42 protein-coding genes are annotated in these 48,682 nt (G+C 60.6%); 22 read left to right on the forward strand and 20 right to left on the reverse strand.

Annotation, left to right across the window (positions count from 1 at the left end; translation table 11 throughout):
- Positions 1-355 precede the first annotated feature (355 nt).
- Positions 356-1,471: an aspartate-semialdehyde dehydrogenase gene (gene asd, locus AB5Y98_RS07440; RefSeq protein ID WP_017787176.1), complete on the reverse strand. Its 1,116-nt coding sequence runs from the start codon at positions 1,469-1,471 to the stop codon at positions 356-358.
- Between the two features lie 340 nt (positions 1,472-1,811).
- Here asd and sugE point away from each other — a divergent pair, with 340 nt between their 5' ends.
- The 4 genes from sugE to pflB all read left to right on the forward strand — a co-directional run bounded on the left by sugE (position 1,812) and on the right by pflB (position 7,568).
- Complete coding sequence (gene sugE / locus AB5Y98_RS07445; protein ID WP_017765470.1) at positions 1,812-2,126, forward strand: quaternary ammonium compound efflux SMR transporter SugE; 315 nt, start codon at positions 1,812-1,814, stop codon at positions 2,124-2,126.
- Between the two features lie 127 nt (positions 2,127-2,253).
- The gene (gene ycaO, locus AB5Y98_RS07450; protein WP_368231636.1) at positions 2,254-4,014 is read left to right on the forward strand and encodes a 30S ribosomal protein S12 methylthiotransferase accessory factor YcaO; all 1,761 of its coding nucleotides are present in this window, start codon (positions 2,254-2,256) and stop codon (positions 4,012-4,014) included.
- A gap of 381 nt (positions 4,015-4,395) precedes the next feature.
- Positions 4,396-5,244: a formate transporter FocA gene (focA, locus tag AB5Y98_RS07455; protein WP_005300246.1), complete on the forward strand. Its 849-nt coding sequence runs from the start codon at positions 4,396-4,398 to the stop codon at positions 5,242-5,244.
- 41 nt (positions 5,245-5,285) lie between these two features.
- On the forward strand, positions 5,286-7,568 hold the full coding sequence (gene pflB / locus AB5Y98_RS07460) for a formate C-acetyltransferase (protein ID WP_005300244.1): 2,283 nt from the start codon (positions 5,286-5,288) through the stop codon (positions 7,566-7,568).
- A gap of 123 nt (positions 7,569-7,691) precedes the next feature.
- Here pflB and phnX read toward each other — a convergent pair whose 3' ends face one another.
- The 3 genes from phnX to phnW are packed head-to-tail and all read right to left on the reverse strand — an operon-like array spanning position 7,692 to position 11,087.
- Complete coding sequence (phnX, locus tag AB5Y98_RS07465) at positions 7,692-8,531, reverse strand: phosphonoacetaldehyde hydrolase (protein WP_042006280.1); 840 nt, start codon at positions 8,529-8,531, stop codon at positions 7,692-7,694.
- Positions 8,524-9,948, reverse strand: a complete 1,425-nt coding sequence (locus AB5Y98_RS07470; protein WP_368231637.1) for an aspartate aminotransferase family protein — start codon at positions 9,946-9,948, stop codon at positions 8,524-8,526. Before AB5Y98_RS07470 ends, phnX begins: the two co-directional genes overlap by 8 nt.
- Positions 9,945-11,087: a 2-aminoethylphosphonate--pyruvate transaminase gene (gene phnW / locus AB5Y98_RS07475; protein WP_139397856.1), complete on the reverse strand. Its 1,143-nt coding sequence runs from the start codon at positions 11,085-11,087 to the stop codon at positions 9,945-9,947. The genes AB5Y98_RS07470 and phnW overlap by 4 nt, the downstream gene beginning before the upstream one ends.
- A 241-nt stretch (positions 11,088-11,328) precedes the next feature.
- On the opposite strand from phnW, the gene phnR reads away from it, so the two are divergent.
- From phnR to AB5Y98_RS07500, 5 genes are all read left to right on the forward strand, one after another.
- Complete coding sequence (gene phnR, locus AB5Y98_RS07480; RefSeq protein WP_042028876.1) at positions 11,329-12,036, forward strand: phosphonate utilization transcriptional regulator PhnR; 708 nt, start codon at positions 11,329-11,331, stop codon at positions 12,034-12,036.
- Between the two features lie 119 nt (positions 12,037-12,155).
- Positions 12,156-13,175 carry a putative 2-aminoethylphosphonate ABC transporter substrate-binding protein gene (locus AB5Y98_RS07485; RefSeq protein WP_139397855.1) on the forward strand — a complete coding sequence of 340 codons (1,020 nt, stop codon included), beginning with the start codon at positions 12,156-12,158 and terminating at the stop codon, positions 13,173-13,175.
- Between the two features lie 267 nt (positions 13,176-13,442).
- On the forward strand, positions 13,443-14,537 hold the full coding sequence (locus tag AB5Y98_RS07490; RefSeq protein WP_139397854.1) for a putative 2-aminoethylphosphonate ABC transporter ATP-binding protein: 1,095 nt from the start codon (positions 13,443-13,445) through the stop codon (positions 14,535-14,537).
- Positions 14,534-16,270, forward strand: a complete 1,737-nt coding sequence (locus AB5Y98_RS07495; protein ID WP_368231638.1) for a putative 2-aminoethylphosphonate ABC transporter permease subunit — start codon at positions 14,534-14,536, stop codon at positions 16,268-16,270. Before AB5Y98_RS07490 ends, AB5Y98_RS07495 begins: the two co-directional genes overlap by 4 nt.
- 18 nt (positions 16,271-16,288) lie before the next feature.
- Positions 16,289-17,695 carry an FAD-dependent oxidoreductase gene (locus AB5Y98_RS07500; protein WP_368231639.1) on the forward strand — a complete coding sequence of 469 codons (1,407 nt, stop codon included), beginning with the start codon at positions 16,289-16,291 and terminating at the stop codon, positions 17,693-17,695.
- 118 nt (positions 17,696-17,813) lie between these two features.
- Here AB5Y98_RS07500 and AB5Y98_RS07505 read toward each other — a convergent pair whose 3' ends face one another.
- Positions 17,814-18,281 carry a YcgN family cysteine cluster protein gene (locus tag AB5Y98_RS07505; RefSeq protein WP_139397851.1) on the reverse strand — a complete coding sequence of 156 codons (468 nt, stop codon included), beginning with the start codon at positions 18,279-18,281 and terminating at the stop codon, positions 17,814-17,816.
- Positions 18,282-18,625: 344 nt separating this feature from the next.
- On the opposite strand from AB5Y98_RS07505, the gene AB5Y98_RS07510 reads away from it, so the two are divergent.
- Positions 18,626-20,101 (forward strand): hypothetical protein, encoded by a 1,476-nt coding sequence (locus AB5Y98_RS07510; protein WP_139742082.1) that lies wholly within the window; start codon positions 18,626-18,628, stop codon positions 20,099-20,101.
- A 119-nt stretch (positions 20,102-20,220) separates the two neighbouring features.
- Here the strand turns inward: AB5Y98_RS07510 and sucD are convergent, their stop codons facing one another.
- The 8 genes from sucD to sdhC all read right to left on the reverse strand — a co-directional run bounded on the left by sucD (position 20,221) and on the right by sdhC (position 29,915).
- Positions 20,221-21,093: a succinate--CoA ligase subunit alpha gene (sucD, locus tag AB5Y98_RS07515; protein WP_005300222.1), complete on the reverse strand. Its 873-nt coding sequence runs from the start codon at positions 21,091-21,093 to the stop codon at positions 20,221-20,223.
- Positions 21,093-22,259 (reverse strand): ADP-forming succinate--CoA ligase subunit beta, encoded by a 1,167-nt coding sequence (sucC, locus tag AB5Y98_RS07520; protein WP_005300220.1) that lies wholly within the window; start codon positions 22,257-22,259, stop codon positions 21,093-21,095. The genes sucD and sucC overlap by 1 nt, the downstream gene beginning before the upstream one ends.
- A gap of 222 nt (positions 22,260-22,481) precedes the next feature.
- Positions 22,482-23,669 (reverse strand): 2-oxoglutarate dehydrogenase complex dihydrolipoyllysine-residue succinyltransferase, encoded by a 1,188-nt coding sequence (gene odhB / locus AB5Y98_RS07525; protein ID WP_139398322.1) that lies wholly within the window; start codon positions 23,667-23,669, stop codon positions 22,482-22,484.
- Between the two features lie 90 nt (positions 23,670-23,759).
- Positions 23,760-26,570, reverse strand: a complete 2,811-nt coding sequence (gene sucA / locus AB5Y98_RS07530) for a 2-oxoglutarate dehydrogenase E1 component (RefSeq protein WP_139398323.1) — start codon at positions 26,568-26,570, stop codon at positions 23,760-23,762.
- A 115-nt stretch (positions 26,571-26,685) separates the two neighbouring features.
- Positions 26,686-27,402 (reverse strand): succinate dehydrogenase iron-sulfur subunit, encoded by a 717-nt coding sequence (locus AB5Y98_RS07535; protein WP_010634177.1) that lies wholly within the window; start codon positions 27,400-27,402, stop codon positions 26,686-26,688.
- Positions 27,403-27,419: 17 nt separating this feature from the next.
- Positions 27,420-29,186, reverse strand: a complete 1,767-nt coding sequence (gene sdhA / locus AB5Y98_RS07540; RefSeq protein ID WP_017779962.1) for a succinate dehydrogenase flavoprotein subunit — start codon at positions 29,184-29,186, stop codon at positions 27,420-27,422.
- A gap of 1 nt (position 29,187) precedes the next feature.
- Positions 29,188-29,532, reverse strand: coding sequence for a succinate dehydrogenase, hydrophobic membrane anchor protein (sdhD, locus tag AB5Y98_RS07545; RefSeq protein ID WP_017782712.1), 345 nt, complete (start codon positions 29,530-29,532; stop codon positions 29,188-29,190).
- The gene (gene sdhC, locus AB5Y98_RS07550; protein WP_368231641.1) at positions 29,526-29,915 is read right to left on the reverse strand and encodes a succinate dehydrogenase cytochrome b556 subunit; all 390 of its coding nucleotides are present in this window, start codon (positions 29,913-29,915) and stop codon (positions 29,526-29,528) included. Before sdhC ends, sdhD begins: the two co-directional genes overlap by 7 nt.
- Positions 29,916-30,339: 424 nt before the next feature.
- Here sdhC and AB5Y98_RS07555 point away from each other — a divergent pair, with 424 nt between their 5' ends.
- The 3 genes from AB5Y98_RS07555 (at position 30,340) to AB5Y98_RS07565 (ending at position 32,653) form a co-directional block, all read left to right on the forward strand.
- The gene (locus AB5Y98_RS07555) at positions 30,340-31,626 is read left to right on the forward strand and encodes a citrate synthase (RefSeq protein WP_139398324.1); all 1,287 of its coding nucleotides are present in this window, start codon (positions 30,340-30,342) and stop codon (positions 31,624-31,626) included.
- Between the two features lie 93 nt (positions 31,627-31,719).
- A complete protein-coding gene (locus tag AB5Y98_RS07560) occupies positions 31,720-32,046 on the forward strand; it encodes a DUF4377 domain-containing protein (protein ID WP_005300200.1) in 327 nt (108 codons plus the stop codon).
- Positions 32,047-32,158: 112 nt separating this feature from the next.
- Positions 32,159-32,653 (forward strand): GNAT family N-acetyltransferase, encoded by a 495-nt coding sequence (locus AB5Y98_RS07565; RefSeq protein ID WP_139430740.1) that lies wholly within the window; start codon positions 32,159-32,161, stop codon positions 32,651-32,653.
- A 59-nt stretch (positions 32,654-32,712) separates the two neighbouring features.
- Here the strand turns inward: AB5Y98_RS07565 and fabB are convergent, their stop codons facing one another.
- A complete protein-coding gene (gene fabB / locus AB5Y98_RS07570) occupies positions 32,713-33,924 on the reverse strand; it encodes a beta-ketoacyl-ACP synthase I (protein ID WP_010634180.1) in 1,212 nt (403 codons plus the stop codon).
- A gap of 90 nt (positions 33,925-34,014) precedes the next feature.
- On the opposite strand from fabB, the gene mnmC reads away from it, so the two are divergent.
- A complete protein-coding gene (gene mnmC, locus AB5Y98_RS07575) occupies positions 34,015-36,027 on the forward strand; it encodes a bifunctional tRNA (5-methylaminomethyl-2-thiouridine)(34)-methyltransferase MnmD/FAD-dependent 5-carboxymethylaminomethyl-2-thiouridine(34) oxidoreductase MnmC (RefSeq protein ID WP_368231642.1) in 2,013 nt (670 codons plus the stop codon).
- A gap of 89 nt (positions 36,028-36,116) precedes the next feature.
- Here the strand turns inward: mnmC and AB5Y98_RS07580 are convergent, their stop codons facing one another.
- Entirely contained in the window at positions 36,117-36,716 is a 600-nt protein-coding gene (locus AB5Y98_RS07580; RefSeq protein WP_368231643.1) for a DUF922 domain-containing Zn-dependent protease, read from the reverse strand.
- 335 nt (positions 36,717-37,051) lie between these two features.
- Between AB5Y98_RS07580 and dcuC the strand changes: the two genes are divergently transcribed.
- The 5 genes from dcuC to AB5Y98_RS07605 all read left to right on the forward strand — a co-directional run bounded on the left by dcuC (position 37,052) and on the right by AB5Y98_RS07605 (position 43,492).
- Positions 37,052-38,404 carry an anaerobic C4-dicarboxylate transporter DcuC gene (gene dcuC / locus AB5Y98_RS07585; RefSeq protein WP_368231644.1) on the forward strand — a complete coding sequence of 451 codons (1,353 nt, stop codon included), beginning with the start codon at positions 37,052-37,054 and terminating at the stop codon, positions 38,402-38,404.
- Positions 38,405-38,533: 129 nt separating this feature from the next.
- Positions 38,534-40,192 carry a bifunctional UDP-sugar hydrolase/5'-nucleotidase gene (locus tag AB5Y98_RS07590; RefSeq protein ID WP_368231645.1) on the forward strand — a complete coding sequence of 553 codons (1,659 nt, stop codon included), beginning with the start codon at positions 38,534-38,536 and terminating at the stop codon, positions 40,190-40,192.
- Positions 40,193-40,389: 197 nt separating this feature from the next.
- Positions 40,390-42,033 carry a hypothetical protein gene (locus tag AB5Y98_RS07595; protein WP_368231646.1) on the forward strand — a complete coding sequence of 548 codons (1,644 nt, stop codon included), beginning with the start codon at positions 40,390-40,392 and terminating at the stop codon, positions 42,031-42,033.
- A 140-nt stretch (positions 42,034-42,173) separates the two neighbouring features.
- Positions 42,174-42,677: a M48 family metallopeptidase gene (locus tag AB5Y98_RS07600; RefSeq protein WP_005300181.1), complete on the forward strand. Its 504-nt coding sequence runs from the start codon at positions 42,174-42,176 to the stop codon at positions 42,675-42,677.
- 26 nt (positions 42,678-42,703) lie between these two features.
- On the forward strand, positions 42,704-43,492 hold the full coding sequence (locus AB5Y98_RS07605) for a DUF2927 domain-containing protein (RefSeq protein ID WP_368231647.1): 789 nt from the start codon (positions 42,704-42,706) through the stop codon (positions 43,490-43,492).
- 147 nt (positions 43,493-43,639) lie between these two features.
- On the opposite strand, the gene AB5Y98_RS07610 is transcribed toward AB5Y98_RS07605, so the two are convergent.
- Complete coding sequence (locus AB5Y98_RS07610) at positions 43,640-43,888, reverse strand: DinI family protein (protein ID WP_005300177.1); 249 nt, start codon at positions 43,886-43,888, stop codon at positions 43,640-43,642.
- A gap of 278 nt (positions 43,889-44,166) precedes the next feature.
- On the opposite strand from AB5Y98_RS07610, the gene AB5Y98_RS07615 reads away from it, so the two are divergent.
- Positions 44,167-44,436, forward strand: a complete 270-nt coding sequence (locus AB5Y98_RS07615; RefSeq protein ID WP_010634187.1) for a type B 50S ribosomal protein L31 — start codon at positions 44,167-44,169, stop codon at positions 44,434-44,436.
- Complete coding sequence (ykgO, locus tag AB5Y98_RS07620) at positions 44,433-44,558, forward strand: type B 50S ribosomal protein L36 (protein ID WP_005300174.1); 126 nt, start codon at positions 44,433-44,435, stop codon at positions 44,556-44,558. Before AB5Y98_RS07615 ends, ykgO begins: the two co-directional genes overlap by 4 nt.
- A 50-nt stretch (positions 44,559-44,608) precedes the next feature.
- Here the strand turns inward: ykgO and AB5Y98_RS07625 are convergent, their stop codons facing one another.
- Positions 44,609-45,475, reverse strand: a complete 867-nt coding sequence (locus tag AB5Y98_RS07625; protein ID WP_368231648.1) for a pirin family protein — start codon at positions 45,473-45,475, stop codon at positions 44,609-44,611.
- Between the two features lie 123 nt (positions 45,476-45,598).
- On the opposite strand from AB5Y98_RS07625, the gene AB5Y98_RS07630 reads away from it, so the two are divergent.
- Positions 45,599-46,504 carry a LysR family transcriptional regulator gene (locus AB5Y98_RS07630; protein WP_368231649.1) on the forward strand — a complete coding sequence of 302 codons (906 nt, stop codon included), beginning with the start codon at positions 45,599-45,601 and terminating at the stop codon, positions 46,502-46,504.
- Between the two features lie 755 nt (positions 46,505-47,259).
- Here AB5Y98_RS07630 and AB5Y98_RS07635 read toward each other — a convergent pair.
- From AB5Y98_RS07635 to AB5Y98_RS07645, 3 genes are all read right to left on the reverse strand, one after another.
- Entirely contained in the window at positions 47,260-47,715 is a 456-nt protein-coding gene (locus AB5Y98_RS07635) for a hypothetical protein (protein ID WP_024941606.1), read from the reverse strand.
- Positions 47,716-47,721: 6 nt separating this feature from the next.
- The gene (locus tag AB5Y98_RS07640; RefSeq protein WP_240184360.1) at positions 47,722-47,934 is read right to left on the reverse strand and encodes a DUF4258 domain-containing protein; all 213 of its coding nucleotides are present in this window, start codon (positions 47,932-47,934) and stop codon (positions 47,722-47,724) included.
- 268 nt (positions 47,935-48,202) lie between these two features.
- Positions 48,203-48,682, reverse strand: a 480-nt coding sequence (locus AB5Y98_RS07645) for an IS3 family transposase (protein ID WP_368231650.1), incomplete at its 5' end; no start/stop codon positions are given.

The following is a 48,682-nucleotide window of genomic DNA, read 5'->3' on the forward strand; positions in this document are numbered from 1 at the left end:
GGCCAGGCGGTCAGTGTAATCAATCAGGCTCGCAGTGGATATCTTGAATGGATATTCATTTGTAACAAGGCATATATCCCGCCCATCCCGCGAGCCCACCGCCCCCTATTTTGTGGTACAGATGGAATAGAGCGAGTCGGCTACCAGTGCGGCGGCGGGAATATATTTCCGGCACTGATTGAACAGTCAGGAAATAATCGATGGCGCAGCAGTTAATATCTATTTAGTTAATAACAGTACCACTGCATTACAAAACCAAGACCCCATGCCTTGCAGCGTCAATGGCATCGAGCCTGCCCTGTTCCTGCCAAAAAAACAGGGGGCCTGAGCCCCCTGTCGTCGTTCCCGATTGCCATCACCCGCGGTCCAGCAGGATGTTGAGCATGCGGCGCAGCGGCTCGGCGGCGCCCCACAGCAGCTGATCGCCCACGGTAAAGGCGGCCAGGTACTCCGGACCCATGTTGAGCTTGCGCAGACGACCGACCGGGATGCTGAGGGTGCCGGTGACGGCGGCCGGGGTCAGCTCGCGGGCGGTGATGTCGCGATCGTTGGGGATCACTTTCACCCAGTCGTTGTGGGCGGCCAGCAGGGCTTCGATCTCGGCCAGCGGCACATCCTTTTTCAGCTTGATGGTGAAGGCCTGGCTGTGGCAGCGCAGGGCGCCGATGCGCACGCACAGACCATCCACCGGAATGGCGGCGTTCTCGATGCCCAGGATCTTGTTGGTCTCGGCCTGGCCCTTCCACTCTTCGCGGCTCTGGCCGTTGTCGAGCTTGGTGTCGATCCAGGGGATGAGGCCACCGGCCAGCGGTACGCCGAAGTTGTCCACCGGCAGGGTGCCGGAGCGGGTCTTCTCGGTGATCTTGCGCTCGATGTCGAGGATGGCGGAGGCGGGATCCGCCAGTTCCACCGCCACTTCATCACGCAGCAGCCCCATCTGGGTGACCAGCTCACGCATGTGGCGCGCACCGCCGCCGGAGGCAGCCTGATAGGTGGCCACGCTGACCCACTCAACCAGATCGGCCTTGAACAGGCCACCCAGGGCCAGCAGCATCAGGCTGACGGTGCAGTTGCCACCGACGAAGGTCTTGATGCCGTCGTTCAGGGCATGCTCGATGACGTCGCCGTTGACCGGATCCAGGATGATGACCGCGTCCTTCTCCATGCGCAGGGAGGAGGCGGCATCAATCCAGTAACCCTGCCAGCCGGCGGCTTTCAGGCGCGGATAGACATCCTTGGTGTAGTCGCCGCCCTGGGCGGTGATGATGACGTCCTGTGCGGCCAGCGCCGCGATGTCGAAGGCATCCTGCAGGGTGCCGGCATCGACGCCGAAATTGGGGGCGGCCTCACCGGCCTGGGAGGTGGTGAAGAAGGTGGGCTGAATGCGGGCAAAATCCTTCTCTTCCTGCATCCGGCTCATCAACACCGAACCCACCATGCCACGCCAACCGACCAAACCTACTTTTTTCATAATGTCCTACCCTGGATAGCTGCTTTATAGAAACCGAGTGTGATAACCGTGATCCCTTGTCCGGCGCGGGCCGTTTACAAGCGGTTCACAAAATATGGGTTGCGAAAAATGCGTCTGTCCACATTACGGATTGTGACGGCGGGCGCAAGTCGAATTGCGCAATATTCTGTGCCGTTCGCTGCAATATCCGTCAGCCTGGCCGGCCTGCGGGCAGCCGGTTGGCATCCCGCCACGACTTGGGGCATCATTGAGACCGACCGGCAGCCCCGCTGCCCCTCGGGGACGACCCCGAGGCCTCCTGATGCGCAGGGACGACCCTGCTTCCTGCGGAATCTGCCTTATGTCCTGGTTGCTCCTGCTGCTGGCCGGCCTGTTCGAGGTCGCCTGGGCCATCGGCCTCAAATACACCGACGGTTTCAGCCGTCCCCTGCCCACCCTGCTGACTCTCTCTGCCATGGGGGTGAGCGTGCTGCTGCTCGCCATGGCGGTCAAACAGCTACCCCTTGGCACCGCCTACGCGGTCTGGACCGGCATCGGCGCAGTCGGCACCGTGCTGATGGGGATCTGGCTGTTCAACGAACCGGCCACCCTCGCCCGGGTGCTCTGCCTGCTGCTGATCATCGGCGGGATCCTGGGTCTGAAATTCATCGGCTGAGGCACGCCCCAAGGCGGTTGAAAGGAAAGCAAAACGGGGCATGGGCCCCGTTTTTTGCCTGCCAAACGCGCCGACCCCTGCTATTATCTGCGGCCAAACATGAGCCAATAAAAATCAGGATATCGTGATGACCGACCACACTTTTATTCCCGGCAAGGACGCGGCGCTGGAAGACTCCATCGAACGCTTCCAGACCAAGCTGCAAGCCCTGGGGTTTGATATCGAAGAGGCCTCCTGGCTCAACCCCGTGCCCAACGTCTGGTCCGTGCACATCCGGGACAAGGAGTGCTCCCTCTGTTTCACCAACGGCAAGGGTGCCAGCAAGAAGGCGGCGCTCGCTTCCGCCCTTGGCGAATATTTCGAGCGTCTCTCCACCAACTACTTCTTCGCCGACTTCTATCTGGGCGAGCAGGTTGCCAATGGCGACTTCGTTCACTACCCGAACGAGAAGTGGTTCCCCATCGAGGGGGATCAGCTGCCCGCCGGTCTGCTCGACCCCTTCACCCGCAAGTTCTACAACCCGGACGGTGAAGTGACCGCCGACATGCTGGTGGACCTGCAATCCGGCAACGAGGAGCGCGGCATCGTCGCCCTGCCCTTCGAGCGCCAGTCCGATCACCAGACCGTCTATATCCCGATGAACATCATCGGCAACCTCTATGTCTCCAACGGCATGAGCGCCGGCAACACCAAGACAGAGGCCCGCACCCAGGGCTTGTCCGAGGTGTTCGAGCGCCACGTCAAAAACAAGATCATCGCAGAAGCGCTGAGCCTGCCGGAGATCCCGGCCGAGGTGATCGCCCGTTACCCCGGCATCAAGGCCTCCATCGAGGCGCTGGAAGCCGAAGGCTTCCCCATCTACAGCTTCGATGCCTCCCTGGGTGGTCGCTACCCGGTCATCTGCGTGGTGCTGCTCAACCCGAGCAACGGCACCTGCTTTGCCTCCTTCGGTGCCCACCCGCGCTTCGAAGTGGCGTTCGAGCGTACCGTCACCGAGCTGCTGCAAGGCCGCAGCCTCAAGGATCTGGATGTGTTCGTACCGCCCTCGTTTGACAACGAACAGGTGGCGGATCACCACAACCTGGAGACCCACTTCATCGACTCCTCAGGCCTCATCAGCTGGGACCTGTTCAAGCAGGATGCGGACTTCGAGTTTGCCGACTGGGACTTCCGCGGCACCTCGCAGGAGGAGTTCGACCACCTGATCGGCATCTTCCACGAGCTGGAACAGCCGGTCTACATCGCCGACTACGAGCACCTGGGCGTCTACGCCTGCCGCATTCTGGTGCCCGGCATGTCCGACATCTATCCGGCCGAAGATCTGCTGCTGGCCAACAACACCATGGGTGCCCACCTGCGGGAGACCATACTGGCGCTGCCGGCGCTGGAGTGGGACGCGGAGCAGTACATGGCGCTGTTCGACCAGCTGGATGAAGAGGGTCACGACGAGCGCACCCGGGTGCGCGAGCTGCTCGGCATCGCCGCCGCCAAGGGCACCGCCCTGCACACCCTGCGGGTAGGCGAGCTCAAAGCCATGCTGGCGCTGGCCGCCGGCGAACTCGACACGGCGCTCGATCTCATCGACTGGACCATGGAGTTCAACCAGTCGGTGTTCCCGGCCGATCGCGCCAACTTCTATCGCGCCCTGCGCGCCTGCGTCGAGCTGTTCCTGGACGAGGATCGCGATCCCGAGCAGTACCGCGCCGTGTTTGCCCGCATGTATGGCGAAGAGACGCTGGCGCAGGCCTGGGCCCACGCCAGCGGTGAAGCGCGCTTCCACGGATTGGCTGCCGCCGATCTCTCCCTCAGCCAGTTCCCGCTGCATCAGAAACTGCTGGCTGCCTACGAGAAGCTGCAGAAGGCCAAACGAGCCCATTCATGGGGTTGATGTGGTAACATTCCGAAGGGGCCCTGATGGCCCCTTCTCTTTTATGGTCAGCCAAGTGGCCATTTGTTATTCAAAGATGAAATAAAAAACAAAAAATACCTCTTAGGGGGTTGCCAACAAGGAGTAGCGAGTGCTGGGGAGAAGCAAAGATGCCTTGCCGGCACACTTTTTCAGGGATGAAAAATAAATTGTTTAAAATCATGACATTAAAAAAACCACGTTTCTGTTTCAGCTGAAACCTGGTGTAAAGAATCGCTGCCGGGGGACTCAAATATTTGTAGTAAAATTACATTCACAATCTGCAATTCTTGATCGGAGTCAATTTTGACGATCTGGCCCTTTGTTATGATTTCCACAGGCAAAACATCAGGTACATGAGAATTGAAAGCAGAATCTCCCTTTGATTGTCTCAAGCCAGAAGCCATCGCTGCACTGGCAGAAGATATAACCTATGCCAAGGCCACCAAGCCCGCATACAAGGTCATCCCCCTGGCCATCACAGCTGGCGCCTTCATTGCCATCGCTTTCGTCTTCTACATCACAGTCACCACCGGTGCCGGCAATGTGGCCTGGGGCCTCAGCAAGCTGGTCGGCGGTCTCTGTTTCGCTCTTGGCCTGATCCTCTGCGTGCTGCTCGGCGCCGAGCTGTTCACCTCCACCACCCTCACCTTGGTGGCCAAGGCGGCGAATCGCATCACCTGGGCCCAACTGTTCAAGAACTGGGGACTGGTCTACTTCGGCAACCTCATCGGCGGTCTCATCATCGTCGGGCTCATCATCATGTCGGCCGAATACATGGCGGCAGATGGTCAGTGGGGCCTCAACGCCCTCAAGGTGGCCCAGCACAAGATCCACCACACCTTCTTCGAAGCCGTGGCGCTTGGCATCCTCTGCAACCTCATGGTGTGTCTCGCCGTGTGGATGGCGTTCGGCGCCCGCAGTGCCACCGACAAGGTGATGGTCATGCTGCTCCCCGTCGCCATGTTCGTGGCCTCCGGTTTTGAGCACAGCATCGCCAACATGTTTATGATCCCGGTCGGCATCGCCATTCACAGCGTCGCAGGCCCGGAATTCTGGCAGGCCATCGGCCAGGACCCGGCGACCTTTGCCGACCTGACCGTATCCAACTTCGTCCTGCACAACCTCATTCCTGTCACCATAGGTAATATCATTGGTGGTGGCGTCATGGTTGGGCTGACTTACTGGTTTATCTTCCGTCGCCATCATTAAGGATGGCGGCAGACACATAAATACCTTGAGAGGTAATGAAAATGGCAGAACTTAACGAACAGTTCCAAAAAGCATGGGAAGGCTTCGCGGCCGGTGAATGGCAGACCTCTGTCAACACCCGTGACTTCATCCAGAAGAACTACACCCCGTATGAAGGTGACGAGTCCTTCCTGGCTGGCGCGACCGAAGCTACCACCAAGCTGTGGGACAAGGTCATGGAAGGCATCAAGATCGAGAACCGCACCCACGCGCCGGTCGATTTTGATACCGACCTGCCCTCCACCATTACCGCTCACGATGCCGGCTATATCGATCAGAGCCTGGAGCAAATCGTTGGTCTGCAGACCGACAAGCCGCTCAAGCGCGCCATCATCGCCAACGGCGGTATCAAGATGGTCAAGACCTCTTGCGAAGTGTACGGTCGTCAGCTGGACCCCATGGTCGAGAAGATCTTCACCGAGTACCGCAAGACTCACAACCAGGGTGTGTTCGACGTCTACACCAAAGACATCCTGAACTGCCGCAAGTCCGGCGTCATCACCGGTCTGCCGGATGCCTACGGCCGTGGCCGTATCATCGGTGACTACCGTCGTGTTGCCCTGTACGGTATCGACTTCCTGATGGCCGACAAACTGGCCCAGTTCAAGTCCCTGCAGGCTGACCTGGAAAACGGTGTCAACCTGGAAGCCACCATTCGTCTGCGCGAAGAGATCTCCGAGCAGCACCGTGCCCTGGCCCAGATGAAGGTGATGGCTGCCAAATATGGTTGCGACATCTCCGTACCGGCCAAGACCGCCAAAGAAGCCGTACAGTGGACCTACTTCGCCTACCTGGCGGCCGTCAAGTCCCAGAACGGCGCGGCCATGTCCTTCGGTCGTACCTCCAGCTTCCTGGACATCTACATCGAGCGTGACCTGCAAAAAGGCCTGATCACCGAGCAAGAAGCCCAGGAGCTGATGGACCACATGGTCATGAAGCTGCGTATGGTTCGCTTCCTGCGTACCCCGGAATACGATTCACTGTTCTCCGGCGACCCGATGTGGGCTACCGAGACCCTGGCTGGTATGGGCGTTGACGGCCGTACCCTGGTCACCAAGAACAGCTTCCGTATGCTGAACACCCTGTACACCATGGGCCCGTCCCCTGAGCCGAACCTGACCATCCTGTGGTCCGAGAAGCTGCCGGTCGGTTTCAAGAAGTACTGCGCCAAGGTATCCATCGAGACCTCTTCCGTTCAGTACGAGAACGACGACCTGATGCGTCCGGACTTCAACAACGATGACTACGCCATCGCTTGCTGTGTGTCCCCGATGATCGTCGGCAAACAGATGCAGTTCTTCGGTGCTCGTGCCAACCTGGCCAAGACCATGCTGTACGCCATCAACGGCGGTATGGACGAGAAGATGAAGCTGCAGGTGGGTCCGAAGACCGACATGATCACCTCCGAGTACCTCGAGTACAACGACGTCATGGATCGTCTGGATCACTTCATGGACTGGCTGGCCAAGCAGTACGTTGCCGCGCTGAACATCATCCACTACATGCACGACAAGTACAGCTACGAAGCCTCTCTGATGGCGCTGCACGACCGTGACGTCTATCGCACCATGGCTTGCGGCATCGCCGGTCTGTCCGTTGCGGCTGACTCCCTGTCTGCCATCAAGTACGCCAAGGTCAAGCCGGTTCGTGACGAAGATGGCGTGGCCATCGACTTCGAAATCGAAGGCGAGTACCCGCAGTTCGGTAACAACGACGCTCGCGTCGATGACATCGCCTGTGACCTGGTCGAGCGCTTCATGAAGAAAATTCAGAAGCTGAACACCTACCGTGGTGCCGTGGCTACCCAGTCCGTGCTGACCATCACCTCCAACGTGGTGTACGGCAAGAAGACCGGTAACACCCCGGATGGCCGTCGCGCCGGTGCGCCGTTTGGCCCGGGTGCCAACCCGATGCACGGTCGTGACCAGAAGGGTGCCGTTGCTTCCCTGACTTCCGTCGCCAAGCTGCCGTTCGCTTACGCCAAAGATGGTATCTCCTATACCTTCTCCATCGTGCCGAACGCGCTGGGTAAAGACATGGAAGCCCAGAAAGCCAACCTGGCCGGTCTGATGGATGGTTACTTCCACCACGAGTCCAACCTGGAAGGTGGTCAGCACCTGAACGTCAACGTGATGAACCGTGAAATGCTGCTGGACGCCATGGAAAACCCGGAAAAATATCCGCAGTTGACCATCCGCGTATCCGGTTATGCCGTTCGCTTCAACTCTTTGACCAAAGAGCAACAGCAAGACGTCATCACCCGTACCTTCACCGCCTCTCTGTAATAGAGTCTCGGTGAACAAAAACCGGCGCCCAGGCGCCGGTTTTTTTATGCCTGATAGTCAGGAAACATAGACCTGAAAATCTGCAGGCAAGGCCGGCACTCCCCTTCTCTCACCCCGCCTTGTTCAGGGTCGCTCCCCTGCTGCCAGACGGCGGTTGATATCGGCGATGACCGGAGCGATGTCGGCCAGGGTATCGATCACGTAATGCGCTCCCGCCGCCCGCAGTTTGGTCTCAGCCGGTGCGCGCCTAGCGGCGATCTCCGCCTCGCTCATGGCGGAAAACGCTTCCCAGGTGGCACCAAACTCGTTGCCGGAGACCGACAGGCCCACCGTCCACATGCCGGCATTCAACCCCTCGCTGATGCCCGGCACCGCATCATCCACCTTGATGCAGCGGTGCACCGCGCTTATTCCCAGCTCAATCACGTTGGCCAGCGCCATCCAGGGGCCGGGGCGACCACCGGCCTTGAGATCGTCGGTGGCGATCCAGTGATCCGGCCGATAGCCGTGATCGGCCGCCGCTGGCACCAGCGCCTCCATCACCGGACGGGGGTAACCGGAGCAGGAGCCGATGCGCAGCCCTTGTGCTCGCAGAGCATCCAGCACCGGCAGCACGCCGGGGATCGGGGCGGCAAAGCGGGTCACGGCGGCAATCTGCAGCGGCATAAAGGTGTGATAGAGGTGGTCCACCTCGGCGTGGCTCATGGGGTGGCCAAAGCGGGCCTGCCAGCGCGCATCCACCGAGGGCAGCCGGCCGAGCGCCGCGATATGATCCCACTTGCCCAACCCCATGGGCTGGCGCGCCTCATCCAGAGTAACGGGGAAGTCATAGGCGCGGGCGAAGGCCTCGACGAAGATGGAGGTGGGGGCGAAGGAGCCGAAATCGACGACAGTGCCGGCCCAGTCGAGGATCAGCGCCTCCACGTCGGTGGTCGGGTCTACAGCAATCTGCAAGTCAGTCATGGTGGTGTTCCTGTTTCGGTGAAAGCGCGATCTCGCCCAAGGCGCGATCGAGAATGGTGATGGCCCGCACCAGATCGGCGCGGGCGATATTGAGCGGCGGCGAGAGCTGGATGACGTTGCCCTGAGAGACCTTGAAGCTGAGCCCGAGCTCTAGGCAGCGGTAGAGCAGCCGCTCGGCGGCCTGACTGTTGCGGGTGCGACTCTGGTGATCGACCACCAGATCGAGTGCCCGGAGCAAACCTATGCCGCGCACCTGGCCAATGAGTGAATGACGCTTCGCTAACTTACCGAGCTCGACCGCCATAAAACGGCCATCCTCTCGCGCTTTTTCCAGCAACCCTTCTTCACGGATGGTGGCGATGGTGGCGAGCGCCGCCGCGCAGCCGATAGGGCTCTTCTCGTGGGTGTAGTGACCGAGCGAGATGGCCGCCGCCTGATTGAAACGATCCCGGGTGATGAGCGCGGCAAACGGCACCACCCCGCCCCCCAACCCCTTGCCCAGGCAGATGATGTCGGGCTCGATGCCAAACTCCTCGAAGCTGAACCAGTGGCCGGTGCGGCCCAGGGCATTGGGGATCTCGTCGACAATCAGCAGCACATTATGGCGATCGCAGATCTCCCGCACCCGCTGCCAGTAGGCCCTTGAGGGCACCTGCACGTCGGTGTTGCGGATGGGCTCGGCGATAAAGGCGCCGATTCCTCCCTCCTTCTCGATGACGTACTCCAGATAATCGGCGTAGTGCAGGTCATCCCCCTCCCCGCGATACCAGACGCCGCGATAACGGGTGGGCGGCGGGATGCGCTCCACCCCGGCCATCAGCGGGCCCATACCGGTGCGAAAACAGGCCTCGCCACCGACCGAGATGGCGTCGAGGGAGGCGCCGTGAAAGGCATCCCACAGGGACACCACCTTGCTGTTGCCGGTAATGAAGCGGGCAAGCTTCAAGGCAATCCCCACCACCTCGCTGCCACCGGGGGCGAACAGCACCCGGTTGAGATCGCCGGGGGCCAGCTCGGCCAGGGTGCGGGCGCAGTCGATGGCGACCCGATGGGTGTAGCGGCGGGGCGCGAACGGCAAGTCGGCGAGTTGCTGCTGCACCGCGGCCACCACCTTGGGGTGACCGTGACCCAGCTGATGGACGCTGTTGCCATGAAAATCGAGGTAGCGCTTGCCAGATAAGCTGGTCAGCCAGCTCCCCTGCGCCCCCTCAATCAGATCCAGACAGGGGGTGGAGAGGGCCTGATGGAGAAAGTAGCGGCTATCCTCCGCCAATCCGGCCTGTACATCTTCCCTCTGACCCGCCCACCAGCGCGCCCGACCCTCGCCGAGGTTGATATCCCCTTCGCTGTCGGCGCGGCCGCTGCCATGCAGCTTCTCGTCATGCAGATCACGACCCAGGGCCAGCAGGCTGGTCATCGCACGTCCCCCTGCCAGTAGCAGGCGTTGGCCATGGCGGCGAGCAGATCCCGCACCCGCTCCGGCGTCACGTCGCCGATATTGCCGATGCGGAAACAGTCGGCCTGCGAGACCTTGCCCGGATAGATGACAAAGCCCTGCGCCTTGAGCCGCTGGTAGAAGTCGGCGAAGCGGTAGTCAGGATGGGTCGGAGAGTAGAAGGCGGTGATGATGGGGGATTGCCACTGCTCAGGCAGCAGCGGTTCAAAGCCGAGCTCGGCCATCCCCGCCACCAGCGTGTGCTGGTTTTCGCTATAGCGCTGATGGCGGGCTTCAATGCCCCCCTCTTCATCCAGCTCGCGCAGGGCCTGGGCAAAGGCGAGTACGGTATGGGTGGGCGAGGTAAAGCGCCACTTGCCCCCCTGCTGCTCCATGGTCTGCCACTGGGCATGCAGGTCGAGGGAGACCGAGCGGGCGCGACCGGCGCAGGCCGCCAGTGCGGCGCGGCGGGCGATGACGAAACCAAAACCCGGTACCCCCTGAATGCACTTGTTGGCGGAGCTGATGAGAAACTCGATGCCAAGGCGCCCCATATCGATGGGAATGCCGCCAAAGCTGCTCATGGCATCGACGATAAGACGAATGCCGCGGCGCTGGCAGAGCGCAGCCACCTCGTCGAGCGGGTTGAGCATGCCGGTGGTGGTCTCGCAGTGCACCATGGCCAGATGGGTGATCTCGGGGTGACGTGCCAGCATCGCCTCGATGGCGGCGGGCTCGGGGCGGGTGGTCTCACCGCAGTCCAGTTCATGATGGCGCAAGCCAAGACAGCGGGCCATCTCCCCCATGCGGGCGCCGTAGGCGCCGTTGTTGATGATCAGCAGACACTCGTCGGCGCCGATGGCCGAGCCCAGCACGCTCTCCACCACATAGCTGCCACTCCCCTGCAGCAGCACGGCGCTGTAGTCGCTTTGATATTCCGGGCCAGTGGCCAGGCGCACCAGCTCGCGGCGAATGGGCTCCACCACGCCCTGGTTGTAGTCCGCATCCCAGGTGCAGCTGTCTTGCAGCATGGCAGCGCGCACCGTGGCGGTGGTCGAGAGGGGGCCCGGGGTCAGCAGCAGGTAATCGACGGCGGCAGGGGCCGCAGGAATGTGGGTCATGACTTCGCTCCTTTTGGTATATACCAGAATGAGCGCATTGTGGGTAACTGCCCCGCCAAGGTCAAAGGGGTGGCGCTACGTGCAACAAAAAATTCATTTACGGCGCCGGGATCGCGATAATCTAGGAAGCCTGAACAACAGGGACGATTCTGGTATCTACCAACGTATGTTGATGTCGCCGTTTAACTACCGGGCAGATGACCTGCCCTGTGCCTAACTCATTGCATAACCAGGGATTTTCATGAGCAAACCGCAATATTTGCAGATCAAGGATGCCCTCGCCAACCAGATCCTGGCGGGGGGCCTGACCCCCAACGACAAGCTCCCCTCCGAGCGGCTGCTGGGGGAGCTCTATGGCACCACGAGGGTCACCATTCGCGAGGCACTGGTGCAGCTGGAGGCAAACGGCCTTATCTATCGGGAGGATCGCCGCGGCTGGTTCGTCACCCCGCCGCGCTTTCGCCTCAACCCCAGACGCACCTCCAACTTTCACCAGATAGTGCGGGAGCAAGGGGGCGAGCCGCGCACCGAACTGCTGGAGAAGAGCCGCCAGGCGGTGCCGCCGGCGCTGATGGCACGGCTGCAGCTCAAGCCGTTCGACAGCCTGTTTCTGCTCAAGCGGCTGCGCTACGCCAACGGGCGCGCCATCTGCTATTGCGAGAACCATTGCCTGCCAGAGCGGGTGCCCGGCCTGCTGGAGCTGGATCTCAACGGCAGTCTGACCGAGATCTACCAGGCCCATTACGATCTTCACTACGCCCGCATGCAGGTGCGCTTCTTCCCCACCGCCCTGCCGGACGAAGTGGCCAAGGCGCTGGGGGCCACCGCCGGTCTGCCCGCCCTGCGCCTCGAGCGACTCAACTTTGATCAGCACGGCCGGGTGCTCGACTTCGATCTGGAGTACTGGCGCCACGACAGTCTGGAGATCGAGGTGGATACCCAGGATTGATTGCCACAACTTGTGAGCGACAAAACGTCACGAGGCCGTCACCCGAACGTCATAAAGATCCCCTAGCCTCTCTTTCGACCAATCTGGTTTATACCAAGCCAATTCATATGGAGAAGAGGATGAAACAGGGAACCCATCTGCTGGCCACCGCCGTGGTGGCCGCCATGACAGCCCCGGCACTGGCCGCCACCGATCTCACCGTCTATACCGCCTTCGAACCGGAACAGCTCGGCGAGCTGAAGACCGCGTTCGAGCGCCAGCATCCGGACATCAACATCAAGTGGGTGCGTGACTCCACCGGCGTGGTCACCGCCCGCTTGCTGGCAGAAAAAAACCAGCCCAAGGCGGACGTGGTGTGGGGACTGGCGGCCACCAGCCTGATGCAGCTTGATCAGCAGCAGATGCTCAATGCCTATGCGCCGAAAGGGCTGGATAAGCTCGACAGCCGCTTTCGCGACAGCAAGGCCGAGCCGCACTGGATCGGTCTGGACGCCTTCTTCAGCGCCATCTGCTTCAACAAGGTAGAGGCGGAAAAACAGGGGATCCCGGCCCCCACCAGCTGGGCCGATCTCACCAAGCCCGTCTACAAGGGCAAGGTGATCATGCCCAACCCCAGCTCCTCCGGCACCGGCTACCTGAGCGTCGCCGGCTGGCTGCAAACCATGGGTGAGCAGCAGGGCTGGCAATTCATGAACGGCCTGCACCAGAACATCGACCGCTACACCCACTCGGGCTCAGCCCCCTGCAAGCTGGCCGCCAGCGGCGAGACGGTGATCGGCATCTCCTTCGACTTCCCCGCCACCAGCCTCAAGGCCAAGGGCGCCCCCATCGAGGTGCTGTTCCCGAAAGAGGGCTCGGGCTGGGACATGGAAGCCGCCGCCATCATCAAGGGCACCCCCAAGCTGAATGCCGCCAAACAGCTGCTCGACTTTGCCGCCACCGAGCAGGCCAACGCCCTCTACAACAAGTCATTCGCAGTGGTCGCCATCCCGGAGGTGGCCAAGCCCAGAGCCGGCTATCCCGCCAACATCAAGGGCCAGATGATCGACAACGACTTTGGCTGGGCCGCCCGCGAGCGTAACGCCATCCTGGCCCAGTGGAGCGCCAGCTTCGACGGCAAGACCGAAGCCAAGCAGTAATCCCATTTAGGGCTGGTTTGAACAATGCCAATGCACCCAGGCTGATAAACAGATTGCCGAAGGCCAACCCAGGTTGGCCTTCGTTTTTTGGCATCGCCCCCACTTTGTTTCACCCTCAATTGGTAACCCCGCCCATCCACAAGCGACCAAGCTAGCTGCTGGCGACCCGATGTCATCTGACTGTCATCAAGCCGTCATCCCCCGATCACCTGATCGTCACACTTCACCCGCAAACTGGTATATACCAAATCAGTAGCGAGTCGCACCATGACCCAGCCCTATCTGGACATTCAACATCTCAACAAGCAGTTTGGGATTTTTCAGGCCCTCAAGGGGATCTCTCTGACCATTGAGCCGGGGGAGTTTATCTGCTTTCTCGGCCCCTCCGGCTGCGGCAAGACCACCTTGCTCAGAGCCATCGCCGGGCTGGATCTGCCGGACAGCGGCGAGATCTGGCAAGGGGGGCGCAATATCTCCCAGCTGCCGCCCCAGCAGCGCGACTTTGGCATCGTGTTTCAGTCCTATGCCCTCTTCCCCAACCTGACGGTGGCCCAGAACATCGCCTTCGGCCTCGAGAATCAGGGGCTGGCACGGGATCTTATCAAGGAGCGGGTCGATCACTGGCTGGGGCTGGTGGATCTCACTGCCCAGTCCCACAAATACCCGAGCCAGATCTCCGGCGGCCAGCAGCAGCGGGTGGCGCTGGCCCGGGCCTTGGCCCTCTCCCCCGGCCTGCTGCTGCTGGACGAACCGCTCAGCGCGCTGGATGCGCTGGTGCGCACCCATCTTCGCAGCGAGATCCGCGCCCTGCAGCAGCGCCTTGGCATCACCACCATCATGGTGACCCACGATCAGGAAGAGGCGCTGACCATGGCCGATCGCATCGTGGTGATGGAGGGTGGCCGCATCGTGCAGGTAGGCACCCCGCAGGCGATCTACCACCAACCTGCCAGCCGTTTCGTGGCAAGCTTTGTCGGCACCATGAACTTCCTCGACACCCTGGTGCTGAGCCCCACCCAGGTGCGCCTCAACGAGCAGCCGCTGCAACTCGCCAACCGGGCCGTTGCAGGCAGCAAATTGCAGGTGGCGATCCGCCCCGAGGCGATCACCCTGAGCGCGCCGAGCGAGCCTTATCTTGGTCAACATGGCGTTGAAGCAATCATCGATCAGGTGGAGTTTCTCGGCGCCGCCCAGCGCCTCATCTGCACCGCCGACACCTATCTGGGCCCGCAGCAAATTCTGGTGGAGCGCCCGACCCACAAGCTGCCCCGCCACGAACAGGGTGGCTGGCGCAGCGGCATGCGCTGCTCGCTGCACTGGCCCGCTGGGGCGATGCAGCTGTTTGAAGGAGAGCGCCCATGAACGCCCCCCTTGCGACCTCCTCCCTGTTGTCGCCAGCGACAGCCCGCCAAGACTCTCGTTGGCAGCGGCTTTGTCGCGGCTGGAGCCGGGATCAACTGCTGCAGCTGATCCTGCTTCTGCTTGGCATCGCCCTGCTGGTGGGGAGCCTCTTGCTGCCGCTGCTCACCATGCTGCAAAAGAGCCTGCAGGATGAGAACGGCCTCTGGGTAGGGCTTGCCAACTTCAGCGCCTATTTCGACTCCCCTCATCTGGGGCGCACCATAGGCAACACCCTCTGGCTCGGGGTGCTGATCACCGCGCTGGTGGTGACCATCGCCTTTGGCTACGCCTATGCCCTCACCCGCACCTGCATGCCGGGCAAGGGGCTGTTTCGCCTCATCGGCCTTATCCCGCTCTTGATGCCCTCCCTGCTGCCCGCCATCAGTCTGGTCTACTGGTTTGGCAATCAGGGGATCGCCAAGGGGCTGCTCGGCGGCGAGAGCATCTACGGCCCCATCGGCATCGTCATTGGTCTGGGCTTCTGGTGTTTTCCCCACGCCCTGATGATCCTTATCACGGCGCTCGGTCAGAGCGACGCCCGCCTCTATGAAGCCTCCCGGGTGCTCGGCAGCAGCGGCTGGCGCACCTTTGTCACCGTCACCCTGCCCACCGCCCGTTATGGCCTGCTCAGCGCCGCCATCGCCGTCTTCACCCTCACCATCTGCGACTTCGGGGTGGCCAAGGTGATTGGCGGCCAGTACAGCGTGCTGGCCACCGACATCTACCGGCAGGTGATCGGGATGCAGAACTTCTCGCTGGGCGCTGTTGCCAGCGTCACCCTGCTGCTGCCGGCACTGTTGAGCTTTGCCCTGGAGCACAGGGTGCGCAGCAAGATGCAGGAGCAGAGCAGTACCAAGGCGGTGCCCTATTGCCCCAAACCCCATCGGCTGCGGGATCTGCTGGCGCTCGGCTGGTGCACGCTCTGGGCCCTGCTGTTTCTGGCGCTGGTGGGCATGGCGGTTTATGGCTCCCTGGTGCAGTTCTGGCCCTATAACCTCGGGCTGACGCTGGATCACTACGCCTTTGACAGCAACAGCGTCTACGGCTGGCAGCCATTTACCAATACCTTGCAGTTGGGTCTTTTTACCGCCCTTGTGGGCACAGTGCTGGTGATGGTGCTGGCCTGGGCGCAGGAGAAGGGGCGCCACTTTGCATGGCTACGCCAGTTGCTGCATCTGCTTGCCATGCTGTCGCTGGCGGTGCCCGGCATGGTGCTGGGGCTGGGTTACATCTTCTTTTTCAACGGCAATCCGCTCTTTGGCAGCCTCTATGGCACTCTGCCGCTGATGGTGCTCTCCTGCGTCATCCACTACTACACCGTGGGTCATATGACTGCGCTGACCAGCCTCAAGCAACTGCCCAAAGAGCTGGAGCTGGTGGCCATCTCATTGCGAATCCCGCTCTGGAAGGCGTTCTGGCGCGTCACCCTGCCCGCCTCCCTGCCGGCGCTGCTGGAGATCTTTATCTATCTGTTCGTCAATGCCATGACCACCACCTCTGCGGTGATCTTCCTCTATTCGAGCGACAGCGTGCTCGCCTCCATCGCCGTGCTCAACATGGAGGACTCCGGCGATACCGCCGCGGCCGCCGCCATGGCCACCCTGATCCTGCTGGCCGCCGCCACCGTCAAGCTGGCTCAGCTTTTCCTGAGCCGCGCCCTGTTGGCCCGCACCCAGCGCTGGCGCCACCCATAACCTTGTCGAGGAGTCATCATGTCCACTCTCCCCTTCTGGCTGGCCGAGGCCCTGGCCGCCGAACAGCCCGCGCCGCCCACGCCCCTCGTCGGCCACCACGAGGCCGATGTCTGCATCGTCGGTGGCGGCTTTACCGGGCTCTGGAGCGCCATCGCACTCAAACAGGCCGAGCCTGGCTTACGCATCCTGGTGCTGGAGAAAGATCGCTGCGGCAGCGGCGCCTCCGGGCGCAACGGCGGCTGCCTGCTCACCTGGTCGGCCAAGTACCTGACGTTAAAGCGCCTTTTTGGCGAAGAGCAGGCCGCCTGGCTGGTGCAAAGATCCGAGCAGGCGGTGCACGAGATCGCCCGCTTCTGCGCGGCGCACAACATAGAGGCGGAGCTGAGGGTCGAGGGCACCTGCTACACCGCCACCAGCGAGGCCCAGCGCGGCCTGATGGAGCCGGTATTGCAGGCGCTAAAGCATGCCGGCCTTAACCAGTGGCAGGCCATTGAGGAGGGTGAACTGGCGAGCCAAAGCGGCTCCCACGTCCATCTGGAGGGGCTCTGCAACCCCCACGCGGGCTCGGTGCAACCGGCACTGCTGGTGCGCGGCCTGCTGCGGGTGGCACGGGAACTTGGGATCGAAGTCTATGAAGGCTCCCCCATGCTGCGCCTCGACGGTGGGCAGCCGGCGCGGGTGCAGACGCCACAGGCCATCGTCCACGCCCGCAAGGTAGTGCTGGCCCTCAACAGCGCCATGGTTCAGCACTTTCGCGAGTTTCGCCGCAGTATCGTGCTGGTCTCCTCCGACATGGTGATAACCGACCCCGCGCCAGATGCACTGGCCGCCCAGCAGCTTGAGCACGGCCGCTCCGTGGTGGATGGCCGCACCTTTGTCCACTACTACCGTTCCACCCCGCAAGGGCGGCTGATGCTCGGCAAGGGGGGCAACACCTTCGCCTTTGCCAACCGCCATCTGGCCGAGTTCGATGCCCCCAGCCGTTATCTCGCCCCCCTCACCCGCACCCTGTGCCACTTCTTTCCGGCGCTCAAGGAGGTGCCCATTGCCGCCAGTTGGTGCGGCGCCTCTGATCGCTCGGTGGATGGCCTCCCCTTCTTCGGCCACTGGCGAGCGCAGCCCAACGTGGTCTATGGCCTCGGCTATTCCGGCAACGGGGTGGCGCAGAGCTGGATGGGCGGCCAAATACTGGCGGCTTTGGTGAGAGACAAATTGCGAGAGGAGGATAAACCCTGGCGCGACTGCGCTCTGGTGAGCGGCCCGCGGGGTTATTTTCCACCCGAGCCGTTTCGCTGGCTGGGGGCCATGGTGGTGCGCAACGCCATCCGGCGCAAGGAGCGGGCGGAAGATGAGAACCGCCCGGTGGCCTGGTATGACAAGCAGCTGGCCCGGTTGGCGGATGCGGCGGGCAAGGCAGACAAATAGACGCCTTCGCAGATAGCTGCGAAAGGAGCCCAAGAGCCGAAGGGGCAGGAGAGTGATGACTCCCCTGCCCCTTCGCGGTTGGTACGGCTCGCGGCTGGCCCGATAGGCGGGCCTCGCGTTAGCTGGCCCAGGTAATGATGTGATCGATCCAGTCGCCGGCATCCACCTCGTGCACCACCTTGCCACGCACCGACTGACCAGCCTGGTGCATGGCGCTGCGGCTGCCGGTGATAAGCGGATGCCACTCTGGCAGGTTCTGCCCCTCCGCCAGCAGGCGGTAGGCGCAGGTCGACGGCAACCAGTCATATTCGGCAATCTTGTCGTGGGTGATCTGCAGGCAGTCCGGCTCTTTCTTAAAGCGGTTGCCGTAGTCGGAGCACTGGCAGGTCTTGGTATTGAGCAGGTTGCAGGCCACGTTGGTGAACACCAGTTCCTCGGTGTCCTCGTCGATCAGCTTGTTCAGGCAGCACTTGCCGCAGCCGTCGCACAGGGACTCCCACTCCGTCATGGTCATCTGTTGCAGGCTCTTCGCCTGCCAAAAGGGGGCGTTCTGCACGGGTTCTGTTTGCTGCGCGTTATGCTGCATGAAGATAGGCTCACTCAATACACTGACAAGCGCGTGGTTATACGCGCTATGGACCGATTTTTCAAGGTTGCTGACAAGCGAAAGTGGCATGTAGAAATTCTTTCTCGTCATGTTTGGCATAAAGATACCCTCTGACGGGATTGCTGTGCTTGGATACCAACCTTTCTATGTATTCACTAGTATTCATAGCTCAACTAATCAGCTACCATGCTCCAATTGACAACTAACTCTCTAGAAACCTCTCTAATAACAAGGATGCCATTCCCCCCCTCTTAAATCCCAATGAAATTAATAACCACCAAAAGTCATATACATATTATTTATATATTTTTAATGGAGTAAAAATGAGTCGCTGGAAAGAAAGTTTTGATAGCCATCCATTTCAGACCACATGGTCACATATCTTGTCATTGAGTGAAAGCATTGCTCCGGATGATTTAACAGTAATAACAGATATCGCTGAAATCGCACGATTGAAAAAAATTATAACTTTCATTAATGAACTCATACTTTCATGCGATCCAGAACTTATCCCAGATCAAACATGGAATAATTTTTATAGTCAGGCTGTTCCTTGCTTACAAAATATGTCGAGTTTTCAAGACACAAGAAATATTCAATTTATTGTTCAAGCAAATGCACATCTAGATAATTTAATTACTTATATTAGGCCATATCAAGTAGTTATAGGGAAAGCCGCTCAAGCAGCCCAGAAAGCGTACTCATTAAGCACAAAGGAAATAAATAATTCCCTTAAGAACTTCTCTCGCAACGCTGAGGAAAACCTTAATGTAATCATACAAATAAAAACACAAGCAATATCAAAGCTTGAAGAATTAGAGAGGATAAACCAAGAGGTTATTGAGTTAGAAGAACGTCTTTTTGATGATAATTCAAAAACTAGTGTTAGTACCAGAATAAAAGAGCTTGAGTCCGAAGTAACTCAGTCACATGATAAAATCATAGAGTTTTTCGAGGATCTGTTTGATGGCGAGTCAGAAAATGAATCAATAGAACAGAAGATAAAATCCGGCTTGTCCAATGTTGAGTCTGACGCTAAAGAAAGTGCTACATTGATTAATGGACTCCAAAAGAAAGTTAGTGAATTCGACTCTTACTACAGCATAGTTTTTGGTGAAAAAGATGAAAATAATGTTCGACAAGGTGGCCTAAAAGAGGCAATAAAAAACAGAGAGAAAGAATTAGATAAATTTAAAGAAACACAACAACTGAAATATAAAACTTTGGTCGAGGAAATTGAAGGGTTACTACCTAGTGCGACCAGCGCAGGGTTAGCATCAGCGTATCATGATATGAAGGAAAGCTTTGACTCACCAATTATAAATAACACAAGACTATTTTATGCATCTATTATTTGTTTGATTTTAACTGCATTAATTTCTATCACTCAGGAAGCAAGTTGGACTTACATAAAATTCCATGACATTCCTGAATTAACAAAGTTAGCATCTAATTTTCTATATAAAGCACCTATTATCCTCCCAGTTATATGGCTAGCACTATATTCTTCAAAAAGAAGGAGTGAAGCTCTACGTTTACAGCAAGAATATGCTCATAAAGAAGCTTTGGCAAAATCATTTCAAAATTTTAAAGCACAAATTGAAGCACTTGGTGAAGAAACACCTTTGCTGATGAACAAACTTCTTGAGGCTGCTATTGATGCAGTATCCAAAAATGCCTCTGATACATTAGATAAAAAACATGACGATAAAACACCTGTTCATCAAACACTTGATGGGGCACTTGACTCGTTAGGGAAAATGAAGGGTTTATTTGAATTTAAAAAGCCATCCCCTTAGATAGAATAGCGAAGTCTTTTATAAATCCAGCGAATAAAGTTCATCTAGCCAAACAAGGCATCCATAAAAAAAGCCGCCCATTGGGCGGCTTTTTATCAGAGATAACGGGCTGAAAGGACTTACCAGCCGGTCACTTCACGCAGGGCCTTGCCGATATCGGCCAGGGAGCGCACAGTTTTCACGCCAGCATCTTCCAGGGCGGCAAATTTCTCGGCCGCGGTGCCTTTACCACCGGCGATGATGGCGCCCGCATGACCCATGCGCTTGCCAGCCGGCGCGGTGACGCCCGCGATGTAGGAGACCACCGGCTTGGTGACGTGGGCTTTGATATAGGCCGCCGCGTCTTCCTCGGCGTTGCCACCGATCTCGCCGATCATCACGATGGCTTCGGTCTGCGGGTCATTCTGGAACATCTCGAGGATGTCGATGAAGTTGGAACCCGGGATGGGGTCACCACCGATACCGACGCAGGTGGACTGGCCGAAGCCCTCGTCCGTGGTCTGCTTGACCGCTTCATAGGTCAGGGTGCCGGAGCGGGAGACGATACCCACCTTGCCCGGCTTGTGGATGTGGCCGGGCATGATGCCGATCTTGCACTCACCCGGGGTGATGACGCCCGGGCAGTTGGGGCCGATCATGCGCACGCCGGTTTCCTGCAGCTTCACCTTGACGTCCAGCATGTCCAGGGTCGGGATGCCTTCGGTGATGGTGACGATGAGCTTGATGCCGGCATCGATGGCTTCCAGAATGGCGTCCTTGCAGAACGGGGCCGGTACATAGATGACGGAGGCGGTGGCGCCGGTGGCTTCCACGGCGTCACGGACGGTGTTGAACACCGGCAGGCCCAGGTGGGTGGTGCCGCCCTTGCCCGGGGAAACACCGCCGACCATCTGGGTTCCGTAGGCAATCGCCTGTTCGGAGTGGAAAGTGCCCTGACCGCCGGTAAAGCCCTGGCAGATCACCTTGGTGTCTTTGTTGATCAGAACGCTCATTATTTGGCCTCCGCTGCTTTTACCACTTGCTGAGCTGCGTCAGTCAGACTCGTTGCGGCGATGATATTGAGGCCGCTGTCGGCCAGTTTACGGGCACCCAGTTCGGCGTTGTTGCCTTCCAGACGCACCACCACGGGCACTTTCACCCCCACTTCCTTCACGGCACCGATGATGCCTTCCGCGATCATGTCGCAGCGCACGATGCCGCCGAAGATGTTGACCAGCACGGCTTGTACCTTGCTGTCGGAGAGGATGATCTTGAACGCCTCGGTCACCCGCTCCTTGGTGGCGCCGCCGCCGACGTCCAGGAAGTTGGCCGGTGAACCGCCGTGCAGGTTGACGATGTCCATGGTACCCATGGCCAGGCCCGCGCCGTTGACCATGCAGCCGATGTTGCCATCCAGCGCCACATAGTTCAGCTCCCACTGGGCGGCGTGCGCTTCACGGGGGTCATCCTGGGACGGATCGTGCATCTCGCGCAGCTTGGGCTGACGGTACAGGGCGTTGGCGTCGATGTTGATCTTGCCGTCCAGGCAGTGCAGGTTGCCCTTGTCGGTGATGACCAGCGGGTTGATTTCCAGCAGGGCGAAGTCGCAGTCCAGGAACATCTGGCCCAGGCCCATGAAGATCTTGGTGAACTGCTTGATCTGATCGCCGACCAGACCCAGTTTGAAGGCCAGCTCGCGGGCTTGATAAGGCTGCGGGCCTACCAGCGGATCGATGGCTGCTTTGTGAATGAGTTCCGGGGTTTCATGGGCGACTTTCTCGATCTCCACGCCACCTTCGGTAGAGGCCATGAAGACCACGCGGCGAGAACCACGGTCAACCACGGCGCCCAGGTAAAGCTCCTTGGCGATGTCGGTGCAAGATTCCACCAGGATCTTGGTGACCGGCTGACCGTTGGCGTCAGTCTGATAGGTCACCAGGTTCTTGCCGAGCCAGTTCTGGGCGAAGGCGCGGATCTCGTCCTTGCTCTTGGCCAGCTTGACGCCGCCCGCTTTCCCGCGGCCACCGGCGTGGACCTGGCACTTGACGACCCAGGTGTTGCCGCCAATCTTGTCGGCTGCTTCGGCCGCTTCCTGCGGGGTGGCACAGGCATAACCTTCGGAGACCGGCAGGCCATACTCGGCAAACAGCTGTTTTGCCTGATATTCATGCAGATTCATAGATGCTCTATCCGTGTTGTAGGTATTTCCGTCCGGGGCTCGTGTTTCTCAATCCCCTGTGAAAGAGGCCAGGGTGGCCCCTCGTTATCTTTCTAATTTCACTTTCACTCAGACGTTCCGTCAGGGCCGCGAGGGCCCCGCTTGCCGCCGGGCGACAGACCCGGCGGCAAGCTTGTGGCGCGGCTTGGCAAGCCCACAGGCTTGCCACTCCGGCCGATTTCTTTAGACGTCCAGCAGCAGACGGGTCGGATCTTCCAGCAGCTCCTTGATGGAGACCAGGAAGCCCACCGACTCGCGGCCGTCGATGATGCGGTGATCGTAGGAGAGCGCCAGGTACATCATCGGCAGGATCTCGACCTTGCCGTCGACAGCCATGGGGCGGTCCTGGATCTTGTGCATGCCCAGAATGGCGCTCTGGGGCGGGTTGATGATCGGGGTGGACATCAGGGAGCCAAACACGCCACCGTTGGTGATGGTGAAGTTGCCGCCGGTCAGTTCGTCCACGGTCAGCTTGCCGTCACGGCCCTTGCCGGCCAGGTCTTTGATGGCCTTCTCGATGTCGGCCAGGCTCATGCTGTCGCAGTCGCGCAGCACCGGGGTCACCAGACCACGGGGGGTGGAGACGGCGATGCTGACGTCGAAGTAGTTGTGGTAGACGATGTCGTCACCGTCCAGCGCCGCGTTCACTTCCGGGTAGCGCTTGAGGGATTCCACCACCGCCTTCACGTAGAAGGACATGAAGCCGAGCTTGATGCCGTGCTTCTTCTCGAAGATCTCGCCGTACTGCTTGCGCAGCTTCATGATGGGCGCCATGTTGATCTCGTTGAAGGTGGTCAGCATGGCGGTGGTGTTCTTGGCCTCCAGCAGACGCTCGGCGATACGCTTGCGCAGACGGGTCATGGGCACACGTTTTTCAGTGCGACCGGCCAGCGGGGCGACCGGTGCAGCCGGGGCTGCAGCGGCAACCGGCGCGGCGGCAGGCTTGTCGCCACCCTTGATGAAGGCTTCCACGTCTTCCTTGGTGACGCGACCGCCCTTGCCGGTACCGGTCAGCTTGGCAACGTCGATGTCATGCTCGGCCACCAGGCGGCGCACGGAGGGGCTCAGGCCATCGGCGGCGTCATCGGTCACCGCTTCCACCGGCTTCTCCTTGGTCTCTTCGCCAGCCACCGGGGCAGGCTTGAGCATGGCGATCAGCTGGCGGGAGAGCACGGTGGCCCCTTCGCTTTGCAGGATGTCGCCCAGCACGCCGGCTTCCGGCGCCGGCACTTCCAGCACGACCTTGTCGGTCTCGATGTCAACCAGCACTTCGTCACGGGCAACCAGATCACCCGGCTTCTTGTGCCAGGTCGCGATGGTGGCATCCGCCACTGATTCCGGCAGGTCCGGTACTTTGATCTCGATAGTCATCTAATCAGTTCCTTGTTTACTTCTTGGCCAGCGGGCTTGTTCTTGGTCGAAGAGGACGCTCCCGGGGAGCGCCCTCTCCTTCACAACTCGTTATTCCAGGGTAAGTGCGTCTTCCACCAGGGCTTTTTGCTGCTTGGCGTGGACGGACATGTAACCGACGGCCGGCGAGGCCGAGGCCGGGCGACCGGCATAACGCAGACGGGCATGGCTTGGCAGCACGCTGTCGTAGTGATGACGGGTGCAGTACCAGGCGCCCTGGTTCTGCGGCTCTTCCTGACACCAGACGAAGTCGGTGACGTGGGCATAGTCGGCCAGGATGGCGCGCACTTCCTCTTCCGGGAAGGGGTAGAGCTGCTCAATCCGCACCAGCGCCACGTCTTGCTGCTCGGCCTTGCGACGGGCATCGAGCAGGTCGTAGTAGACCTTGCCGGAGCAGAACACCACGCGCTTGACGCCCTTCGGATCCAGCGCATCGATCTCGCCGATGGCGTTCTGGAAGGTGCCTTCGGCCAGCTCTTCGAGCTTGCTCACCGCCAGCGGGTGGCGCAGCAGGGATTTGGGCGTCATCACAATGAGCGGACGGCGCATCGGGCGCACTACCTGACGGCGCAGCATGTGGAATACCTGGGCCGGGTTGGACGGCACGCACACCTGCATGTTGTGCTGGGCGCACATCTGCAGATAGCGCTCCAGACGGGCGGAGGAGTGCTCCGGACCCTGCCCCTCGTAACCGTGCGGCAGCAGCATGGTCAGGCCGCACATCCGGCCCCACTTCTGCTCGCCGGAGGAGAGGAACTGATCCACCACCACCTGAGCGCAGTTGGCGAAGTCGCCGAACTGGGCTTCCCAGATGGTGAGGCCGGCCGGCTCGGCGCTGGCGTAGCCATATTCAAACGCCAGTACCGCGTTCTCGGTCAGCACCGAGTCGTACACCTCGAACGGACCCTGCTCGTCGTGCAGGTTGCACAGCGGGGTGTAGGTGCTGGCATCGGTCTGGTTGTGCAGCACGGCGTGGCGGTGGAAGAAGGTGCCGCGGCCGGAGTCTTCCCCGGTGAAGCGGATGCGGGACCCCTTGTCCACCAGGGTGGCGTAGGCCAGGGTCTCGGCAAAGCCCCAGTCCACCAGCTTCTCGCCGGCGGCCATCAGGCGGCGGTCTTCGTAGATCTTCTCGACCTGGCGCTGCAACACATGGGTCGCCGGATACTGGCTCACCCGCTCGCCGAGGGCCTTCAGATGATCCATCGGCACAGTGCTGTCATAGGGCATGGCCCAGTCGTGGCCCAGGTAGGGGGTCCAGTCGACGGAGTGCAGCTCCATCGGACGCCACTCCTTGCTCACCCGCTCACCGCGATCCAGGGTGTCGCGATACTCGTTGACCAGGGTGGTGGCCAGCTCCTGGCTGATGACGCCATCGGCCACCAGCTGATCGGCGTAGATCTTGCGCGGGGTCGGGTGCTGCTTGATCTTCTGGTACATCAAGGGCTGGGTGGCACTCGGCTCGTCGGCCTCGTTGTGACCGTGACGACGGTAGCAGACCAGCTCGATCACCACGTCGCGCTTGAAGGTGTTGCGGTAATCCAGCGCAATCTGGGTCACCAGCACCACGGCTTCAGGGTCATCACCGTTGACGTGCAGTACGGGGGCCTGCACCGCCTTGGCGATGTCGGTGCAATATTCGGTGGAGCGCAGGTCACGGATATAGGAGGTGGTGAAGCCCACCTGGTTGTTGATGACGATGCGCACCGTCCCGCCGACGCCATAGGCACGGGTCTGGGACATGTTGAAGGTCTCGGCTACCACGCCCTGACCGGCCATGGCCGAGTCACCGTGGATGGTGATGGGCAGCACGGTCGAACCGTCCTTGTCACCGCGGCGATCCATACGAGCACGCACGGAGCCGATGACCACGGGGTTGACGATCTCGAGGTGAGACGGGTTGAAGGCGAGCGCCAGGTGGACGTTGCCGCCCGGGGTGGCGAAGTCGGACGAGAAGCCCATGTGGTACTTCACGTCACCCGTACCCCAGGATTCGCCGTGCTTGCCGGCAAACTCGTCGAACAGGTCCTGGGCGCGCTTGCCCAGCACGTTGATCAGCACGTTGAGGCGACCGCGGTGGGCCATGCCGATGACGGCCTCTTTGCAACCCTGCTCACCGGCGCGACGGATCAATTCTTTGAGCATGGGTACCATGGCATCGCCCCCTTCCAGGGAGAAACGCTTGGCCCCCGGGAACTTGGCGCCCAGGTATTTTTCCAGCCCTTCGGCGGCGGTCAGGCTCTCGAGGAAGCGGGTCTTCTCTTCGAGGGTATAGCTCCCCTTCCCTTCGATGGATTCGAGCCTGTCTTGCAGCCAGCGCTTCTCCTCGGTGGAGGTGAGGTGCATGTAGTCGGCGCCGATGCTGCCGCAGTAGGTCTTTTTCAGCGAGGCGTAGAGATCGGAGAGCACCATGGTCTCGCGACCGATGGCGTAGGAGCCCACGTTGAAGGTGGCCTCCATGTCCGCGCCTTGCAGGTTGTGAAACGCGGGGTCCAGTTCGGCAACGGTTTCACGCGCCCACAGGCCGAGCGGATCCAGATTGGCGTTTTGATGGCCGCGGAAGCGGAAGGCGTTGATCAGCTGCAGTACCCGCACCTGCTTGGCATCCACTTGCGGATCGGAGACGGGGGCACTGTAACGGGAGGGCTCCTTGGCCAGGCGACGGAAATAATCGCGGACCCGGGAATGGGGTTGTTCTATCGCATGGCCATTGACCTGGGGCAGCGAGCTAAACAGGCTGCGCCACTCTTCGGCTACGGATTCGGGGTCTTCCAGGAAGGATTCGTACAAATCCTCGATATAGCTTGCATTCGCACCAGCCAGGTGAGATGACTCCAACCAGGCCTTCATCACGCCGTTATGCATTTCTATCCCTTGTACATCTTGTTCACTGCAGCGCAGCTTGTAGGGGTCAAATAGCCATCCAGGCTGGATGGCTATCCAGAGGTCGGGCCTGGCGCGTGACGCCCTGGCCCTGATATCAAACAGCCCGGTTGAGCAGCATCGACTTGATGTGGCCGATGGCCTTGGTCGGGTTCAATCCCTTGGGACAGACGTTCACGCAGTTCATGATGCCGTGGCAACGGAACACACTGAAGGCGTCATCCAGATTACCCAGTCGCTCGGTCGCGGCGGTGTCGCGGCTGTCCGCCAGCCAGCGATAGGCGGCGAGCAGCCCAGCCGGGCCGATGAACTTGTCCGGGTTCCACCAGAAGGAGGGGCAAGAGGTGGAGCAGCAGGCACAGAGTATGCACTCGTACAGGCCATCCAGCTTGGCGCGCTCTTCGGGGGATTGCAGGTGCTCACGCACGGGCGGCAATTTTTCGTCGTTGATGAGGAAGGGTTTGACCTTCTCCCACTGGGTGTAGAACTGGGTCATGTCGATCACCAGATCGCGGATCACCGGCAGGCCTGGCAAGGGGCGGATAACGACGTTATTGCCCTTCTTCAGCAGATCGGAGAGCGGGGTGATGCAGGCAAGACCGTTCTTGCCATTCATGTTGAGACCGTCTGATCCACAGACCCCTTCGCGGCAGGAGCGGCGGAAGGCGAGCGTGGGATCCAGCTCTTTGAGCTGGATCAGTGCGTCGAGCACCATCATGTCGGAACCTTCAGGAATATCAAGACGATATTCCTTCATATGGGGGACGTTATCAACATCCGGATTGTATCTGTAGACAGAGAATGTGACGTTCATTGTGCTTGGCTCCGCAATCAGTAAGTCCGGACCTTGGGCGGGAACGCCTCACGGGTCTTGGGTGACATGTTGACAGCGCGACGGGTCATGGACTCGGTGTCCGGATGATAGAGGCTGTGGCACAGCCAGCTCTCATCGTCACGCTCCGGGAAATCGAAGCGGCTGTGGGCGCCCCGGCTCTCGGTACGGAAGTTGGCGGCCACCGCGGTGGCATAGGCGGTCTCCATCAGGTTGTCCAGCTCCAGGCACTCGATGCGCTGGGTGTTGAACTCCCTGGAGGTGTCGTCCAGACGGGCGTTCTTGAGGCGCTCGCGGATGAGTTTCAGCTCGGCCAGCCCTTCCGCCATGGCATCCCCTTCGCGGAACACGGAGAAGTTGTTCTGCATGCAGCGCTGCAGATCCTTGCGGATCTGGGCCGGGTCTTCCCCGTTACGGTTGCTTTCCCAGCGGTTGAGGCGCTCGAGCGCCTTGGCGATGTCGGCTTCGGTGGCTTCCACGCCGTGCTCCATCGAGCCCAGGGTCTCCACCAGGTGCATGCCGGCGGCACGACCGAACACCACCAGATCCAGCAGGGAGTTGCCGCCCAGACGGTTGGCGCCGTGCACGGAGACACAGGCGATCTCGCCCACCGCGAACAGACCGACCACCGGCACGTCGTTGCCGTCCTTGTCCTGGGTCAGGCACTGGCCGTTCACGCTGGTCGGCACGCCGCCCATCATGTAGTGGCAGGTCGGGATGATGGGGATGGGTTCCTTGACCGGATCCACGTGGGCGAAGGTGCGAGACAGTTCGCAGATGCCCGGCAGACGGGATTCCAGTACCTCTTTGCCGAGGTGATCCAGCTTGAGCTTGATGTGCGGGCCCCAGGGACCATCGCAGCCGCGGCCTTCGCGGATCTCGATCATGATGGAACGAGCCACCACGTCGCGACCGGCCAGGTCCTTGGCGTTCGGCGCATAACGCTCCATGAAGCGCTCGCCGTCTTTGTTCAGCAGGTAGCCGCCTTCACCGCGGCAACCTTCGGTCACCAGTACCCCTGCCCCGGCGATGCCAGTGGGGTGGAACTGCCAGAACTCCATGTCCTGCACGCCGACCCCGGCACGCAGCGCCATGCCGACACCGTCACCGGTGTTGATGTGGGCGTTGGTGGTGGACTGGTAGATGCGACCGGCGCCGCCAGTGGCGAGTACGGTGGCCTTGGCCTTGAAGTAGACGACTTCACCGCTCTCCATGTCGATGGCGGTACAGCCGACGATGTGGCCGTCCTGGTTCTTCACCAGATCCAGCGCATACCACTCTGAGAAGACAGTGGTCTTGTTCTTGACGTTTTGCTGATACAGGGTGTGCAGCAGGGCGTGGCCGGTACGGTCGGCAGCCGCCGCGGTACGGGCAGCCTGCTCGCCACCGAAGTTCTTGGACTGACCGCCAAACGGACGCTGGTAGACGCGGCCGTTGTCGAAGCGGGAGAAGGGCAGACCCATGTTCTCCAGCTCATAGACGGCCTCGGGGCCTGTCTTGCACATGTACTCGATGGCTTCCTGATCACCGATGTAATCGGAACCTTTCACGGTGTCATACATGTGCCACTGCCAGTTGTCGTCGTGGGCGTTGCCCAGCGCAACCGTGATACCGCCCTGGGCGGAAACCGTGTGGGAACGAGTCGGGAAAACCTTGGAAAGCAGTGCGCAGCTCTTGCCGGATTGGGCAATCTGCAGCGCGGCACGCATGCCGGCACCGCCGGCGCCGATCACGACCGCATCAAATTCACGAGTTGGAATAGTCACCTTACACACCCCACAGCACGACGAAACCCGTCATCAGATAGACAAACAGCACCACCACCAGTGCAAACTGCAGCGCACCGCGCAGCCCGACCGGCTTGATATAGTCGGTCAGCACCTGCCACAGACCGATCCAGGCATGGATCAGCACACACAGCAGCGCCAACAGGGTGAACACCTTGGTGAAGGTTTTCGCGAAGAAACCGGTCCACACCTCGTAGGTGATGTCGTTGAACGCAACGAAACCCACCAGATAGAGGACATAACAGGTCATGATGAGGGCGGTGGCGCGGATCAGGATGTAATCGTGAACACCGCTGCGCCCGAATGTTGCAGAATTGGTTACCATACCAGAACCCCCGCCAATACCGCCAAAATCGCAGTGATCACGAAGGCCACACGGGCACTCTGATTACCGGATTCCAGCTCTTCCCAATAGCCCATGTCCATGACCAGGTGACGCAGCCCGCCCACAATGTGGTAAGCCAGCGCGGTCAGGATCCCCCACAGCACGAATTTGACCAGGAAGTTGTCCATGATGGACACCACGGTCTCAAATCCTTTGGGAGAGGCGAGTGAAGTACCAAGCATCCACAGCAAGATTGAGAGCGCCACAAAGGTGATGACCCCTGAGACACGATGCAAGATGGAAGCGATGGCGGTGACAGGAAAGCTGATCGTCTGTAGGTCGAGGTTTACAGGTCTCTGTTTATTTTTCACGGCTTTGCCCACTCAGCTCCATTGAGCACGTTAGTTATTGTTTTTTCACGCTTATGAGGGCATGGAGTGGCATTTGTTAGGTTTTTGTTACCAAAACAACTCGGGAAAGCCAAAAACGACATTTTCAATATCACATCTGGCTTTGCGAAAGCGTTTCAAACACCGACAGCCATCACCCACGAGGCGCAGTATATCGGCGGGCTTAACCAATGACAATCAATTAGCTACAAAGAAAACCCAAAACCGTAAACCAGATCTCACAACTGATTTAACAAAACATTAATGATCATCCAGCAAAATTGACAACAGACCTGAACTCTGTTTCAAATAAGGCGCTCCAGCCGCCCTGGTACGGGTCAGAACCTTTGCCAGCGTCATCAAACTCGTAATAAAGTAGAGCTGGAATCAAATTATAAAAGAGCAAAGGAGACGTGCTATGGCTGATAAGATAGCCACCCTACATCTGCCCGGCAAAGACCCGGTAGAACTCCCGATCCTGTCAGGAACTGTCGGACCTGACGTGATCGATGTCAGAAAGCTGGGCGCGCAAGGGTACTTCACCTTCGACCCCGGCTTTATGGCCACCGGTTCTTGCAAATCATCCATCACTTACATCGATGGCGATCAGGGTGTCTTGCTGCACCGTGGTTACCCCATCGCCCAGTTGGCAACCCAGGCCAGCTACCTCGAAGTCTGCTACATCCTGCTGTACGGCGAGGCGCCCACCAAGGCGCAATACACGGAATTCGAACGTCTGGTCACCCGCCACACCATGGTGCATGAGCAGATCGCCTTCTTCTTCCGCGGCTTCCGCCGCGACGCTCACCCCATGGCCGTCATGTGCGGCGTGGTCAGCGCGCTTTCCGCCTTCTATCACGATGCCCTCGACATCAACAACGAAGAGCACCGCGAGATCTGCGCCTTCCGTCTGCTCTCCAAGATGCCGACCCTGGCCGCCATGTGCTACAAGTACTCCATCGGCCAGCCGTTCATGCAGCCGCGCAATGCCCTCTCCTATGCCGGCAACTTCCTGCACATGATGTTTGGCGTGCCGACCGAAGAGTACAAGGTCAACCCCATCGTCGAACGCGCCATGGACCGCATCTTTACCCTGCATGCGGATCACGAGCAGAATGCCTCCACCTCTACCGTGCGTCTGGCTGGCTCTTCCGGTGCCAACCCGTTTGCCTGTATCGCCGCGGGGATCGCCTCCCTGTGGGGACCGGCCCACGGTGGTGCCAACGAAGCCTGCCTCAAGATGCTCGAGGAGATCGGCTCCGTGGATCGCATCCCCGAGTACATCGGCCGCGCCAAAGACAAGAACGATCCGTTCCGTCTGATGGGCTTCGGTCACCGGGTCTACAAGAACCACGACCCCCGTGCCACCGTGATGCGCGAAACCTGTCATGAAGTACTGACCGAGCTGCAGATCAAGGATCCGCTGCTGGACGTGGCCATGGAGCTGGAGCGCATCGCGCTGTCCGACCCCTACTTCATCGAGAAGAAGCTCTACCCGAACGTGGACTTCTACTCCGGCATCATCATGAAGGCCATCGGCATCCCCATGTCCATGTTCACTGTGATCTTCGCCATCTCCCGTACCATCGGCTGGATTGCCCACTGGAACGAAATGCACTCGGATCCGGATCAGAAGATTGGCCGTCCGCGCCAGCTCTACACCGGTCAGCCACAGCGCGAGTTCACCCCGCTCGACCAGCGTTGAGTCACGGGTATCGGATATTTTGTTACAAAGGCGGTCATTGACCGCCTTTTCATTTGCCGCTCTAATGCCCCCCTTTTAGCCAAGGAGTCCATCATGAGACCATTATTCATCAGCGCCGGCGCCGCCCTGCTGCTCAGCGCCTGCCAGAGCGCCCCTGCCCCGACCGCCGGCGAGACCCTCTACGTCAACAGTCAGCTGGTGCACTGCGTCGGTGTCGGCCCCATGCAGTGCATGCAGGTGCGCAGCGACGAGCAGCAGCCCTGGACCCTGTTTTATCAGCAGATTGAAGGCTTCCAGTTCGAGCCCGGCTACCGCTACCAGCTGAGCGTCAGCAAGGAGCAGCTCACCGATGTGCCGGCAGATGCCCCTTCCCTGCGCTACCAGCTCATCAAGGTCGTCAGCAAACAGGCGGCGCGCTGATCAAAAAAGGCATCATTTGAAGATGCCTGTTCAGTTGGTGACCCGCTTCTGGTAGGCTGGCTGACGCATTCACTATTTAATCAGCGTTTTCGGGCAGCCATGCCCTGTCATTATGATCAAGATCCGCACGACCCGGGCCAACGACTGGCCCGCCATCATGGCCATTCAGGACGAGTGTTATCACCAGCTGGATCCTGAACCCATCGACGTCATGAGCAACAAGGCCGAACTGGCGCCCGACTGCTGCTGGGTCGCCGAATATCAGGGCCAGGTGCTGGGTTACCTGCTATGCCACCCCTGGCGCGCCCACCAGCCACCGCCCCTCTCCGTGTCCATGCAACGCCTGGCCGGCAACGACGAGTTCTATCTGCACGATCTCGCCGTCTCCAGACAGGCTCGCGGCAAGGGGATCGGCCAGCGGCTGCTCGCTACCGCCCTCGCGTTTGCCACCGACGAAGGGTTCGAGCACGCCGGTCTGGTGGCGGTACAGGATGCGCCGGCCTTCTGGCGCAAGCAGGGGTTCAAGCCTGCCAACACCCAGAAATCCCTGGCCGAATACGGCGAGGGCGCCACCTACATGCGACTGCCGCTGCAGGCGCGGGCCTGACGAACACCCAATAAAAAAGGCGCCTTGCGGCGCCTTTTTTGCAACTCATGGTTGACTCATCAAGCCTTGAACTTGCTGAACACCAGGGAGGCGTTGGTACCGCCAAAGCCGAAGCTGTTGGACATGACGGTGTTGAGCTCAGCCTCTTCGTACTCGCGCACGATGGGCAGACCTTCAGCCTTCTCGTCCAGGGTCTCGATGTTGATGCTGGGGGCGATGAAGCCGTGTTCCATCATCAGCAGGGAGTAGACAGCCTCATGCACGCCGGCGGCGCCCAGCGCATGGCCGGTCATCGCCTTGGTGGCAGAGATCTTGGGACCGTTGGCACCAAACAGGGTCTGGATAGCTTCCAGCTCTTTGGTATCACCGACCGGGGTGGAGGTGCCGTGGGTGTTGATGTAGTCAACCTTGCCAACACCTTGCATCGCCATCTTCATGCAGCGCACCGCGCCTTCACCGCTCGGGGCGACCATGTCGTAACCGTCGGAAGTGGCGCCGTAGCCGGTCAGCTCGGCATAGATGTGAGCACCACGAGCCAGCGCGTGCTCCAGCTCTTCGATCACCAGGATGCCGCCGCCACCGGAGATGACGAAACCATCGCGGTTCGCATCATAGGTACGGGACGCCTTTTCCGGCGTGTCGTTGTATTTGGTAGACAGCGCGCCCATGGCGTCAAACTGGATGGTAGAAGACCAGTCCAGCTCTTCACCGCCACCGGCGAAGACCACATCCTGTTTGCCAAGCTGGATCAGCTCCATGGCGTGACCGATGCAGTGAGCAGAGGTCGCACAGGCGGAGCTGATGGAGTAGTTTACGCCCTTGATCTGGAACGGGGTGGCCAGGCAGGCAGAGGTGGTGGAAGACATGGTGCGCGGCACCATGTAGGGACCCACACGCTTGACCCCTTTCTCGCGAGCGATGTCCACAGACTCGGAGGTGTTCTTGCCGGAAGCACCACCCGAACCGACCACCAGGCCGGTACGCTCGTTGGAGACCTGGTCTTCCGCCAGGCCGGCATCTTCAATGGCCTGCTGCATGGAGAGGTAGGCGTAGGCCGCGGCGTCACCCATGAAACGCATGACTTTACGGTCGATCAGTTCAGACGGATCGAGTTTGATGTTACCCCAGACACGGCTGCGCAGGTTGTGCTGCTCGAACTGCTCGGAATAGGTGATGCCAGATTTGCCTGCTTTCAGGGAGGCCAGCACTTCTTCCTTGTTGTTGCCGATACTGGAGATGACGCCGATACCGGTGATCACTGCTCTTCTCATTAATTCATCTCGTCTGGAAAAACTGGCACCGAGTCTACCCGCTTTCGGCTGCCAAACTGGTCTGCTTTCACGTAGAATGCCCGCGATTTTGTGACGCGAGCCGAGGAAAACGTGAGTCAAACATCCTTACATCATGCCCGATTGGACTGGAATGAAGCGGGAACTCCAGTCTCCAGTGAGTTCGGGGATGTGTACTTTTCCAATGATAACGGTCTAAGTGAAACCCGCTACGTCTTTTTGCAGCAAAATCGGCTGCCAGCGCGATTTTCGCACCACGATAGTGACATTTTCGTGATAGGTGAGACAGGTTTCGGCACAGGTCTTAACTTTCTGGCGACAATGGCCGCCTTTCTGGAACAGGCGCCCCAAGCCGGCAACGGTTCCCGGCTGCACTTCATCAGTTTCGAAAAGTACCCGCTCACCCAGGCCGATCTGCGCAAGGCGCTGGCGGCCTGGCCCGAGCTTGCCCACCTGAGCCAGGATCTGATTGCCCAGTGGCCGCTGCCGGTCAGCGGCTGTCATCGCCTCATCTTTGCCGGCGGCCGCATCCGGCTCGATCTCTGGCTTGGCGACATCAAGGAGATGCTGCCCCAGGTACCCCACCCGGCAACGGGGCTGGTGGATGCCTGGTATCTGGATGGCTTCTCGCCGGCCAAGAACCCCGAAATGTGGACCCAGGATCTGTTCGATGGGCTCGCCCGTCTCGCCCGCCCCCAGGCGACCATCGCCACCTTTACCTGCGCCGGTTTCGTGCGCCGCGGCCTGATTGCCGCCGGCTTTGCCATGCAGAAGGTGAAAGGGCACGGCAGCAAGCGGGAAATGCTGGCAGGCGAGCGCGCAGACAAGCTGCCGCAGCAGACCATAGCCCCCTGCTATGCCAGACCCGCCGGCCGTGAGGGGGAGGTGCTGATCATCGGCGGTGGCATCGCCTCGGCCATGACGGCGCTCTCGCTGGTGGAGCGGGGCCGCAAGGTCACCCTCTTGTGCCAGGATGACGAGCCGGCCGGCGGCGCCTCCGGCAATCGCCAGGGGGCGCTCTATCCGCTGCTCAACGGTGAGCACGATGCACTGTCGCGCTTCTATTCGCTGGCCTTCGGCTTTGCCAGAAGTCGACTGCTGGCCCTGGCCGAGCGCCATCCCGTCGCCTTTTCCCTGTGCGGCGTCACCCAGCTCGGTTATGACGACAAGTCCACCGCCAAGCTGACCAAGATGGCGCAAGGCCCCTTCCCGCCCGAGCTGATGCAGGTGCTTTCCGAGCCAGAGGTCGAGCAGGTGGTCGGCCTGCCTTGCGGCCACGGCGGCGTCAGCTATCCGCAGGGGGGCTGGCTCTGCCCGGCCGATCTCACCCGCGCCGCCATCAAGGAGGCGCAGGCCGGCGGGCTACTTGAGGTGCTCTTCAATACCCGGGTCGCTACCGTGACCGAACAGGCGGATGGCTGGCAAATCGAAAGCTGTGACGGGCGCCGCTGGCAGAGCCCCACCCTGGTGGTGGCCGCCGGACACCAGTTGCCGGCGCTCATCCCCTTTGCCGAGTTGCCGCTCTATCCGGTGCGCGGCCAGGTGAGCCATGTGCCCACCTCCGCCAGCCTGAGCCGGCTCAATACCGTGCTCTGTTATGACGGCTACCTCACCCCAGCCAACGAAGGCCAACACTGCATCGGCGCCAGCTATGGCCGCAACCAGACCGAGCTCGCGTTTCGCGCCGAGGAGCAGACCCAGAACCGGGCGCGCCTGCAGACCTGCCTGCCGCAGCAGCGCTGGCCTGCCGAGGTGGACGTGAGGGGCAACCAGGCCCGGGTCGGCGTGCGCAGTGCCAGCCGGGATCATCTGCCGGTGGCGGGGCCGGTCGCCAGACTGGCGGCGCTGGCGGATCACAATCTGAAGGCGCCCGTTGATCAGCAGAGTCCATTGCCCCTCTACCCCGGTCTCTATGTGCTGGGGGCGCTCGGCTCACGGGGTCTCTGCTCGGCCCCCCTTTGCGGCGAGCTGCTCGCCAGCGAGATCTGCGGCGATCCGCTGCCGCTGGCCGCCGATCTGCTGGAGGCGCTCCATCCGGCCCGCTACTGGGTACGCAAGCTGCTCAAGGGCAAGCCGTTGCAGTAAGCCTCAGATGCTCAGCTGAAGGCTCGGCAAGGCACAACAACAAAACGGGCTCCCTTGGGGAGCCCGTTTTTCATGGATGGTATGTGGCGTCAGATGCCCTTAGGCCAGTTGAGCCCCAGCTTGCGGCCATGGTCAGTCTGCTGCTGCAACTGGGCAAAACGCTCGCGCAAGCTGGCCAGCCCCCCCTGCCCACGCTGCCAGGCCTGATACTGCAGGGCGGCACAGTCACGCTCCACCGGCAGCTGGGCCAGCTGGATGCCGAGCTGGCTCACGCTCTCCAGCAAGATGTCCTTGTGGCGGCTCTCGTAATCGAACATGGCGGCCACCAGCTTGTCCCACTTCTGGCGTTCGGCGACGGAGGCCTTGGCCTTGTCCATCCAGTTCGGCACCATCACCTTGATGCGGGTGGTGACCTTGACCTGCTCCAGCTCGCAGCGCTGCGCCCCGGGGCTGGTCTGCAACTGCCAGGAGAGTTGATAGCTGGCCATGCCGATGTGGCCATTGGCCCGGGCTGTGCCCGCATTGGTCATCTGGCGGGCCAGGCTCGCCACATCCGGCCCGGAAACCCGATAAAACTGGAAGTCTACCTTGATGTCAGGCACCGCCTTGATGCCGGTGTAATGGGAACTCTCGGCCCCTGCGGTGGCGGCGAACAACATCAGTGCCACCATGAAAAGTCTGCTGACCATTCCCATCTCTGCTGCTTTGACCTCGTTGCTGGCGGGGTTGTTATTTTAATTAATAATCAACGCATTAATATCCAAAGCAGGAGATTAACCGCGATCCCCGCGACTGTCACCTACTCCCGTCACAAAGCCTAAGTGTCAGCTTGACAAGTCGCAACCCCGCGCCCGTATTGATTTGCAAGCGAGATCACAAGTGATGCGCTACATCATGGTGGGTTACCCCTTATTGGATAATAATCGCCGAGTTTTATGTCGATGCATTTCGGGATTGGCCAGATTAACCTCCAAGTTGACGCCAATAATGCATCCACTCCCATTCGTACTCAGGAACTCACTCTATGATGGAACTCCTTATTGGTACCCTGGTCACTCTTGCCGTGGGCCGCTACATCTTCAAGGGCTACTCGGCCACCGGGGTGCTGCTCAGCGGCGGCCTGCTGCTGCTGGCGATCACCGCCCTGATGGGCAAGGCGGTGCTGCCCACCAGCGTCACCTCCACCGGGCACGTGGCCACCGACGTGTTCGAATACGTGCGCTTCCTGCTGGTGGACCGGGGCGGCGGCCTTGGCATGCTGATCATGGTGCTGTGCGGCTTCGCCGGCTACATGAGCCACATAGGGGCCAACACCATTTTGGTGAAGCTTGCGAGCAAGCCGCTCGGCGTCATCAAGTCCCCCTATATCCTGCTGGTAGCCGCCTACCTGGTGGCCTGCGCCATGTCGCTGGCGGTAAGCTCCGCCACCGGCCTTGGCGTGCTCTTGATGGCCACCCTGTTCCCGCTGATGGTCAACATGGGGATCTCCCGCGGCGCCGCGGCGGCGGTGTGCGCCTCGCCGGCCGCCATCATCCTGGCCCCCACCTCGGGGGACGTGGTGATGGCCGCCCAAGCCGCCAACATGGAGCTCATCGAGTTTGCCTTCAAGCTGACCCTGCCTATCTCGCTGGTGGCCATCGCCGCCATGGCGGTGACCCACTTCTTCTGGCAACGCTATCTGGATCAGAAGGCCGGCGAGCACAACGCCGCCGTCGCCCCGAGCGATCTCATCACCGACGCGCCCAGCTTCTACGCCATCCTGCCCTTCACCCCCATCATCGGGGTGCTGCTGTTTGACGGCAAACTGGGGCCCAAGCTCGACATCGTCACCATCATCGTCATCTGCCTGGTGCTAGCCGCCCTGCTGGAGCTGGTACGCAAGCGCAACGGCAAAGAGCTGCTGGACGGGCTGCAGGTGTGCTGGCGCAGCATGGCCGATGCCTTCGCCGGCGTGGTAATGCTGCTGGTGGGGGCCGGGGTGTTTGCCCAGGGGCTGATGGGGCTCGGCTTCATCGCCAACCTCCTGGATCTGGCCCAGAGCTTTGGTACCGGCGGCATCGTCATCATGCTGGTGCTGGTGGTCATCACCACCTTGGCCGCCTTTACCACGGGCTCCGGCAACGCCCCCTTCTACGCCTTCGTGGAGCTTATTCCCCATCTGGCCACCAGCCTCGGCGTCAACCCGGCCTATCTGGTGATCCCCATGCTGCAGGCCTCCAACCTGGGCCGCACCATCTCGCCGGTCTCCGGCGTGGTGGTCGCCTGTGCGGGGATGGGCAATCTCTCTCCGTTCGAGGTGGTCAAACGTACCTCGCTGCCGGTGGCCGTCGGCCTGCTGGTGGTGATCCTCGCCACCCAGATCATGGTGCCTGCCTAAAGGTGCCGGGGCGCCCTGAGCGGATGCCCCGCCTCTCCCCGCTCTGCCAGCCCGGCCTGCCGCCGGGCTGGTATCTCCCCCCGCCATTGGAGTAGACTCGGTGCTCTTTTTTCTCTAAGGAGGACCGAGATGAGTATTACGGTTCAACTTGCCCATTTCAGTGACTGCCACTCCCATTTCGATGGCGCCCCCATGCGCTTCGCCCCCGCAGGCGAGTCCGAGTGGCGCACCCAGTGCGGCGGCTATGCCCGTATCCTGACCCGGCTCAACGCCCTGCGCCGGCAGGCGGACGAGGCGGGCCAGCCCTGCCTGTTTCTGCACGGTGGCGACACCTTCCAGGGCTCGCTCTATTTCAACCGCTTCAAGGGGCGGGCCAACGCCGATCTGCTGAGCCTGCTGCGACCGGACGCCATGGTGATCGGCAATCACGAGTTCGATCTGGGCAACGGTCCTCTGGTGGAGTTCCTGCGCCAGCTCGATTTTCCGGTGCTGGCCGCCAACCTCGACAGCAGCCAGGAGCCGGCCGATACCCCACTCCCCCTGCGCGGCCTGCCCAATCTGTACGATGCCAGCCGCCCCTGGCAGCGGCGCCTGCTCGGCGGCGTGCCCTTCGCCCTGCTTGGCATCACCTTGCCGCAGATGGCCGCCATCGCCAACCCGGATGGCCACACCCGCTTCCACGGCATCGAGCAGACCCTGCAAGCCGCGCTGGCAGAGATCAAGGCCGCCGGCATTCAGCACATCATCCTGCTCAGCCACCTGGGGCTCGAGCAGGACAAACGGCTGGCCGAGCGTTTCCCCGAGCTCAGCCTCATCATCGGCGGCCACACCCACAGCCTGCTGGGGGAGCTGGCGCCGCTAGGGCTCGACAGCGAAGGCAGCTACCCGCTGATGGTGAACGGGGTGGCCGTCCTGCACGCCGCCCACAGCGCCCTCTGCCTCGGGGTGTGCGAGCTGACCTTTGACCAGCGCGGCCGGGTAGAGCGCAGCCGCGGCCAGCTGGAGTGGCTGCCCTGGCAGCCCTGGCCCTTTGCCGGCAATCCGCCGGCCGGGCTCACCTTCTGCGACCCCGATCCCGAACTGGAACAGCATCTGGCCAGGCGCTACCGGCCCGAGCTGGAGACCATGACCCAGCGCATCGTGACCCGCCTTGACGAGCCGCTGCACCACCAGCGGCTGCCCGATGCCAACCTGCCGACCGGCAGCCAGGTCGCCCCCCTGGTGGCGAGCGCCATGCTGGCCAGCGCCCGCGAGCAGGTCGGTCAGGTGGACTTTGCCCTGCACAACGCCGGCGGGGTGCGCTGCTCCCTCGAACCCGGGCCGCTCAGCGAAGCGGACATCGCCGGTCGCCTGCTGCCCTTCGCCATTCCGCTCACCCTCTATCGGGTGCACGGTCATGAATTGGCCGAAGCACTGGAGGGGGCCATCGACAACGCCACCAACAACGGCGTGACGGGCAATGGCAGCGGCAGCTTCCCCTACACCGCCGGAGTGCGCTTCTGTTATCAGGCGGATCAGCCCAAGGGGCGCCGGATCACCCGGCTGGAGTGGGAGCGTGCGCCTGATGAGTGGCAAGCGGTCGACGCCGACGCCATCTATCGGGGGGTCTCCAGCGCCTACACCGCCTCCGGCAAGGAGGGCTACACAGCGCTGGCCCGCACCCTGACCCAGCACAATCAGGAGCTCGGCATCACCCTGGCGGATGCCTTCATCCGCTGGGCCCGCTATCTGCCGGCGCTCACCGCCATGCCGGCGCGGGTGGAGTATCAGGGGCCGACCGCCGGCTGATCCCCCGCCAGCCGGGGCGAAAGCCGGACTCGGCTTCGCCCTTTGTCCCCGTACGCCATAAAACGTGCCGCTTTCTTGTCGTAAAGCGGCACTTTTGCAAATTATTTCAAGCACATTCCCCTGGCCCATTGCATCGTGTGGTCAGGCTCGGCAAGATAGGCCCGCTTTCGAGACTTCCCAGCAGGAACAGGTCACCCATGAATCATGCCATCCGTTTTACTCCTCCTCGCGTCAATCCGGGCCTGCGGCCGCTGGTGATCCTGCTCACCGGTTTGCTGGCCTTGCTGTTCTCCCTGCGCAACCCGCTGTTCCACGGCATGGCGCCGGGCTTCGACGCCTCGCTGTTTGCCGTGATGGGCAAGATGTGGAGCGAGGGGGGCGTGCTCTATCGGGACATGATCGACATCAAGGGCCCCATGATCTTCGCCCTCGATGCCTTCGGCTACGGCCTCGGCGGCTTCTTCGGGATCTGGCTGCTGGAATGGGCGCTCTGCTGGCTGGGGCTGATGGCCAGCTGGCAGGCCTTCGGCCAGCTCGGCCTCTCATTGCGGGCCCGGCTCGGCAGCATGCTGGCGGTACTGGCGCTCTACGGCACCCGCTACTACTACGGCAACATGACCGAGGACTGGACCTTCCATCTCGCCCTCATCGCCCAGTGGGCCTTCATCACCATGCTGCTGGACAAGCGCTGCAGCTGGAGACCGGCGCTGGTGGCCGCGCTCACCTTTGCCATCGTCGCCTGGATGCGCACCAACAACGGCGCCTTCTGGGGTGCCTGGTATCTGGTGCTGTTCTGCCACTGGTGCCTGCGCGAGCAGTGGCGCTGCGCCCTCTCCCTGCTCTGCTCCAGCCTGCTGGGGCTGGCGCTCGTCGGCGGTCCGCTGCTGGCCTATTTCCAGCACCACAACCTGCTGGCCGAATTCAAATACTACGCCTTCGACATCTTCTTCGAGGGGAGCTATGGCAACGGCTTCTCGCCGGATGTGGGCAGCGTCGGCCTGCTGCGTACCGGCCTCATCATGCTGCTGCCCGCCTTCATCGTGCTGATGATGAGCCGGCGTCAGGAGTGGTACCTGCCGGTGCTGTGCGCCACCCTGTTTGGGGTCATCTTCACCCTGATCGCCAACTCGGTCTCCGGCCACGTGTTCGATCACTACGACGTGCTCTATCTGCAGCTGTCCCTGCTGCCGCTGGCCTGCCTGCTGGATCGCAGCGAGCAGCAAGCCGATGCCCTCGGTCTGCTCTGCATCTCGCTGGTGGTGCTGACCGCCAGCTGGCTGCTGGCCCAGCAGCTGGGCTACGGCTGGAGCACCAAGGAGTGGTCACTGGAACGGGTACGTGAAGTGCTCGGCAACAGCCTGCTGTGGGCACTGCCGGTGCTCATTCTGGTGCCCCTGTGGCGCGCCTGGGATGTGCGCAGTGCCACCCCCTGGCTCGCTTCGCTGGCCATGCTGGCCCTGCTGCTCAACAACGCCTGGGAAGGCAGCCAGAAAGGCCGGCCCTTCAACCCGCCGGCCCAGGTACGGGTCGACCGGATCCTGGCCGAGACCACCCCTGCCGACAAGATCTGGGTGGATGGCATCCAGCCGCAATATTACCTCTGGACCGATCGCCAGCCGGCCTCCGCCTACCTCTTCTTCGCCAACGTCAACCCGCCCTATGACGTGCGTGAGCGGGTGCTGGCCGACCTCAAACGCCAGAGCCCCAAGTTCATCATCGCCAAGCCGGATCGGGTGGCCGATGAGCTCAAGAAGCCGAGCTCCCCCTCCAGCCTCGCCTTCTATCAATATCTGGTGAGCCAGTATGAAGAGGTGGAGCCGGGTCTCTATCGCAGGCGCTGAGCCCCCTTGAGCGAACAGGGCCGTCATCCCGCGATGACGGCCCTTTTCATTGCGCCAACGCAGGCAAGACCCGAAACGGTAGGCAAGCGGCGACGCGCTGACTACAATGGCGCTCTTTTGATGTATTGAGTAATGCAGACATGGCGGAACTGACCTATCTCGGTGGCTACCCCGAGCCCCTCAAGGCCCAGGTGCAACAGCTGATCGCGGCGGGCAAGCTGGGGGAGGTGCTGGCCAGGCGCTATCCTGAGACCCACCTCATCCAGAGCGACAAGGCGCTGCTCGCCTACACCATGGAGCTGAAGAACCGCTACCTGAAAAGCTCGGCGCCGCTTTCCAAGGTGATCTTCGACGGCAAGATCAACGTGATCAAGGATGCCCTCGGTCTGCACACCTATGTGAGCCGGGTGCAAGGCAGCAAGCTCAAGGCAAAGAACGAGATCCGCATCGCCGCCCTGTTCAAGGAGGCCCACCCGGCCTTCCTGAAGATGATCGTGGTGCACGAGCTGGCCCACCTGAAAGAGAAGGATCACAACAAGAGCTTCTATCAGCTCTGTCAGCATATGGAGCCGGACTATCATCAACTGGAGTTTGATCTGAGGCTCTGGCTCACCTGGCGCGATCTCGAGCGTGCCGCACGCTGACCCATCGCAGGTTTCAAGGAGGAGACATGATCCCGTTGCGCCGACCACTTGCCCGCTGGTTGATGACGGCACTCTTGCTGAGCCCTTCCCTCTCGGCGGCCGAACGCTGGCAGAGCGATGCCTATCTCACCGCAAGCTTCTTTGAGATCGCCATGAAGCGGGAGTATGGCCACGAACAGAACGTGCGCTTCTCGCGCTGGGAGCAGCCCATCCGGCTCAAGCTGGTCAACGAGTTTGGCGACAAGGCGCTGCAAAGCGAGGTGGTCAGGGTGCAGAGCCAGCATCTGGCCGGCATCATAGGCCGCCCCATCGCCCTGGTCAGCGAGCGACCCAACATCACCCTGATCATGACCGAGCGCGCCAAGATGGCGAGCTGGGCCCAGCGCACCATGGGGCAGGATGCCTCCGTCAAGACGGCGCTCAAGGAGGGGCTCTGCATGGCCAACTTCACCACCAATACCCGCCGCGAGATGGCCCGCGCCACCATCATCATTCCGGTGGATTACAGCCGGGCCAAGGGGCGCTTCCTCGACTGCGTGGTGGAGGAGCTCACTCAGGTGATGGGGCTGCCCAACGATTCGGACAAGGTGTTTCCCTCCATCTTCAACGACAACAGTATCGACAGTTTTCCGACCGGGCTCGATTACGTGCTGCTCAAGCTCGCCTATCACCCGGCCCTGCAGGCCGGCATGACGGCCAGCGAAGTGCGCGCCGCCCTGCCCATCGCCCTCAAGGCGCTGCGGACCAGCGGTGACATTGCCCAGGCCGATCAGCGGGTACAGGTCAACAGCCTCAAACGCTGGGCCGGGCTCTAACACTTGCTGCCAGTTCTGAGTTTTGAGGATTAAGGGCAGAGAGCACGACAAGCACGGGCTCCATCCCGCGAAAACAAAAAACGCAGCCATGGCCGCGTTTTTTCTGTCTATCCAATTTTCATATGCTCGACGCCCGCCCCGCCTGGCTCAGGAGGCTGCACTCTCTGGCATCCAGCTGTCGGCGTTCTCCCACACCTCCTGCACCATGGCTTCCGCCAGCTCCTTCTCTTCCTTGCTGGCCCGGCTGACGGTCAACGCCATGGCACTGCCGGGGGCGACGCGAACATGCAGGTCGGGGAATTTCTCGCCCAGCTGCTTGAGCAGCTCCTGGCGCAGCGCCTCCATGGTCGAGGTGGGCACCTGATGTTTCTTGTCGATGATGATTTCCAGACGCATAGGATACTTCTCCATAATTTTTACTGTATTTTTATACAGTAAAAATCAAAAGTAAAGAGGGCGCCAGCGGCTGACCAAAAACTCTTTCCTGCAAGACCTTCTCCCCTGATACATTTGGCTGCCTAATCAAGCGGTCAACCGAGCAAACGACGCAACGCGGCAACTTCATTCTCCTCGCTCAACCCTGATGCCGTGCAAAAAGTTGTTGATATTGATTCTCAACGGAGGCATGATTTTGTTGTTATAACATAACAATCAATCACACAGAGCGAACCATCATGCGTCCAGACATTCACCCCGAGTACCGTCAGGTTCTGTTTCACGACCTGACCGCCAACACCTATTTTCTGGTGGGTTCCACCCTCAAGACCGATCGCACCAAGCTGTGGGAAGACGGCAACACCTACCCCTATGTGACGCTGGATGTCTCCAGTGCGTCACACCCCTTCTATACCGGCAAGCAGAAGCAGGTCAGCAAGGAGGGTCAGGTCGCCCGCTTCGGCCAGCGTTTCGGTCAGTTCTTCAACAAAGGAAAAGCCCAGTCATGAAAGTCCTCTCCTCCCTCAAATCAGCCAAGTCGCGCCACCCCGATTGCCAGATTGTCCGCCGACGCGGCAAGCTGTTCGTGATCTGCAAGAGCAACCCCAGATTCAAGGCCCGTCAGCGCTGATCCGCAGCCTCATAAGAACAAGGCCCTCATGCGAGGGCCTTGTCCATTTATCACTGCGGCATCACGCCGAATCTGCCACTGTTGAAGTCATCGATGGCCTGCACTATCTCCTCATGGCTGTTCATCACGAAGGGGCCGTACCCCACGATAGGCTCCTCAATGGGCTCGCCGCTCAGCAGCAACACAGTGGCGTCGCTGTTTGCCTCGATCAGCACCTGCTGCCCCGCTTTCTCTAACACCACCATCTGCGCCTCCCGGACGATGGCACTGCCGTTGACCTGCACGGTCCCTTTGAGCACGATAAGCGCGCCGGTCCAGCCTTCGGGCAACTCGAGTGTGCTGACGCTGCCCTGCACCAGGCGCAGATCCCAGACATGCAGCGGACTGAAGGTATGGGCCGGACCACGGACCCCCTCAAACTCGCCAGCGATAACCCGTACCGATCCCGCGTCGTCGGCAAGCGCCACCGTCGGAATGTCGCGCGCCAGGATGGGTTGGTAACCGGGCAGCGTCATCTTGTGCCGGCTCGGCAGATTCACCCACAGCTGCACCATCTCGAGCTCACCGCCCGACTCGCTGAACGCCGGGGCGTGAAATTCCTCGTGCAGGATACCGGCGCCGGCGGTCATCCACTGCACGTCACCCGGGCCTATCACGCCGCCCCGACCGGTCGAATCCCGGTGCGCCACTTCGCCCTTGTAGACGATGGTCACCGTCTCGAAACCGCGGTGGGGATGTTCACCCACCCCGCGTGGCCGCCTGGTCGGCATGAAGTTGGCCGGACCGGCATAGTCGAGCAGCAAGAAGGGGCTCAGCTGCTTGCCGTGGCTGCTGTAGGAGAAGAGGGAGCGGACGGGAAAGCCGTCGCCTACCCAGTGAGGACGGGGGGCGCTGTAAACACCGAGGATCTTTTTCATCTGTCGCTCCTGACATATCCGGTGGAATTGAACACTGGAGACAGCATAGTTTCGAGACGAACAGGTGGGTAGACTGCTAAATTAGGCATCAGCGTCCTATTTTTGGAACGATGAGAGCACTCTATGCAGGATCTGAACGATCTCTACTACTTCGTCCAGGTGGTGGATCACGGCGGTTTTGCCCCCGCTGGCCGCGCCATCGGCATGCCCAAATCCCGCCTCAGCCGCCGGATAGCACAGCTTGAAGCTCGGCTCGGCGTGCGGCTGCTCCAACGCTCGACCCGCCAGTTTGCGGTGACCGAGCTGGGCCGTACCTATTACGAACACTGCAAGGGGATGCTGGTGGAGGCCGAGGCGGCGCAGGCTGCCATCGAGATGACCCGAACCGAGCCCTGTGGTCTCATCCGCATGAGCTGCCCCATCGCCCTGCTGCACACCCATATCGGCCCCATGCTGGCGGATTTCATGGCCCGTCACCCGCAGATCAGAGTCGAGCTGGAAGGGACCAATCGGCGGGTCGACCCCATCGCCGAAGGAGTCGATGTGGCGATCCGGGTCAGACCGCCACCGCTGCAGGACAGCGAACTGGTGATCCGGACACTGGCGCAGCGTCGCCAGTGCCTGGTGGCCAGCCCGGCACTGATAGCACAACGGGGCTTGCCCGCCGCGCCGGCGGATCTGCACGGCTGGCCCAGCATGGGGCTGGGAGCGCCACGGCAGCACTATATCTGGTCGCTGTTCGGGCCGCAGGGGGCCCATGTCGAGCTCGCCCACCAACCCCGTTTCGTCACCACCGACATGGTGGCCCTGCGCAGTGCCGCGCTGGCCGGTATCGGCGTGGTGCAGTTGCCGCTGTTGATGGTGCGGGAGCAGCTCGATGCCGGCACCCTGATCAAGGTGGTGCCCGCCTGGGAGCCAAAGCCCGAACTCATCCACGCTGCGTTCCCCTCCCGGCGCGGCCTGCTCCCCTCTGTACGGGCGCTGATCGACTATCTGGTGGCTCGATTCGCCGCCATCGACGAGGAGTAACCTGCCGTGCCCGGCCGCGATCGCCAGGCCGGGCATCCATCCTCGATGTCCGGCACACTGGCGGGCGCGGCCAGAAGAAACCGTTGAGACATGCCTTTGTCTTAGAAGATCATGGCATTGCTCATCTCACCGGGCTGGCCAACCTGCCGCGGCCAATAAACAGCCAACCACGACGACTGCCCTTCGCTCTGCCTGCGCTATGGTTTACCATGCAGGCAACCGAGGTGCATGGCACCCCCACCCAGGCGCCAGACGCCGCCGTCATCGGATATCCCTCTCGAGCAACATGAGCAAAACAGCACACGCCGGCAGCGAGCCGACCTTCTACTTCCACGTTTTGCAATATGTCTTTTTTAATGACCTGATTTATAAAGGTTTATGGCTCTAACGCTGATGAGAGTGGTACACAATTGGGACGTGGTGAAATTTGAGGGGCATTGCTACAGATAGTAACACTCTTCGACTGAGCAACTTAACCGGCAGGATTTCATCCGTTTTTGCCATAATAAAGCCAAGCCAGACCTGTCCAGTTGTTTCATATTTGAAACACCACATGCAGAAGTTCGTGGACATAAACTGCAGAAGTTCATTTTCCTGTTATATTTAAATCACTTGCTGAAAAATTCAAACAACCTCACTCTAGCCGGAAAGGCTCCCCCATGTAGAAAGCACCCACCAGCAGACCATAAACAAGCCGCACTCGCTCATCCCTGCCCAGCAGCACACCGAGTAGCACTTCGCCGCTTGCCAAATCGTCACCATGCCAGAAACATCCAGCCAGCTGGCATGGCCCAGCTGATTGCGTGACTTGCGCCGCCAGCGCCCGCTGTTCCATCACGCTTACCGTGAGTCCATCCAGCTTGGCTGACGACGGCCCCCTCTCCCCGCAGTAACTTGTCTAGCAGTAACGCCAACAGGCGAAATACATCCTGATCTTCAAAGCGGGCAGCCTCCCCCAGCAAATCGGCTGCACCGGTCATCAGTTGCTCACGCCCCAAATAGATGGGCCGTGACGTGCGATCCATCCGATGTTGCTCGACATGGATAGCCAATGCCGTCACCACCGCCAGTGGTGAAGTCTCACCCTCTTCGTGACACGCGCCTTTGGCAAGCAGACAGGTCAGCTCCCTAGCTCGCTCGGCTGACAGCAGGTAATAGATCCCCCTGATCAGGGACATGGCCGCCTGACCTGATAACAGTCTTGAGTTCATAGCGCCTCAGTGACGATCCCGTTTGAAGTGGGTGGTTTTATGACCGACGGTGACAACCTCACCGTCTTGCAGGACCAGATAGTGACGGCGCAGACGCTGGCAACATTCCGCTGGCAATCCACATCCGGCTTGCAGCATAGTCAATCCTTTGCGGTCGAGATAAACCAGCTCGCGCCCCTGGTGATAAGCAGAACGCCCGATGCTCAGCAGCAGCTCCACCAGCTCGGGAGAATACCGCGCTGCTGCATCCGACACGCGGCGTGATGGCTGTATGCACTGTCCAGCTTACCGTTCATGACATGGTCATTTGGCGCTCATTTCGATGGACTCATTATATGTAGCCTGTACACTCATGCCGATACTGGTTACATATGTATGGAGATGGTATTCACCTGACAGTTGCCCACAAAAGGGAGTGGTCATACGGCTTCAAACCGGATAACAAAACGGTACCCCTACCGTGTTATCCGGAGTCACCGTGTAGTGGTCAACTAAATCCGGACACTTGGTTAGGCCGATCTTCGGCTTTTGCTGGCGGTATCCCGTCATTGTGTTGATGTGGACGCCGCCAGTTGTAGTAATCCATCAGGTAATAACTGATATCCCGTTTCGCTTCCCGCAGGCTCATGTATCCCGTCACAGGGAGCCACTCTGACTTCAGGCTCCTGAACAACCGCTCCATCGGGGCGTTATCCCAGCAGTTACCACGACGACTCATGCTCTGGGTCATGCGATAGCGCCACAGCCGTTGCCGAAATGCCCGGCTGCCATATTGGCTGCCCTGGTCGGAGTGAAACAGCACGCCTGATGGGCAACCTCGTTGCTGATAGGCCATCTCGAGCGCTTTTACTGCCAGCTCTGCATCGGGCTTGTCAGACATCGCCCAGCCCACGACCCGGCGGGCATGGAGGTCAAGCACAGCTGCCAGGTAATGCCAACGGCCACCGGTCCAGACGTAGGTGATATC

This window comes from Aeromonas sp. s3, from assembly GCF_040907805.1.
Lineage (GTDB): Bacteria > Pseudomonadota > Gammaproteobacteria > Enterobacterales > Aeromonadaceae > Aeromonas > Aeromonas dhakensis.

Coding starts and splice junctions, on each gene's coding strand:
- AB5Y98_RS07470 (WP_368231637.1), bottom strand. CDS start 9,948: ATGACCAGCCTGCTGGCCCTGGGTCGTGATCTGCATGACGAGAAGCTG.
- fabB (WP_010634180.1), bottom strand. CDS start 33,924: ATGAGAAGAGCAGTGATCACCGGTATCGGCGTCATCTCCAGTATCGGC.
- AB5Y98_RS07625 (WP_368231648.1), bottom strand. CDS start 45,475: ATGAAAAAGATCCTCGGTGTTTACAGCGCCCCCCGTCCTCACTGGGTA.
- sdhD (WP_017782712.1), bottom strand. CDS start 29,532: ATGGTAACCAATTCTGCAACATTCGGGCGCAGCGGTGTTCACGATTAC.
- AB5Y98_RS07490 (WP_139397854.1), top strand. CDS start 13,443: ATGACCCAGCCCTATCTGGACATTCAACATCTCAACAAGCAGTTTGGG.
- AB5Y98_RS07630 (WP_368231649.1), top strand. CDS start 45,599: ATGCAGGATCTGAACGATCTCTACTACTTCGTCCAGGTGGTGGATCAC.
- AB5Y98_RS07560 (WP_005300200.1), top strand. CDS start 31,720: ATGAGACCATTATTCATCAGCGCCGGCGCCGCCCTGCTGCTCAGCGCC.
- phnX (WP_042006280.1), bottom strand. CDS start 8,531: ATGACTGACTTGCAGATTGCTGTAGACCCGACCACCGACGTGGAGGCG.
- AB5Y98_RS07635 (WP_024941606.1), bottom strand. CDS start 47,715: ATGAACTCAAGACTGTTATCAGGTCAGGCGGCCATGTCCCTGATCAGG.
- asd (WP_017787176.1), bottom strand. CDS start 1,471: ATGAAAAAAGTAGGTTTGGTCGGTTGGCGTGGCATGGTGGGTTCGGTG.
- AB5Y98_RS07500 (WP_368231639.1), top strand. CDS start 16,289: ATGTCCACTCTCCCCTTCTGGCTGGCCGAGGCCCTGGCCGCCGAACAG.
- phnR (WP_042028876.1), top strand. CDS start 11,329: ATGAGCAAACCGCAATATTTGCAGATCAAGGATGCCCTCGCCAACCAG.
- AB5Y98_RS07590 (WP_368231645.1), top strand. CDS start 38,534: ATGAGTATTACGGTTCAACTTGCCCATTTCAGTGACTGCCACTCCCAT.
- phnW (WP_139397856.1), bottom strand. CDS start 11,087: ATGACCCACATTCCTGCGGCCCCTGCCGCCGTCGATTACCTGCTGCTG.
- dcuC (WP_368231644.1), top strand. CDS start 37,052: ATGATGGAACTCCTTATTGGTACCCTGGTCACTCTTGCCGTGGGCCGC.
- ykgO (WP_005300174.1), top strand. CDS start 44,433: ATGAAAGTCCTCTCCTCCCTCAAATCAGCCAAGTCGCGCCACCCCGAT.
- AB5Y98_RS07595 (WP_368231646.1), top strand. CDS start 40,390: ATGAATCATGCCATCCGTTTTACTCCTCCTCGCGTCAATCCGGGCCTG.
- sucC (WP_005300220.1), bottom strand. CDS start 22,259: ATGAATCTGCATGAATATCAGGCAAAACAGCTGTTTGCCGAGTATGGC.
- AB5Y98_RS07495 (WP_368231638.1), top strand. CDS start 14,534: ATGAACGCCCCCCTTGCGACCTCCTCCCTGTTGTCGCCAGCGACAGCC.
- AB5Y98_RS07535 (WP_010634177.1), bottom strand. CDS start 27,402: ATGAACGTCACATTCTCTGTCTACAGATACAATCCGGATGTTGATAAC.
- sucD (WP_005300222.1), bottom strand. CDS start 21,093: ATGAGCGTTCTGATCAACAAAGACACCAAGGTGATCTGCCAGGGCTTT.
- AB5Y98_RS07555 (WP_139398324.1), top strand. CDS start 30,340: ATGGCTGATAAGATAGCCACCCTACATCTGCCCGGCAAAGACCCGGTA.
- ycaO (WP_368231636.1), top strand. CDS start 2,254: ATGACCGACCACACTTTTATTCCCGGCAAGGACGCGGCGCTGGAAGAC.
- AB5Y98_RS07485 (WP_139397855.1), top strand. CDS start 12,156: ATGAAACAGGGAACCCATCTGCTGGCCACCGCCGTGGTGGCCGCCATG.
- sugE (WP_017765470.1), top strand. CDS start 1,812: ATGTCCTGGTTGCTCCTGCTGCTGGCCGGCCTGTTCGAGGTCGCCTGG.
- AB5Y98_RS07615 (WP_010634187.1), top strand. CDS start 44,167: ATGCGTCCAGACATTCACCCCGAGTACCGTCAGGTTCTGTTTCACGAC.
- pflB (WP_005300244.1), top strand. CDS start 5,286: ATGGCAGAACTTAACGAACAGTTCCAAAAAGCATGGGAAGGCTTCGCG.
- AB5Y98_RS07600 (WP_005300181.1), top strand. CDS start 42,174: ATGGCGGAACTGACCTATCTCGGTGGCTACCCCGAGCCCCTCAAGGCC.
- AB5Y98_RS07510 (WP_139742082.1), top strand. CDS start 18,626: ATGAGTCGCTGGAAAGAAAGTTTTGATAGCCATCCATTTCAGACCACA.
- AB5Y98_RS07580 (WP_368231643.1), bottom strand. CDS start 36,716: ATGGTCAGCAGACTTTTCATGGTGGCACTGATGTTGTTCGCCGCCACC.
- odhB (WP_139398322.1), bottom strand. CDS start 23,669: ATGACTATCGAGATCAAAGTACCGGACCTGCCGGAATCAGTGGCGGAT.
- AB5Y98_RS07565 (WP_139430740.1), top strand. CDS start 32,159: ATGATCAAGATCCGCACGACCCGGGCCAACGACTGGCCCGCCATCATG.
- AB5Y98_RS07610 (WP_005300177.1), bottom strand. CDS start 43,888: ATGCGTCTGGAAATCATCATCGACAAGAAACATCAGGTGCCCACCTCG.
- AB5Y98_RS07505 (WP_139397851.1), bottom strand. CDS start 18,281: ATGCAGCATAACGCGCAGCAAACAGAACCCGTGCAGAACGCCCCCTTT.
- sucA (WP_139398323.1), bottom strand. CDS start 26,570: ATGCATAACGGCGTGATGAAGGCCTGGTTGGAGTCATCTCACCTGGCT.
- AB5Y98_RS07605 (WP_368231647.1), top strand. CDS start 42,704: ATGATCCCGTTGCGCCGACCACTTGCCCGCTGGTTGATGACGGCACTC.